We start from the raw sequence: 56,929 nt of genomic DNA, 5'->3' as shown, positions 1-56,929 counted from the left end.
GCGACGCCGCCGGCGAAGACCGCAAGGTGCTCGAAGAGATGGTCGCCGCCGGCAAGCTGGGACGGAAGTCCGGTGAGGGCTTCTATCGCTGGAAGGACGGCAAACCCGAGCGCGACAAGGAGGCCCACAAGGGCCATGATCTCGAGCAGCTGGCCGAGCAGCTGATGCAACCCTATTTCGATGAGTGCCTGGCCTGTCTCGAAGACCAGGTGGTCGAAGATGCTGACCTGCTCGATGCCGGCATGATCTTCGGCACCGGTTTCGCGCCCTTCCGGGGTGGGCCGATGCATTACCTCGAATCCCGCAAGGCCGACAAGGAGGCACCCTGATGGCAGACCAGACCCTGCGACGCATCGCCATTGTCGGCGGCAGCCGCATCCCGTTCTGTCGCTCCGGTTCACTCTACGCTGACCAGACCAATCTGGACATGCTCACCGCCGCTTTCAGCGGCGTGGTCGATCGCTACAACCTGGCCGGCAAGAAGCTCGACCAGGTCATTGCCGGGGCAGTGACCACGCATTCCAAAGACTGGAACCTGGCTCGCGAGGCCGTTCTTTCGACCGAGCTTTCGCCGCTGACACCGGCAGTGACCATGCAGCAGGCCTGCGGCACCAGCCTGGAGGCCGCTCTGCTGGCCGGCAGCCAGATTGCCTCGGGCGAAATCGAATGCGCGCTCGTGGGCGGCACCGATACGACATCGGACGTGCCCATCGTTTTCAAGCGCCGTTTCGCCCAGCGCCTGATGCAGCTCAACAAGGCCCGAACCCTGGGCCAGCGGCTCAAGGCCTTCAAGGGCTTTCGTTTTTCCGAGCTGGCGCCGCAGCCGCCGCGCAACTCCGAGCCGCGCACCGGCCTGTCCATGGGGCAGCATTGCGAGCGCATGGCCCGCGAGTGGAACATTACCCGCAAAGAGCAGGACGAGCTGGCGCTTGAGTCTCACCAGAAGGCCGCCGAAGCCTGGGACTCCGGGTTCTTCGACGAGCTGGTGCGCCCGCACAACGGCGTGCTGCGCGACAATATCGTGCGCCCCGACTCGTCAATGGCCAAGCTCTCGAGCCTCAAGCCCGCCTTCGATCGCTCCAGAAGCGGCACCTTGACGGCCGGCAACTCCACCAGCCTGTCCGACGGCGCCGCCGCCGTGCTGCTGGCCTCGGAAGAATGGGTGCGCGAACACGACCTGCCGGTACTCGCCTGGCTGACGCACTCACGCACGGCCGCGGTCGATTACGTCGACGGCGATGAAGGCCTGCTGATGGCGCCGACGGTCGCCGTGGCCGAGATGCTCGAGCGCGCTGAACTGAAGCTGCAGGACTTCGACTTCTACGAAATTCACGAGGCCTTCGCCGCGCAGGTGCTGTGCACGCTCAAGGCCTGGGAGAGCCAGTCCTACTGCAGCCAGCGCCTGGGTCTGGACGCCGCCCTCGGTGCCATCGACCGCAGCCGCATGAACGTCCACGGCGGGTCGGTGGCCATCGGTCATCCCTTTGCCGCAACCGGCGCGCGGATTGTCGCCACTCTTGCACACGTGCTTGAAAAAGCCGGCTCGGGCCGCGGACTGATTTCCATCTGCACGGCCGGAGGTATGGGCGTGGCGGCCATCCTCGAGCGCGACAACAACGGCTCGGGCAACGCTCCGTCCACGAAAAAGACCGCCCCTGCAAGCGCAGCTGCCAAAAAGAAGTCCAGCGGCAAGAAGGCCGGAAAGAAAGCCAGCAAGAAAAAGAAGAAGACGAGCAAGAAGAAAACGACCGCCAGAAGCGAGACAGCTCCGGAGGCGTCCGCACCGCAGAGCGGGACGGAACAAAGCTGAACGCGCGTTCTCACCCGCTCGTCTTCGGCCTGGCGATGCAGGGCGTACTGCTCGTCCTCGCCGTCGCGCTGGGCTTGGTCTTCGGACAGCATCACTGGCAGAATCTGTACTGGTCAGGCGAGGCGCTGCTCATTGCCGTGGCAGCCACCCTGCCGCTGGCCGCCAGCCTGCTGTGGCTGCCGCTCGAACGCTGGCGCTGGGCCCGGGAGCTGACGGCGCAGGTCAAGCACTTTCTGACGCTTCTGTTTCGCCACGCTCGCCCGGGCGCAGTGTTACTGGTGTCGCTTCTGGCCGGCTTCGGCGAGGAAATGCTGTTTCGGGGTGTCGCCCAGGCCGGCCTGGGCGAGCTGCTGACGCCAGGGATCGGCCTGGTTGCCGGCGCGGTGCTTTTCGGTGCTGCACATGCAGTCTCGCGGGCCTATTTCATCATCGCCAGCCTGATGGGGCTCTATCTGGGCGCGCTGTATCTGTGGACCGGCAACCTGCTGGTGCCGATCATCGTACACGCTCTCTACGACTGGGTTGCCATTCACTTCTATCTGCGTTCTGCGGCAACGGGCTGAAGGCGCTAACATGGCCTTCGTGAGCCACTGACCAGAGATCCCCATGGAGCGAATCGGACGTTACAAGATCGAGCGTGAGCTGGGGCGCGGCTCGATGTCGATCGTCTACGAGGCCTTCGACCCGCATATCAACCGGCACCTTGCAGTCAAGGTGCTGCGCGAACGCTACGCCCGCGATCTCAAGAGTCGGCAGCGCTTTCTGCGCGAGGCACGCTCGGCCGGCGGTCTCAGCCACGCCAACATCGTCACGGTATTCGATGTCGGCCAGCACGAGGGCCTGCCCTTTCTGGTCATGGAGCGGCTCAAGGGCCAGAGTCTCGAAGGATATCTGGCCACCGGCGGCCGCCTGAGCATCCGTGAAATCCTCGCAATCGGCATCCAGCTTGCCGGGGCGCTGGATTATGCGCACGAATGCGGGGTCATTCACCGCGACGTCAAGCCGTCGAACATTTATTTCGATCCGGAGTCTGGCCTGGTCAAGCTGGTTGATTTCGGTATCGCGGCGATCAACGACCCATCCCGGGTTGCCGGCGACGAGCAGGCCGAAACCATTGCCGGCACGCCCAACTACATGTCGCCTGAACAAATCCAGGGTGGTGAACTGGACGGCCGCGCTGATCTGTACGCTCTGGGCGTGGTGCTTTACCGCCTGCTGGCCGACGCCGCGCCTTTTCAGGGCGATTCCATCGGCGTCCTGATTCACCAGATCGTCCACCGGCCGGCCGCGCGCTTGCAGCCAAGAGACGACAAGACGCCGGTCGATCTGATCGAGCTGGTTCACCGCCTGCTGGCCAAGAATCCCGAAGCCCGACCGGCCAGCGGCGCGCTGCTGCTTGAAGAGCTGCAGGAAATCCGCGCCGATCTCGACCGCGGTCTGCTGACGACCGTTCGCGGTCATCCCGGCCCCTGGCGCTGGCTGGCAGTACTTTCGCTGGCGCTGGTGCTTGTCCTGGGCGGCGGACTGGTGTGGGTCTATCACAGTCAGAGCCGAGCCATGACCGAGTCCACCTACGGCTATGGCGACGCGCTGGCCGGCGTCATCGCCCAGGAAACGGCCGAAGCCTTGCTGCTCGACGACACCACCGCGCTGTCCAATCTGGTGTCGGACTTTTCGGTCAACCCCCGCATCACCTACTTGCATATCAGCGATCGTGAGGGGCGCGTGCAGGCCAGCACCGATCCATTCCTTCAAGGCGAGCCGCGACCGCAGCCGGGGCGGGCAACGATCGAGCGTGAGCAGGGCGCCGTCCGGCTGCTCAATCGCCAGGATGGCAACCTCGAGTTCCAGACGCCGATCCGCTTCGAGGCCAAGCGTATCGGCGAGGTTCAACTGGGTATCGACGGCCACCAGCTCGAGTCTGCTGCACAGACCACGCTGCTGATGCTGGCGCTGGTGTTTGCGGTGACCATTCTGGTCGTCGGCGGCGGGTTCAGCCTGCTTGTCCGCCGCCAGCAGCGCGCCGTACAGCGGATCAACCGCGGGCTGCAGCGCGTTGCTCGCGGCCAGTACGATACCCGCCTCGATGCCGGGCGAGAGGATGTTTTCAGGCCGCTCATCCAGTGTTTCAACAACATGGCCAACCGCCTCGAAGAGCGCTATGGCCACCTCCGGCACAAGCCGGCAGAGCGAGCGCTGCCCACGGCGAGTGAAGACCTGGACCCCGATCTTGAAGAAACCATTGAAATGGAGTCGACGCCGGAAGACGACAACGTCCTGCCGCTGCCCAAACGCAGGCAGTAGCAGCTGGGTCAGCGATCGATGGCCGCCCTGCCCTCAGCCCGGCGCGCCGAGCACTTCTTCGGTTTCCAGGGCTTTCAGCTTCTGCTGCGCACGCCGGGCGCGGTCGAGATAGCGCAACGCCGGCTCGAAATCCGGTCTGATGTCAACCACCCGCTCCCAAAGTGAAACCGCGCTGTCGACTTGCTGATCACGCCAGGCAGACAGCGCCAGATCATGATAGTACTCGCTGAGTTCGACTTCGAGCCGGCGCAGCGACTGTTTGTGTCGCCGACGCAAATCATCCGTTTCGGCACGCGCTTGCAGCAGCGCCTTCACTGCCGCGTCCTGGTCATTGTCGGCCAGCGCCTGTGCCGCCTCGTCCAGCAGCAAACGGGCCGCCACATGCCGGCGCCAGCGCGCGAACTCGCCGGATTCCGCACGCGCCCCGATCCAGGGTGCGGCGTCGTCGAGCACCCGGACTGCCGCATCGGGAGCATCGCGGCGGCAGGCCTGCTCAGCCAGGATGATCGCAACGTCGGCAAGCGCCTGGCGGCCGGCAGGGTCCAATTGGCCGGAACGTGCCCGGCTGAGCAAGAGCGCGTGAGCCTGCCGATGCCGGTCGCTGTTGATCAAGCGTTTCACCGTGGCATCCGGCGCTGTTTTTTCCGGCGCGGATGATGCCACTGCAGCGGCCGCGACCGCCGGTTTTGCGGTGGTTTCTGACGCCTCATCCTCGTCATCAGCCTCGCGGCGTGGCACCAGAATTCGCTGCCCTGGCCGCACCAGGCGCGGTACGGTGATGTCATTGAGGCGCGCCAGCGAGTAAAACAACAGCTCATTGCCCAGTCGGCGCCCGGCGATGGCCGAAAGGCTGTCGTTGGGCTGCACTTCGACAAGCTCGAAAGAAGAGCCCAGGATTTCTTCCGGCGGCTGGTCGATCTGCGCGAGCACCAGCCGGGCGGCGGCGTTATCCGGGTCGACCTCCAGAAAGCGCTGCAGCTGACGCCGGGCGCGCTTTTCCCTGCCCTCCTGCAGGAAGGCCAGAGCGGCATCCAGCGACCCGCCCACCGGTTGTCCGGCGCGCTCCCACTGTTCAAGCACCGATGCCCGGGGCGGCTCGCCAGGCTGGCGGCGCTCGATGGGCAGCAGCTGACAACCAGCCAGCAGCAGACACAGTCCAAGCACGGACAGGACCGGCAATGCATGAATGCGCGCGCCAGAACGCGCGCGGTTCCGGATTGGCTCAGGCGAACAGCACATCACTCAAGTGTACCCCGCGTGCGGCGCGGGCAGCGGGTTGTGCTCGCCCCGTCAGCTGCTGGTCGCCACCAGCCAAGCCAGCCACAGCAGCAGGACCACCAGTGTGATGGGCCACTGCGTTATCTCGGGTTCCGCCTTGACAGCGGCTTCGGGAGCCCCCTGCGGCCGGCTTTTTTGTCCGCCGACCAGGCCGCGCCCCAGCTGCAGCGCGAGCACGCACAGAATCCCCAGCCCGCCCGGGTCGATCCGGCTCGCGCCGCCGGCTGCCAGCAGGATGACAACCGGCGCCAGCAAGGCCATGCCGGTGAGCACATCCACGAGCGTGCCCACCAGCGCCAGCAGCGACACGACAAGCGCCAGAAACACCAGGCCCTGAAGGGTCGAACCCGGGCCGTCAAGGCCGTGCTGAGTCATTCCGGCCACGTCGAGCGCGCTCCAAGCTGCCACCGACAGTCCCAGCAGCAGGCACAGCGCGGCCGTTCTGACCGTGGCATCGCCGATCTGCCTTGTCAGCTCCCGGAGCGTCAGCTTGCCTTGCAGCAGCCCGCGGGTAAACAGCAGCCAGGCAACCGCCACCACCGCCGCATCCAACAGCGATAGCCAGCCCGAACAGAACCCGGCCACCACGATTGGCAACAGCGGCCATTCCGGAAGCCATTCACGCCAAACTCGCCTCACTCGGTGGCCGGACAGGGGCAATCCGAGCGGCCGGCGGCCAATGGCGACCAGCCCGGCACTGAGCAGCGTGAAAAGCCCCAGGGCAACGAGCGCCTGAAGATACAGGTCAGTCAGTTCGAGCCGGAATCGCGGTACCAGCTGGCCGGCAGCGAGCGCATAGATCACCAGCCCCAGAGCGGGCGCGATCAGACCCACAGGCGTGGCGTCGAGCTCGACCGCCTCGCTGTCAACCGACGACGACGCAGCGCTTGACCCGGCGCCGTCGCGACGGTGGACGATCAGCGCGCCGGCAAAAATGAAAAGCGGCAGCGCGGCCAGTTCCGGCAGCGCAACGACGCGGGTAAAATCCACGCCGAGCAGCAGTGGATCGACCCCGGCCCGCCAATAGCCGAGCAGCGCCGCAGCCGCCAGTACAGCAAAAATGGGCAGGCCCAGCACGACAAGAAGTCCGATCAAAAGCGGCATCGAGGACTCAGCTGCGCGCGGCAACGGCCCGCACCAGAAAGCGCAGGCCCATGACCACGAACCCTACGGGCACGATTGCGAGCACCAACCAGGCGGGCAGGCCGGGAAAGCTGCGACCAAGGAATTCGTACTCCAGGAAAACCATGCCCGTGGTGCTCGACGCCAGCGCCAGACAGATCACGGCCGTGAGAGCCAGTACCAACCGCCATGCCGCAGTCGCAGCGGTTGGCGGCAGCCAGCGCTCAAGCACCTGAATGCGTACATGAGCCGCGCGCCCGGTGGCCTGAATCGCCCCGATCATGACCAGCCAGAGCACGACGGCTGCGATCGACGAGCCGAGCCAGGGCGCAGCGGCGGTCTTGGGGAGCAGGCGCCATAGCAACTGAGTTGCCGCCAACACCATCAGCGTGGCAAACAGCAGCAAAAGCAGCGCGGTGACCAGCCGATCAAACCCCGAGCGCCGGCGGTCATGCGGGCGGCACACCTGCTCCGGCTGGCTCACGCGATCTGGCGAGACGCGCAGACGAACGGTCTTGCTGCGGCCACGGGCCAATCGAGCGACTGTCGACAAGCCCCGGACCACGATGCGTCAGTCATCAGGGCGCCAGTACGACCAGGCCGGCCGCCTCAACCGTGTTCTGCATGAGCGTGGCCACCGTCATCGGCCCTACCCCGCCGGGGACAGGCGTGATCCAGCTGGCTCGCTGCGAAGCCGCCTCGAAGTCCAGGTCGCCCTGAAGCTTGCCGTCGGGCCGGCGATTGATACCGATATCGATGACGATCGCACCGTCGGCAATCCACTCCGGCTTGACGATGCCGGGCTTGCCCACCGCCACGCACAATACCTCGCTGCGCCTGACAAGTGCTTCGAGGTTGCGGGTAAAACGGTGCGCCACCGTCACTGTCGCGCCGGCCAGAAGAAGCTCGAGCGCCAGCGGCCGACCGACGATGTTGGAAGCACCTACCACCAGCGCATTCATGCCCTTGGTATCAATTCCGTTGGCCGCGAGCAGCGTCATGACCCCGCGCGGCGTACAGGGACGCAGCCCCGGATCACGCAGCGCGAGCCGGCCCATGTTGACCGGGTGAAAACCGTCAACGTCCTTTTCCGGGGCAATACGGCGGGTGACTGCATGTTCATCGAGATGAGCGGGCAAAGGCAGTTGAACCAGGATCCCGTCCACGGACTCATCGCGATTGAGCGCATCGATCAAGGCCAGCAACTCGCCCCGCCCGACGCCGTGGGTCAGGCGATGATCCGTCGACACCATGCCGGCGCGCTTGCAGGCGCGGATCTTGTTATTGACATAGATCTCCGAGGCCGGGTCATCGCCAACCAGAATCACGGCCAGGCTGGGTCGGCGCCCGCCGCCTTCGACGTGATGCGAGATCGCATCGGCCACGTTGGCGATCAGGCGGTCGGCGACCACGCGACCATCGAGTGTGTGTGCAGAGGAATTCGTCATGCGCGATATTGTAAAGTAGGATGGGCGTGAAAACCGATAGTGAGCGACGGTCGCCGTGAATCTCTTCAACCATCATTTCGTGGATCTTTCAGGCGCACGGATCTATCTCGAGCGCTATCGCAACCAGCCTTTCTTGATCGTCAACATTGCCACCGAAGCTCGGTTTACGCCGCAAATCAAGGGCCTGCAGCAGCTGCATACGCAGTTCAGGCGCCACGGGCTGATGGTGGTTGCGGTTCCCTGCAACGACTTTGGGGAAGAGCCGCGGGAAGAAGCCGAGATCGACCACTTTCTGCGCGAAAACTATCCGGCGACTTTCATCGTGACCCGGCGCTATGCTACCCGCGGGCCGGAGGCCCATCCGCTGTTCCGGGAGCTGCTCCAGGAGCACGGCAGTTCAATTCTGCCGCGCGGCAGCTTCAGCAAGTATCTGTTCGACCGTCGCGGCGCGCTGGTCAAGCGTTTTCACGCCGAAACACTGCCCGATGATCCCGGCCTGACAAGGCATGTCAATCAGCAGCTGGGCGGGGTCTGAGGCGACCGCGGGCGGGTCTTCACAGCAGCCTCAGCGTTTGCCCTTCTTGCGGGAAAACTGCTTCAGCCGCCGGCGTTTTTCCTGCTGACGGGGCGTCAGCGGGTTGCGCCGCCCGGCGTAGGGGTTTTCCGATTCACGAAAGATCAGCTGCACCGGCATGCCGGTCAATTCGAATTGCTGGCGGAACAGATTGATCAGATAACGGCGGTATTGGTCCGGAATGCCGCGGGTTCGCGTGCCGTGAATGACGATGCGAGTCGGAAACTTGCCGCCACCATGCGCGTAGCGCAACTTCGGTACCTTGTTCCGTATTGCCGGTGGTGGGTGGGCGTTGACGGCGTCGCGCAGGACGCGCGTCAGCGCCGAGGTGGAGAACTCCTGCTCCCCGGCGTCATGGACATGCTCTATGGCGTCGGTCAATTCGCCCAGACCGCTGCCGTGCAGAGCGGAAATCGTGACCGTCGGCGCAAAGCGGGCAAAACCCAGGCGCTCGGCCACCTCCACCAGCACCGCGCGCCTGCGGTCGCCATCGATTGCATCCCATTTGTTGAGTGCCACAATCAGGCCGCGGCCGGCGTCGATGACGTGGCCCGCCAGGCGGGCATCCTGGTCGGTAATGCCTTCGACCGCGTCGCAGACCAGGCAAACGATACGCGCCTGATCGACCGACTGCAGGGCCTTGATGGTGCTGAAGCGCTCAACGCCTTCATGCTGGCCGCGGCGACGGCGTATGCCGGCAGTATCGATCAGGTGATAGCGCACCCCGTCACGCTCGACCGTGGCGTGGACCGGATCCCGGGTGGTGCCGGCAATCGGCGTGGTCAAGGCGCGTTCCTGCCCGAGCAGCCGATTGAGCAGGGTCGATTTTCCGGCGTTGGGGCGTCCGATCAAAGCCAGCCGGAGGCCATCATCATCGGGCAGGCCCGGGTCGACGGCCGGCGGTAATTTCTCCGTTAGCGCGCGCGCCAGACTTTCCAGCCCGCGCCGATGGCTGGCGGCAATCGGGCAGATTTCACCCAGCCCCAGCTCAGCCGCTTCAGCCAACGCCATGTCAGCATCCAGACCGTCCGTCTTGTTGACGGCATGCACCACTGGTTTGCCGCGCTGGCGCAGATCGCCGGCAATCTCGTGCTCCACCGGCAGGATGCCGGCGCGCGCATCGGTCAGCATGATGACCAGGTCGGCTTCGTCGATGGCCGTGCGAGTCTGCGCCTGAGCACCGGCTTCGATCTCGTCTTCAGCCTCGTCAAGACCGCCTGTATCGATCAGGATGATCGGGCGCTCGTCCAGTCTGGCCTGCCCATAGATACGATCGCGGGTGACGCCGGGCGTGTCGGCAACCAGCGCGTCCCGAGTACGCGTGAGCGCGTTGAAAAGCGTGGACTTGCCCACGTTCGGGCGCCCGATTATGGCCACCACCGGCAGCAAAGACACTTGCTTCAGGCTCCCGGATCACACACTAGCGACCGACCCGCCAGGCACTCAGCTTGCCGTCTTCATCAAACAGGAACAGCCGGTTGCCCTTGACCAGCGGGGCGGATGCGAAGGCCTTCTTGCCGGCCCTGATCCGCGCCACGATCTGGCCACTGTCGGCATCGAAAAAGTGCACATGTCCTTCAAGGTCTCCGACCGTGACCAGCCCGGAGAGAAAAACGGGACGCGTCAGCTCGCGCCGCAGAAGCTGTTCGTCATGCCACAACGTAGCGCCGTTGCGTCGATCGATGAGCCAGAGGTGGTCCTTGCGATCGGTCACCGCAAGCTGAGTGCGGCGCAGGCTCAGGCCACTGGCCGAGGAAACATCCTTGACCCAGAGCGTGCGCCCGGACTCAAGCGCCAGCCCGGCCAGACGACCGTGATAGGTCACGACATAAAGCTCGGTACCGACGACGATCATCGGCCCGTCGATGTCGGCCAGACGATCAAGCTCGGTGCGGCCCTCCGGCGAGCTCACGCGCTGCTCCCAGAGAACCGAGCCATCGGAGACGCGCAAGGCCGCAACCAGCCCGTCATCGAAGCCGATGAACACCTGCCCTGCCCGCGCAAAAGGGTCGCTGTTGCCACGCAGGCTCAGCAAGGGCACGCTGCGATCGTAGATCCACAGGCGAGCGCCATCGCTACGATCCAGGCCGAATACGCGGCCGTCGATTGCGCGTGCGACGACAATGCCGTCATGCAGCACCGGCAAAGCGAGAATCTCCGAGGAAAGCTGCTTGCGCCAGCGAATCTGCCCGGATTCGCGATCGATGACAATGAGTTCACCATCGAAAGTGCCGACCATGATGAGATCATCGGCCAGCGCCGGGCCCGCCGAGATCGGCAGGCCAAGGTCTATCTCGCGCTCGATTCGACCGGTTTCCAGGTCAACCGCCGTGATCTTGCCGCGGTAGTCCGCCACCCAGATGCGCTCATCCTCGATGACCGGCCGAATCCGGGGCTTGCTACGGTTGATTCCCTTGCCGGTGTTCACCGACCAGAGGCGTTCAACCGGTACCGTTTGTTCGATAGCGGTCAGTTCTGCGGGCTCGAGGTCATCTTTGCTGCTGAACCAGCCGCCAATGGTCTGGCAGCCAGCAAGCAGCAGTACAGCAAAGATCAGTACCGGTAGGCGCCCCTGCCGGGTCACGAAGCATCTCCACCACGGGTCGCAGCGTCAAGCTTGATCTGCAGCAGATTGGCGCTCATGCCATCGGCAGTGCGCCGGGCGACAGCGTCCTCCCACGCTGCCCGGGCTTCATCGACCATGCCGCGTTCGAACAGTAAATCGCCACGGGTTTCAGCCCAGGCTGCGGCAAAACCGTCCGGCGCCTCGCCGTCGATCAGCGCCAGGGCATCCTCATATTCTCCCTGCGCCTCGAGCACGCGGGCCAGCCGCAGGCGAGCAACGGGCCACAGCGACTTCAGTCGCCGGTTGTCGAGAACGCTCTGATAAAGCTCGGCTGCCGCGCCCAGGCGCCCGTTATCGACCCGAGCAGCGGCCAGGTACAGGCTGGTCAGGCCCGCATAGGCGGTGTTGCCGGCCACGTCCTGCATGGCCTTGAACTCCGACTCCGCCTTGTCGAGCTCGTCATTCTCGATCTGCTGGCGAACCACCTGGTAGTACTCCGAACCCAGCACCTGCTGCTCGGCGCGGTGATCCTGCCAGTAACGAAATCCGAAAATACCGCCAAAGGCGAGAACCAGGCCAACCACAATCGCCGGGCTGTTTTCCTTGATCCAGCGGCGAACGCGCTCGCCCTGCTCGTGCTCGTCATAAAGCTCTACGGCCATGTCGATCAGTTCCTTGCGATAGGCATTGAAAGAAAATCAGTCGCCTATGATAAATCAGTCCTGCCGCTCGGCGGCAAGCAAAGAATTCAGGCGATTACCCAGCTCATCCAGCGCGATGAGCTCCTGCCCGGACTCGCCGCGCAGGTCCTTGATGGACGCCTTGCCTTCAGCAAATTCGTCTTCGCCGAGGATGACGCACCAGCGGGCCCCGCTGCGGTCAGCCCGCTTGAACTGCGAGCGCATGCTGCCCCCGGACAACGCGGCGGCAACACCGCGCCCCGGCAGCTGATCGCGGATCTCCTCGGCGACCACCAGCATGTCGGCCGCAGAGACCATGCTGACCACAAACACGTCGGCGCGCTGATCTCGGGTCACGCCCGCGGCCGTGAGCATCGCCAGCAGCCGTTCGACCCCCAAGGCAAACCCGATACCCGGGGTATCGCGCCCTCCCTGCATGGCTACCAGGTCGTTGTAGCGCCCGCCGGCACACACCGTGCCCTGGGCGCCCAGCTCATCGGTCATCCACTCGAACACGGTACGGCAATAATAGTCCAGCCCGCGCACCAGGCCGGTGTTGATGCGGTAGTTGATGCCCAGGTGATCGAGCAGCTCGCAGACCTGGCGAAAGTGCGAGCGCGCCTCGTCTCCCAGCGCATCGGTCAGCTTCGGTGCCTCCGCCATGATGGCCTGCGTCTGCTCATCCTTGCTGTCGAAAATCCGCAGCGGATTGCTGTCCAGCCGTCGCTGGCTGTCCTTGTCCAGGCGCTCGCGGAACGGCTCGAGGTAGTCGATCAGTTTCTGACGGTAGCGCTTGCGATCTTCGCGGTCTCCGAGCGTGTTGATTTCAAGCCGGATTCGATCCGACAGCCCGAGCTCGCGCCACAGACGCTCGCCCAGAGCGATGACTTCAACGTCGGCCGCCGGCTGCTCCAGGCCGAACATCTCGGCGCCGAACTGGTGGAATTGCCTTTGCCGTCCCTTTTGCGGCCGCTCGTGGCGGAACATCGGCCCTTGATACCAGACCTTGCGCCCGGGCGTTTGCAACAAACCATGCTGAATCGCAGAGCGAACCACGCCAGCGGTGCCCTCCGGCCGCAGGCTGAGCAGTTCGCCATTGCGGTCTTCGAAGGCGTACATCTCCTTTTCAACCACGTCCGTGGACTGGCCAATGGCACGAGTGAACACCTCCGCCTTTTCCAGAATGGGCAGGCGAATCTCGTGATAATCATAAGCAGCAAATGCCCGTGCCAGACGCTGTTCGAGCCAGCGCCACAGCGGCGTGTGCTCTGGCAGAACATCGTGCATGCCGCGAATCGACTGAATGTTGTTCATCGCTTGAATTCCATCAAAAACGGCAAGCCCGCCGGCGGCGGGCTTGGTGTCATGGCGATACGCCCTGAGCTGGCAACAGCGCCAGCCTTGCTGGTTTCGTGCTTTCTGCAGCGTTACGGTTGCTGCGGCTCCACGCTGCCGTCGGCGGCAATCGCGATATCGGCCACATCACCGCTCTCGTGCCCCTCCCAGGTCACTTTTTCACCGTCAATTCGCAAATCGACCGCACTCGAGCGCCCCAGCAACAGCCGAAAAGGCGCCTGCGCTTGGTAACTGCGGGTCTGGCCGCTACGCAACAGGTCATATTCCAGACGTTCGCCCTCGGCATCGTGAATCTCGATCCAGCTGTCGTCGAGCAGCTCAAGGTGCAAAGATGTCAGTCCGTCAGCCACCTCATCAGCTGTCGGCGCAGACATCTGCTGGTCTGGCGTGAGATCTGTCGGAAGAACCGGCCCTTCGATGGTTTCGCTGACCGGCCGAATGGTCTTGAGTGGAATCGCGGAAGCCGACACGTGCCCTGCAGAAGCTGCCGGCCGGCGCCGGTCAGCCTGCTTTCCTGATTCTTCCCCGTGATCAGCAGCGGCCCTTTGGTCGTGTCCGGATGGAGTGTCGGAACGGACCGCGACTGAATTCGGGCCAACGCCCGGGTCGCGCTCGAGAATACGCATGCCGCCGGCAATGAAAAAGTAAACCAGGGGTGGAATAATGGCAACGGTAACAATGGCATACGTGGCAATCTTCAAGTATCGCTCAAATTGCCACTCGCGCTGTGGCGCGACCGGGAAAGCGGCCTTGAGCTCCGGCGGTGAGTCCTCGCCCGCGTCGACCAGGAGCACCTCCGGGTCCAGATCAAGGGCCTGGGCGTAATTGCGGATATAGCCGCGGCGATAGATACTGGACAACTGCTCGATCTGACCGGTTTCGATGTCGTTGACCACGATGCCGGGCAGGCGCAGCCGGCGGGCCATATCCTTCTGGCTTAACGACAGCGCCTGACGCTGTTTGCGCAGCCTGGCACCGATATCCGCATAGCGCTGCCGTCTGTCGGCAGGCTTTTGCTCCCTGTCTTCGTTCGCGCTGGTGTTTTCAGTCATCTTGGCTGGTCTGCTGTCTTATATTTCGCGCCTCGGCCGAATCGGGGAAGCGTTCCTCCAGGCGCTCGAAGTAGCGGCTCGCCTCCCGCCCGTTGCCGAGGCGTTGTTCGATTCGATGCCCCAGCGCGAGCGTTCCGGCATCGGCATCGGATACCGACTCCAGGCGCTGAAGAAAGGCGCGCGCCCGAAAAGCATCGCCCTGCTGCAAGAACAGCTGGGCCAGATGGTACAGCGCATCCGGGTACTCGGCGCTGACCTCCAGGGCCTGCCGCAGCTGCTCCTCGGCAAAGTCCAGGCGCCCGTTTCTGCGAGCGCAGGCGCCTGAATTGGTGTACGCCACTTCGCGAGTCTCGTAAAAGGGATCATTGATGGCGCGCTGAAAAAACTCGTCGGCCTGGTTGTACTCGCCCTGCCGGCACAAGAAGGTGGCGTAGCTGTTGAGGGTCGCGCCGTCTTCAGGCGCCAGCCGGGCCGCTTCACGATAGTAGCGACGAGCTCTGGAGTCGCGCCCCAGGCGCTCCTGAATCATTCCCAGCGTCGCATAGGCAGGCACATGGGCCGGGTCGAGCTCAACGGCGCGTTCGAGCTTCTCCATGGCCAGCTGCAGATCACCGCGCTGAAAGTAGCCGATCCCGAGACGCGTGTTGACGTCCGCAGCCCGCACCGGGCTGACTCGATCCATGCCGGCCCGCCCGGATGTTCCGGGCCGTGGTTGCGAGCTGGCGCAGCCGACCGCCAGCAGCAGAAGAGTCACAATGGCCACAAACAGGCGCGCGCGACTCATACGGCCATTACCTGACTGGCCAGCTGCTGCTGAACGATCTGGCGACGCTGGCTGGGGCTGAGCAACTTGCCCACCAGCTGTCCGCAGGCAGCATCGATGTCCTCACCACGGGTCTTGCGCACGGTAGTGATCAGGCCGGCGGCACGAGTGATCTTCTGGAACTCGTAGATGGCTTCATCCGAGGAGCACTCGAACGGCGTGCCGGGAAACGGATTGAAGGGGATCAGATTGATTTTTGCCGGCAGCACACTGAGCAGACGCACCACGGCGCGGGCGTGCTCCGGCTGGTCATTGACGCCGTCAATCATGGTGTATTCGAACGTCACCGAACGCCGCGGGCGCGCCTTGACAAAGCGCTTGCAGGCCGCGATCAGCTCTTCAACCGGATACTTGCGATTGAGCGGCACCAGCCGAGTGCGCAGATCATTGTCGGCCGCATGAAGCGAGACCGCCAGGGCAAACTCATCGCCTTCGGCCAGGCCGTCGATGCCGGGAATGACGCCGGCAGTGGAGATGGTCACTCGACGCGAGGCCAGGCCATAGGCCAGATCATCGCGCAACAGGGAAAGCGTGGGACGAACCGCGTTGAGATTGAGCATGGGTTCTCCCATGCCCATGAACACCACATTGGTTACGTGCCGCTCCCCGCCGTGAATCTCGCGCAAGCGTTGTGCAGCGAGCCAGACCTGCCCGATGATCTCCGCCGCATCAAGATTGCGGTTGAACCCCTGGGTAGCCGTGGAACAGAAGGTGCAGTTGAGCATGCACCCCACCTGCGAAGAAATGCACAGGGTGCCGCGGCTGGTCTCGGGGATGTAAACCGCCTCGACAGCATTGCCGCCGGCAATCGACATCAGCCATTTGATCGTGCCGTCCGCCGAGCGCTGCTCCCGCATCACCCTGGGCGGGGCCACTCCCGCACGGGCTTTCAGGCGTTCGCGCAACGCCTTGGACAGATCAGTCATCTGCTCGAAATCACTCACACCACGCTGATGGATCCACTGCAATATCTGGCGCGCGCGGAAGGGTTTTTCGCCGAGGTCGACGAAAAACCGCTCAAGCCCTCCGCGGTCGAGACCGAGGAGATTGGTGATTTCTTCAGGCCCTGCGGGCATTTGTGTGCTTTCGCTGGTAATTAGCGCGAGTATATCTCATCAGCGCCAAAAAAGAAGGCAATTTCCTCTCTGGCGGTTTCTTCGGCGTCTGAACCATGCACTGCATTGGCGTCGATGCTGTTGGCAAAGTCGGCTCGAATGGTGCCGGGAGCAGCCTGGCTCGGGTCGGTCGCGCCCATGATCTCGCGGTTGCGCGCAATGGCGTCTTCGCCCTCAAGCACCTGAACCATGACCGGACCGGAAATCATGAATTCCACCAGATCCTTGAAAAACGGCCGCTCGCGATGGACGGCATAAAAGCCCTCGGCCTCTTCACGGGAGAGATGCTTCATTCGGGCAGCGGCAATTTTCAGGCCGGCCCGCTCGAAACGGCTGTAGATTTCACCGATCACGTTCTTGGCTACGGCATCGGGTTTGATGATGGACAGTGTGCGCTCCATGCGTGCTCCTGCAGTCTGTCGTAGGTGCTTGACTGGCTCCCCGGACAGGGCGAACCAGCGCGATGACTTGCCAGCCAGTACACCCTTGGCCGGGCAAACGCTTGATTGTATACCCAGACAGGCAGAAATTCACCCGCACAGACGCGCCTGCGCGACCGCAAGCCAAAAGGGGCTTGACTACAGCGCCGAGGATGCGCACAATACACGGCTTCACAATTCCCCGGTAGCTCAGCTGGTTAGAGCGGGTGACTGTTAATCACTAGGTCGTTGGTTCGAATCCGACCCGGGGAGCCAGATCAATCAAGGGGCTGCGACGCTGTCGCAGCCCCTTTTTTTCTGCCTGGCCAATGGTGCTGGATCCGGAGCAATTACCCGACAATCTCCGGCAGCCTTCGCCGATCGCGCGCGAGGGGCGCATTCAGAGGCTGTTCTGGCGTCCCAGCTGGCGATATTGCCTGGGCGTCATTCCCGTGACCTGTCGAAACTGTCGCGACAGCGCGCTCTGGTCGGAAAACCCGAGCTCTGCGGCAATATCAGCAAGCGGCATGTCGTTGTCAGACAATAGTCGCGTTGCCCGATCAATGCGCGCCTTGATGATGTACTGCCCGGCTGTCAGGTGAAAGATCTTTTTCATGCGGCGGTTCAACTGCGGCACCGACAAGCCAGCCGCCGTAGCCATCGACTCCACCGTCAGTGGTCTGGGCGGCGTTTCCTGCAAACCGTCAACAACACGGGCCAGGCGCGAATCGACCAGCGCTGCAGATGTCGCCTCGGCCAGATCCTTGGATAGACAGGCAAGACCGATGATGTCTCCAGCGGCATCAAATAACGGCTCTTTTGTTGTCAAGCACCAGCCGGCACCTCCACCCCGATAAATCGTGAGATCAAGGTTGTCGGTAATGGGTTCTCCATTGTTGAACAGCTGCTGGTCTTGCTCATGGTAGCGTCTGGCCATGGGTTCCGGAAACAGATCAAAAACGGTCTTGCCCACCACCTCGAGCGGCTGACTCAGCCCGAATCGCCGAATCCCCTCCTCGGCCATGTGCATATAGCGGCCGCGACTATCCTTGATTGAAAAGACCATGTCGGGCATCCGATCAAATAGAGCGCGAACGAATGCATGCCCAGTAACCCGACCGATGAATCGGTCTTTTGTCATGGCTGGTGAATCGAATATCAATGTCACTTGGTCAGTACTCGGTGTGCTGCAGATCGATAACAGACTGGTTTGTGCAAATTGATACGTCAAGTCGGAATTATCTTTCAAGATTCTCAACATACTCCACCGTTAAATTATCAATGCAGCTTCATCAGCGCTTTCTTGCAGCGCTGAGTGAATGATGATTTTTATCCAGGGAGAACTCATGTTGACCAGCGTCATGACCCGGCGGGCCTTTTCTGGCTTGCTGATTACCACAGCTCTGTTACTTCTGGCGGCATCGTCCGGCATGGCCAGCGATGGCCGCGTGATAATGGCCAGTAACCAGGGTCCGAAGCCTGCCAGCGACCCATCTGCGCGCCCGCCTGTAATGCACGTGCAGCCGCATGCAAGCAACCAATCTCCGTTGCCGCCCCTTCCGTCGACCCGTGAGCATCTGCGACTGGACTATGATCGTCCGTCGCCGGCACGGCCAGCGCAAGTACTCGCCGGCTGTGGCGTGGGCAATTTCACCGGCCTTGATGGTTCAGCCCTTGTCAGCGCCGTAAAGGCCGCATCAGCAGGGTGCATCAACTCGCTGTTCAGCGTCGATGGCGCAACAGGCGCAGGCATTTTTTCCCAGTCCCAGATGATCAGCATCGCCAATGCCATGGCGGTCGACGCGGCAAGCTATCCGGGCAATAACAGCAGTGGCATGCTGCAGCTGGTTCTCTATCTGCGCGCGGGATACTACGTGCAATTTTACAACAGCGGCCAGATCGGAAGCTATGGACCGGCGCTGGATGCAGCCATTGATCAGGCACTCAACGCGTTCAAGAACAACAGCCACTTCACGGACGTCAATGATGCTCACGGCGAAATCCTGTCCGAAGTGATCACCCTGATCGACAGTGCTGAGCGAAACGCCACTCAGATCGACACCATAAGCGGAGTCCTCGATCGCTATGGCCCTTCCCACCACGGGCTCTGGTACATGGAGGCCGCGGTCAACAACGTCTTTACCGTACTGTTTCGCGGGCAGCAGCTGGCCGATTTTCGCACGGCCGTGCAGCAGCAAGGCAATACTGGAATTCTGGACACCCTGGTTGATTTCATCAACAACAACAAGAGCGCGGACCTGGGCAGTGATCGTGAGTACATGCTGCAGAACGCCGCCGGAGAGCTGGCCCGCTTTCTGATCAAGGGTGCCTGGGGCTATCCGGAACCATTCCACAACCAGGTTCACCCCAAGGTCAAGTCCGTTCTGGATCAGTTCAGCATGACCGGCCCCGGAACCGGCGTTTATGTGCGCATGGCCGGCATCATCGACTATGAAGATAGCGAGCACTGCGCATATTTTGCCTTGTGTACCTTTGCAGAGGATCTGGAGGACTTCATTCTGCCCGAACAACATGCCCGAGACTGCAGCCCTACACTGCGCGTACGCAGCCAGGCATTGACCCCCGGTCAGCTCGATGAGGTTTGCGCTGAAGTCAGTGCTGAAGAGGTCTTTTTTCACGAACGTCTGCAGACCAACCATGTGCCGGTGGACGATGACTACAACGAAACGCTGGAGATGATCATCTTTCACTCCAGTAGCGACTATGAAACCTACTCCGGCACCTTGTTCGGAAACGATACCAACAATGGTGGCATGTACCTGGAGGGTGACCCTTCCGACCCAAATAACCAGGCTCGCTTCATCGCTTATGAGGCGGAGTGGATGCGACCCGAGTTCCATGTGTGGAACCTCACCCATGAATACATCCACTATCTGGACGGCCGCTTCAACTGGTGGGGCATGTTTTCTGACTATCCGATGAGTTCCCCGGCATCGGCCATCTGGTTCATCGAGGGATTTGCCGAGTACATGTCATGGAGCTTCCGCCAGGTAACCAACGTCGGTGCCGTCAACTCAGCATCCAATCCTGATAAGTTCACGCTCGGACAGATTTTCGACAACGACTACAACAGCAGCCAGGAGCGCATCTATCAATGGGGTTACTTGGCCACTCGTTTCATGTTCGAGCGGCACGAAGCGGAACTGGATGCCATGTTGACAATCACCCGGGCCGGCAATTACCACCCGGGATATCGTAATTGGCTAGACCCTGTCCGCAACATCTACAACAACGAATTCCGCGAGTGGCTGATCTGCTTTCACAGCGGCAACGGTGACACCTCGGCCTGCGGCGGACCGCCAGTGGACCCGCCGCCGAGCGGTGGCGACAGCATCTTTGCTGATCGCTTTGATACCTCCGGCAATGATGATGACGATGGCGGCAGCGAACCACCGCCTGAACCCGGGGTGGGTGAATGCACGCTCGAAGATGAGCGCGAGTTGGAAAACGGCTGCAAGCGCGGCGGGCTTTCCGCCAGCACGGTACAGGAAGATGTCTGGCTCTATATTTACGTACCTGAAGGCACCGGTACGCTGCGTCTGGAAATGAGCGGCGGTGAAGGCGACGCCGACCTGTATCAGAAACATGGTGGCTGGCCAGGAACGTCAGATTACGACAACGCCGGCACCGCCCCCGGCAACGATGAAACGCTCATCGTCTCCAACCCGGGCACTGGCTGGCACTATCTGCTTCTGAAAGCCAAATCTGACTCTTTTGACGGTGTCCAGGTAGCGGCCTTCTTCGATTGATGTGGTTATGGCATCCCTCAAAACCCGCCGGGATGACAGCGCGCCGCGCTGTCATCCCGGTTTCCGCCAGAGCCCAGTGCGGCAGGGCCCGCGGCTAATCCGGCCACTCGATCCGAGTGCCGTCAGGACCCGATGTGGCCACTTCCAGATGGCCAGACTCGATGAGCTCCGGCAATACGCGCGTCAACCGCTTGGGCAGACTGCGGGGTGGCGGCAACTCGGCCCAGCGCACGCCCACCCAGGCATCCCGCCAGGTGCGCTTGGCGGCGTACAGGCACTGATCCGCCACGTTGATCACCTCCTCCCAGTGCACGTGGCCGGGGCGCGCCGGAAATATCGGGTATTGAGCGTAGCCGAGCGAGCAAGTCAGGCGGACAGTGAGATCCCTGCCCAGGTCAAACTCATACTCGGCCATGGATCTGCGCAGTCGCTCGGCCAGGCGGGGAGCAAAGCAGGCATCGGTAAAGCGCGCCATGATCAAGAACTCCTCTCCACCCCAGCGCACGGCCGTATCCGACTCCCGAATACTCTGGTTGAGAATATCGCGAACCTGTTCGAGCACCCGATCGCCAGCTGAATGCCCATATTGATCGTTGATCTGTTTGAAGTGATCAATATCGAGCATGAGAAACAGCAGATCGACATTCTCGCCCAGCTGCTCACCGGGCGCGGCATTCTGGTCGCGATAGTAACGATCAACCAGAGCAACATCAGCCGGCGCCTGCTCTACCAGATAGCGGCGGTTACGCAGCCCCGTCAACGGATCGGTCAGGCTCTGCTCAGCCAATGCCTCATTGGCCTTCGACAGTTCTCGAGTGCGCTCGAGAACGCGTTGCTCCAGCGTGTTCTTGGCCTCTCGCAAAGACGTCAATGCGCGCTTGCGCTCCAGGCTGCTGGCCAGCTGGTTGGATACAAAACGCAGCAGGTCAAGATCCCCTTCCTGGTAGAGGCGATCTTCGCGGTAGCTTTGCACCGCCAGCAAACCAAGGGTCTTGCCCTCACACTGCAGCGGCACGCCCATCCATGCACAAGGCAGTGCCCCCTGGCCCTGGGGATTGACCTTGCCTGCCTCGATCAGCGCCAGCGTGTCTTTTTGCATCAGCAGGACGCCGCCATCCTGCTTGAGGGCGTATTCGGTCAAGCCGCCGCTGAGGCGGCGCTTTTCTTGCGGCTGCATGAACTCGTCAGCATAGTAGCCGAACTCCAGAGCCTGATTCTGATCGACCAGCAGCGCGATGAAGAAATTCTCGGCATAGATCAGCTGCCCCACTTCACGATGAACCAGCTGGAAAAAATCTTTTTCCCGGCCCGCCTCACTGGCCTGCTCGGCAATATGGAACAGCGCCCTTTGCAGGCGCTCACCACGACGTCGCTGAGCGACTTCCACCTGCAGGGATCGATTGGCTTCGGCGAGCTCCCGCGTTCGGGCCACAACCGCCTCTTCCAGGTCCTTGTGGGCCTGACGACGCTGCAGCATGGTCAGAATATGGCTGGCCACGAAGCTCAGAAGGTGCTGCTCTTCCTGGCTGTAACGGTTTTCCTGGTTGTAGCTTTGCAGAACCAGCATGCCCCGAACCTGATTGCCGTCGAGCATGGGCACTCCCAGCCAGTCATTGGTGGTAGCGCCCAGAAACTTGAGCGGCCCGGGTATCATCTTCTCGATGTCACTGATTGATCCACGCAACGCCTTGCCCAGGCGGATCACGTACCAGGTCAGGCTGTGCTTGATATCTTCAAGCGGAATGTTGGCCGACAGATCGGGAGGCTGGGTGGCCACGTCGACAAAATAGCGGAAGCGAACCGTATCCTGGTCGGCATTGTAGAGAAAAATATAAAAATTCTCGGCATACATCAGCTCGGCAATGATCTGATGCAGCCGCTGCAGGATATCGTCGGTGTCCAGGTTTGCGCCGGCCAGATCGGAAATCTGGAACAGGGCTTTCTGTATGCGTTCGGCCTTTTTCAGCTCTTCGATGGTCTGCTGGAGCCGGTTGTCGGCGGATGCCTGATGCTGCGACATGAGGCGGACCTGTGTCCTTGCGGAGTCATGACCAACCACAAAGCGTAGCAGCATTGCTGCCACTTATGCGCGACTGTCCCTGCTGCCGAGCCAAAACCTAGGGTTCGAACAGGCCGTGGATGAACCATCCTCTCGGTGACTGGTGTTCATGAAAGACCCAGACGCGGCGGCCATGACGGTCGCGGGCGATGAAATAATCACGCTGACAGCGCGCACCGTCCCACCAGCCGACCTCGATGCGCTCGGGCCCTTCCTCCAGCCGCAAATTTTCGCGCCGACAGGGCTTTGGCACGGGCAGCAGCCAGGTCGGGCGCGGGCGCGTATCCTCGCATTGCGTCGCCGTTCCCGGCTCGACCCAGCGCCAGGCCTTTTCGGGGCGATGATCGGGCCGCGGCGCCAGGCCGGACAAACCGTCGTCACCCAGCCGCGCCCTGAGCCGGTCCAGCAGCGCCGGCCAGGCGTCGTCGCGATTGTCATGACGATTGTTGTAGCCATCATGACCGCCCCACAGATCTGCCTGGGGCGGGCAATATTCATCGGTGCTCTCAGCGCTCAGCTCCACGGCTTCCACGGCCGCCGGCAGCTCGAGATTCTCGAGCTTGAGCGCAAGCAGCTCCAACAGCCTGTCGACATCCACGCCCGGGCGCGACAGTCCGACTCTCAGCGGAATGCTGCCGCCGCCGTTCTCGCGATGCAGCGAGATATGCAGGCGCACAAGCGCCTGATCGCGAACGTCAAGCCAGTGCGCCATGCGCTCGAGCGCGCGGCGGAAGACGAACAACAGGGCCGAGCTGTCGCTGCTGGCCGCCGGCAGTTCCAGACGCAGCCGGAATGTCTGCGGCGGCTGCCAGGCGGCCAGCGCGGTGGGCTGGCGCCCTTCCAGACAGAGCAGGTGTCGGCCGAGCGCCGGACCAAAACGCCGCGCCCGCTCGGGCGCCGGCAGGCGCAGAAGCTCGGCCACCGATTTTAGCCCACAGCCGGCCAGCGCCCGTGCCTGTTTGTCGTCGGCGGCCAGCGCGGTCAGCGAAAGCCCGTGCAGTTTCTCGCGCATGTTGTTGATGCCGGCGGCATGCAGGCCGTGGCGGGCAAACAGGCAGGCCGTGGCCGCAACCGGCGCCGAGCCGAGCTGCACCTCAAGCCCGCGGCGCTCGAGGTCTGTCCGCAAGGCCTCGACCAGCGGCCGCAGCCCGCGGTACAGGCGCCGGCTGCCGGCAATCTCGAGCAGCACGCTGTCGGGCGGCACTTGCACGACGTGGCTGCTGTGCTGCCAGGCGGTCAGCGCCAGCTGCTCGAGCAGGGAGGTTTCAGCCCGTAAATCGCGCGGGCGGCTGTGCAGGGCTGGCGCCACGGCCAGAGCTGTGGCCAGGGGCTGGCCCGCGCAGACCCCGGCCCGGCGGGCGGCCGCGCTGGCCTGCACGATGACGTGGCGGCCGCGATGATGGCGGTGCACGGCATGCAGCGGCGGCACCTGTCGATCGCACTGCCAGGCCGCCATCAGCGGCAGCTGCGGGCAGTACAGCCCGAGCCACAGCTCGCTGCGCCTGGCGCTATCTCGACCGGGCATGACGACGATAGCTCGCCAGGTCGACGGGAGACCCGGCTTTCGGATCCAGACGCTTCGACTCGACCAGCCCGGCCGGGCTGCGCAGAACCTCGATTTCAGGCCCGGGCGCAAGCCCCAGACGCAGGGTCGACACGGAAGGCGGCGGCGTCTGGTCGGGGCGATAGATCACGAAAGCCGGCCCCGGGCCATCTCCGGCGGCCAGCTGCAGGCGGCGCACGGCTTTTTCTCCGACGCGGCCGCTCGGAGGCCACACCGCAACGCTGCCGCACAGCCCGCTTTTCAGGCACTGCTCGGCCGCCCACAGCGCCTCGTCGACCGCGCGCACCACGATCAGATGTTCGAGCACCACCCCGGCCCCGGCAAGCGCCTGCGGCCCCGGCACCAGGGTCGGCCCGGCCAGCACCACCGGCTGCCCCTGCTGTGTGCAGCGCGCGAAAAACGGCAGCAGCAGGCCGAGCTCGCCGCACCCGGGCAAGCGCGGCTGCAGCTCGGTCAGGCGGCCCAGCGGCCAGCCGCCGCCGGGCAGGCCGCGGTCGAGCCAGCCCAGGCCGGTGGCGGCCACCGGCAGGGATTGGCGCCCGCGCCCGCGCCCGCGCCACAGATCGGAACGGCGGTTGAGCAGTTGTTCAATGCGCGCTTTGGCCGACATTGCGGACTCCGGATGGATGAATCAGAATACTGTATAAGTTTACAGTTTCTCAAAGTCCGCGAATCGACGGATTTTCCGGAGCCCGTTTTGACCACTCCAGCCGCATCAGCGCCCGAATACGCCGAACTCCACGCCCTGAGCGCCTTCAGCTTCCGGCGCTCGGCCGCGCGGCCGGAGGCACTGGTCGAGCGCGCCGCCGAGTGCGGCTACTCGGCGCTGGCGATCACCGACGAGTGCTCCATGGCCGGCGTGGTGCGCGCCCACGAGGCCGCCCGCGAACACGGCCTGCGGCTGATCACCGGCAGTGAATTCCGCCTCGAAGACGACAGCCGCCTGGTGCTGCTCGCCCCGTCCCGGGCTGCCTACGGCCAGATCTGCCGTCTGATCACCTCTGCCCGCCGGCGCGCCGGCAAGGGCGCATACCGGCTCGAGCCCGAAGACCTGGAAGCCGGGCTCGACGGCGTGCTGGCCATCTGGAAAGCGCGCCGACGATCAGGCGCGCATCAGAACCATGCCCCAGCACAACCAGCAAATGATATTCATGCCGCCCGGCTCAAGGCACGTTTCGGCAACCGGCTCTGGCTGGGCGCCACCCGCCTGCTGGCCCCCGGCGAACACGCCTGGTTCGACCAGCTCGACGCGCTGGGCCGGCGCCACGGCATCCCCCGACTGGCCTGCGGTGACGTGCGCCTGACCGTCCGCGACGACAAGCCCCTGCTCGACGTGTTCACCGCGCTGGAGCTGGGGCGCCCCGTCGCCGACTGCGGCCTGGCGCTGGCCGCCAGCGGCGAGCGGCACCTGCGCCCGCGCGACGTGCTGGCAAAGCTCTACCCGGCCGAGTGGCTGGCCGAAACCGGGCGGGTGGCCGCGCGCTGTCGCTTCTCGCTCGATGAGCTCGACTACCGTTATCCGCGCGAGCTGGCGCCCGAACCCGGAAGCCCCATCCAGCACCTGCGCCGGCTCACCCTGGCCGGCGCGCGCAAGCGCTACGGTGATGTGGTTCCCGAAAGAGTCCAGGCCCTGCTCGCGCGCGAGCTGGCCCTGATCGAAGACATGGGTGTGGAAGCCTTCTTCCTGACCGTGCACGACCTGGTCGAATTCGCCCGCGGCCGCGGTATTCTCTGCCAGGGCCGCGGCTCGGCGGCCAACTCGGCGGTGTGCTATTGCTTGGGAATTACCGAGGTCGACCCGTCGGAGCAGCAGCTGCTGTTCGAGCGTTTTTTATCGAAAGAGCGCAACGAGCCGCCCGATATCGATGTCGACTTCGAGCACGAGCGCCGCGAAGAGGTCCTGCAGTACGTCTACGAGAAATACGGCCGCGAGCGCGCCGCCCTGGCCGCTACCGTGATCTGCTACCGGCCGCGCAGCGCCATGCAGGACGTCGGCCGCGCGCTGGGCCTGGAGCCAGAGCGCGTCAACCGCCTGACCGCCTCGCTGGCCTGGTGGGACAGGCCTGAAATCTGGCCCGAGCGCCTGCGCGCGTGCGGGCTCGACCCCGACGCGGCACTGACGAAGCATTTCCTGGAACTGAGCACTCGCCTGATCGGCTTTCCGCGCCACCTGTCGCAGCACGTCGGCGGCATGGTCATCTCCGATCGGCCCCTGCACGAGCTGGTGCCGGTGGAAAACGCTGCCATGGAAGATCGCACCATCATCCAGTGGGACAAGGACGATCTGGAAACCCTGGGCCTGCTCAAGGTCGACTGCCTGGCGCTGGGGATGCTGACGGTGATACGGAAAGCGATGGATCTGGTCAATCGCTCCGAAACCTGGAACCACGGAAGCAAGCACCAAATCTCAAATACCGAATCGCAAATAAACTCGAATGCTCAAAACGAAACCCGCGTAGGTCGGCGTTACATCGCCGACGGACAACCTGAATGCAAGCACCAAATCACAAATATCAAATCACAAATAAACTCGAATGATCAAAACAAGGAGACAAACAACCAGGCAGCAAGGAAACCAGCCAACCAGCCAACAAAAGAAAGAGCCGACAAACCGGCCAGATGGCATAAGCAATGTGCCATTCTTGAACATGCATCGCCATGCGTGAACAGACCCGAAACCTCGTCCGTCGCGGATGTAGCCACGACCTGCGCGAGCCACACTCCGGCCCCGGGCAGCCCCCGCGAGCTGACGCTCGCCACCATTCCGCGCGAAGACGCTGCCACCTACGAAATGCTCTGCCGCGGCGATGCGGTGGGGGTATTCCAGGTCGAGTCGCGTGCGCAGATGGCGATGCTGCCCCGGCTCAAGCCGCGCTGCTTTTACGATCTGGTCATCGAAGTGGCGATCGTGCGGCCCGGCCCGATCCAGGGCGACATGGTTCATCCCTACCTCGAGCGGCGCCGCAATCCCGCTGCAGTGAGCTATCCAAGCCCGGAGCTCAAGCGCGTGCTCGAGCGCACCCTGGGCGTGCCCATCTTCCAGGAGCAGGTCATGCAGATCGCCATGGTCGCCGCCGGCTTCAGCGCCGGTGAGGCCGATCAGCTCAGGCGAGCGATGGCGGCCTGGCGGCGGCGCGGCGGCCTGGAGCCGTTTCGCGAACGGCTCATGACGGGCATGCGCGAACGCGGCTACTCCATCGACTTCGCCGAGCGCATCTACAAACAGATCTGCGGCTTCGGCGAGTACGGTTTTCCTGAATCACACGCGGCCAGCTTCGCCCTGCTGACCTACATCTCATCCTGGCTGAAGTGCCATCATCCGGCCGCCTTCGCCTGCGCGCTGCTCAACAGCCAACCGATGGGCTTCTACGCCCCTGCCCAGATCATCAACGACGCCAAGCGCCATGGCGTGCGGGTTCTGCCGGTGGATGTGCGCTACAGCGGATGGCATTCAGACCTTGCCAATGGCCGCGCAGGTCGGCGTTACATCGCCGACGGACAAGCTGAAAGCAAGCACCAAATATCAAATACCCAATCGCAAACAAATTCGGATGATCGAAACAAAAAAGAAAACAACCGGAAAACAAGCCAACCAGTAAACCCGCCAACCAGCCAACCTGCGATCCGCCTTGGTCTGCGCATGATCAAGGGCCTGCGCGAAGACGTCGTCGGGCGGATCGTTGATGCGCGCTCGCAACAGCCGTTTGGCGACATCGACGACCTGGCCGAGCGTGCCGGGCTCGATCAAAATGCTTTGCGGAAACTGGCCGACGCCGGCGCGCTCAAGGGCTTGACCGGACATCGTCATCGGGCGCGCTGGGCCGCGCTCGGCGCGCAGCGCCAGGGCGATCTGCTGGCCGGCGCCGAGATCCGCGAGCAGCCGGTACGGCTGTCCGTGCCGAAAGCCCGCGAAGAGCTGATCGACGACTACGCCAGCCTGGGCCTGAGCCTGGAGCATCATCCGATAAAACTGCTGCGGCACCGGCTGGGCCGACGGGTGCTGCACGCAAGCGCCCTGCCCCGCCACGGCGACGGTCGCCGCATTGCCGCCGCCGGCGTGGTCACGCACCGTCAGCGCCCGGGCACGGCCTCGGGCGTGGTCTTTCTGTCGCTGGAAGACGAGACCGGCATCGTCAACGTGGTGGTGTGGCCGAAACTGCTCGAGCGCTACCGCCGCGAAGTGCTCGGCGGGCGCATCCTGCGCGTATACGGCCGGCTTCAGAGCGCCGAAGGCGTGTGCCACCTGGTGGCCGAGCGCATCGACAGCCTTGATGCATGGCTGGCCGAACTCGACAGCCGCTCACGGGATTTTTGTTGATGAGCCATCGGGGAGCAGTGAGCGCCGAAAATACGCGTAGCGCGCCGTGGAGGTTTTGACATGTCGTCCGTCGGCGATGTAACGCCGACCTACGCAGGCTTTGTTTGGTGCTTGAAATTTGGAGTTTCATGCCCTCCGCCAGGGGCGCTCCCCCCCGGCGGAGGCACCGAAACCACAATGCAAGCCCGCTCAGGTAATAATGGTCACCGGGCTCCTGGCGTGGCGGCTGACCTTGTCGCTGACGCTGCCGAGCACCAGGCTTTTCATGCGCGACAGGCCGCGGCGGCCCATGATGACCATCACACCGGGGTCGTCTTCGGTATAGCGCACAACTTCCTCGGCCGGATCGCCAATGGAGGTTTCTTCCTCAAGCTCCTTTGGAGCTGCATCTCCAAGCGCTTCCCGCGTGCTGTCGAAAGCACGCTGAGCCGCGGCCTGGGCGGCCCGGTCGATATCGTTGCGCGACATGCCGGCCATGCCGATGACCTCCACCGAAGCGGCCGGAAAAACGTAGAACAGACGCATCGGCACCTGCAGCGCCGATGCCATGCTGGCGGCGAATTTCACGGCGCGATTGGCGTTCTCGGAGCCGTCGACCGGCACCAGGATTTCCTTGACGGGGTGACTCATTTCTTTCCTCCTGAATCGATGATCATTGATTGTCCTCTATTTCAATTGTGAACGACAGGATGCCGGCACGACTTGACTAGAAGCAAATCCAGAGCTGGCTCAGCGCTCATGTTCGGCCAGCAATCGCTCCAGCGCCCCTTCATCCAGTACTTCAATGCCGAGCTTTTCGGCCCGGTCGAGCTTCGAGCCGGGGCTGTCGCCGGCGATAACGGCCGTCGTGTTTTTTGAAACGCTGCCGGTCACCCGCGCGCCAAGCGCTTCCAGACGCTTTTTTGCCTGTGATCGGGTCAGGCCCGAAAGTGAACCCGTCAGAACATATGTGCATTCCGCCAGCGGCAGCGTGTCTGCGTCAATCGCTGGCTCTTCCGGTTCATAGCTGACGCCGGCCTCGAGCAGTTCCTCGATGACTTCACGGTTGTGCGCTTCATCGAAGAATGCGTGCACGTGACGGGCTACGACGGGGCCGACATCGCGCACGGCCTCGAGATCCGCCACTCCGGCTGCCGCCAGCTTGTCGAGGCTGCCGAAATGCCGCGCCAGCGCCTGCGCGGTCACCGCGCCAACCTCGCGAATGCCGAGCGCAAACAAAAGCCGCCCCAGGGTCACCTGCTTGCTGCTCTCCAGCGCCTGGAGCAGATTATCGGCCGATTTCTCGCCCATGCGCTCCAGGCCCGCCAGGGTTTCTCGGTCCAGGCGGTAGAGGTCGGCCGGACTGTGCACCAGGTTGCGCTCGACCAGCTGCGCAATCACCTTCTCGCCCAGGCCATCAATATCCATAGCCGTTCTGCTGGCAAAGTGCTCGAGCGCGCGTTTGCGCTGGGCCGGACAGACCAGGCCGCCGGTGCAACGCGTCACGGCTTCGCCTTCGACCTGCTCGACGGCCGAATCACATTCCGGACAGCGCTCGGGCATCTGCCATTGTTCGGGTTCACCCTCGCGCCGCTCGGGAATCGAACGCACGATTTCGGGAATCACGTCGCCGGCCCGGCGCACCACCACCCAATCGTCCGGGCGCACGTCCTTGCGGCGGACCTCATCGAGGTTGTGCAGCGTGGCGTTGGTGACCGTCACCCCGCCGACGAACACCGGCTCGAGCCGGGCCACGGGTGTGAGCGCACCAGTGCGGCCGACCTGTACCTCGATACTCACGAGCCGGGTGGTTTCTTCCTGTGCGGGAAACTTGTGCGCTATCGCCCAGCGCGGAGCGCGCGAGACAAAGCCGAGCTCCCGCTGCTGATCGAAATCATCCACCTTGTAGACCACGCCGTCGATATCGTAATCGAGCGCATCACGACGCTTGCCGATCTGTCGATAGTAGTCGAGCAGGCCCTCGAGCCCCTGCGCGGTCCGCGCCTCGGGGCTGACCGGCAGGCCCATTTCACGCAGGCGGGCCAGAGTTTCGGAGTGGCACTCCGGAAAACCGTCCGTGGTGGCCGCCTGGTAACAGAAAAAATGCAGCGGCCGACGCGCAGTAACCTCCGAATCGAGCTGACGCAGGCTGCCCGAAGCCGCGTTGCGCGGGTTGACGAAGGTTTTCTCGCCGCTATCGGCCAGGCCCTCGTTGAGCTCGGAAAATCCCGAACGGGTCATGAAGATCTCGCCGCGCACTTCCAGATTATCGGGAATATTGTCGCCGCGCAGCTTCAGGGGCACGGCGCGAATCGTGCGCACGTTGGCGGTCACATTCTCGCCGCTGCGGCCATCACCCCGAGTGGCTGCCAGGCTCAGGCGACCACGCTCGTAGCGCAGCGCAATGGCCACGCCGTCGAGCTTGGGCTCGACGCTGTAGGCCACTTGTTCGATATCGAGCTGCTCGCGCACCCGCCGGTCGAATTCGGCCACCTCCTCTTCGCTGAAGGCGTTGCCCAGCGAGAGCATCGGAATACGGTGTTCGACCGTCTCGAACCCCGCGGCCGGCTCGGCGCCGACACGCCGGGTGGGCGAGTCTTCGGTGATCAGCTCCGGGTGCTCGGACTCGAGCTCCTGCAGCTCGCGCAGCAAGCGATCGTACTCGGCATCGGAAACGACGGGATCGTCGAGCACGTAGTAGCGATAATTGTGCTCACGCAACTGCTCGCGCAGGGACGCGATGTGCTCTGCGACCGTACCGGCATGCCGTTTTGTCATGTGCGGCGCCCTACTGTGGCTTGATGGTGCCCGACTGGCGGTCGTACTCGCGCATCTCTTCGCGAATCTGGGCGATTCGCTGGCGTGTGAGCAGGCACTTGCTGTCATCGAGCACGTCGGCTCCGAGCAGCTTGCTGATGCGCTCGGCGGTGGCCAGCATGGCGTCCCAGGCATCGAGCGCGCTGACCGGCGCCGGCAGCGTCAGGAAAAGCGTCACGCCCGGCGTATCGAAGACATTCCACTGCGAGGCATCGAAATGGCCCGGGGGCGTCAGGTTGGCCATCGAAAAGACCGGCTTGGTGGCGCCTTCATGACGGCGGTGAAAGATGTTCATCTCGCCGAAGTTCAGGCCGGCCTTGATGGCGGCATCCAGCAATTCCGAACCACTGATGCGCTGCTCGCCGTGCCTGCAGATATACAGATAAACGATCTTGTCGGGCGTCTCGCGCGGTTTCGCTTCTTCGTCGGCGGCCGTTTGGTCGATGCGGCTGCCAAGCCCGGGTTCGCGGGTGCTTTCAGGCGGCACACTCTTCTTTATGCGGGTCTGACTGCTGTCGCCATGACGATGGTCATGACGGTCGTCGCGACCATCGCCACGACCATCGCCAAGACCATCGTCGGCCGCGGGTGACCCACTATCCGCGCCAGGCCGGTTGTCCGCTTCGCCGCCGAGAGTCGGCTCGCGCCGCATGCCGCGCCAGCGGGCATGATTGCGCCTCGACTCGCCTTCCGGCTTGTGCAGCAACACAATCACGGCCAGCACGACCAGACCGATCAGAATCAGGATCAGGCGGAGATTATCCACGTTTGTTCGACCTTAGCCCGTTGCGATGCAAAGAGTGTAACCGAAGCCGTCCATCTGCCCTGCCCTGTTCAAGCCTGGGCCAACGCCACGGCCCGGTCGAGATCCACCGAAACCAGTCGCGATACACCGGGCTCGCGCATGGTCACGCCCAGCATCTGATGGGCGACCTCCATGGTGACCTTGTTGTGGGTTACCACAAGGAACTGCACCTGTTCGGACATCTCGCGCACCATTTCGGAAAAACGTCCCACGTTGGCATCATCGAGCGGCGCGTCGACCTCGTCGAGCAGACAGAACGGCGCCGGATTGAGATTGAAGATCGAAAACACCAGCGCTACCGCCGTCAGCGCCTTCTCGCCGCCTGAGAGCATGTGAATGCGCGCAATGCGCTTGCCCGGCGGCCGCGCCAGAATGGCCACCCCGGCCGACAACCAGTCATCGCCGACCATTTCCAGATGCCCGTGCCCGCCGCCGAACAGGCGCGGGAACAGTGCTTCCATATTCTGGTTGACCTGCTCGAAAGTCTCGCGGAAACGCGTGCGCGTATCGCGGTCGATGCGATTGATCGCCTTTTCGAGCGTCTCCAGGGCCTCGATCAGGTCCTGGTGCTGACGGTCAAGATACTCCTTGCGCTCCGATTCGGCTTCGTACTCGTCGATGGCAGCCAGGTTGACCGGCTCGAGACGACGAATTCGGTGCTCCAGGCTTTCGAGCTCGTTCTGGTATTTCTCGGCTTCGGCGCCGCCAGGCAGCTCGCCGAGCAGCTGCTCCAGGTCGGCATCGAGTTCAGCGATGCGTCCGGCGAGCTGTTCCGCCTTGAGCTGGGTTTCCTTCAGCGCCAGCTGCCCGCTGGACTGATCAGAACGAATGCGCTCGACCTCGCCGGCAGCCTTTTGCCGGATCTCGTCCTGCTCGCGCCACTTCGCCTCCAGCGACTCCAGCGCCACCCGGGCCTCACGCAGACGCTCATCGATCTGCAGGCGTTGATCGAGCAGCTCGTCACGCTTTTTCTGCTGAGCGGCCACCGGCTCATCACCCTGGGCCAGCGCTTCGCTCAACTCCAGATAGCGTGACTGCAGCTGGCCGACCTGATTGTCCATGCGCTCGATCGACTGGCGCAGTGATTCCAGACCAGCGCGGCTGGATTCGGCCTTGATCGACAATGCCTCGCGCTTGCTGCGCGCATCGTTGAGACGCTGCCTGGCCTGCTGGCGGGCGGTGTCGAGCTCGCGCCGCTCGCGCTGCAGCGGCTCGCGCGCGGCTTCCGATGCCTGCATGCGCTTGAGTGCCGCTTCCATCTCGCCGCGCGCCTTGGCCACTGCCGCGCCGTCTTCAGTCTGTCTGGCCTTGAGCCTTTCGACTTCTGCCACCGCCTCGCGACGCTGACGCTCCAGATTTTCACGGCGGGATTCGAGGCTGCTGAGCTGCCCCTGCAGCCGCGCATGCTCGCGCTGCGCCGCTTCAAGGCCAGCGTTTTCCTGCGCCATCGCGGTTTCCAGCTGCTGGCGCTCTTCGCGGGTTCTGGCCAGCTGCGTCTCGATGTTTTCGATTCGATCGGAATCGGTCTCGATCCGTTCGCTCAGTTCGCGGATCTCCTGTTCGCGCTGCAAAAGACCCGATTCATCGGCGGCCCTGGCCGGCTGCCGCAGCCAGCCCGGACCCAACCAGATCCCCTCGGGCGTGATCACCGAGTGATGCTCATCGAGCGTATTCAGCCGCTCCCGCGCAGCGGCCAGATCCGGCGCGCAGTAAACTCGCGACAGCACGGCAGCGAGCGCACCGGCGCCGTCGACCTTGTCCGCCAGCGTGCCGGGCACAGGCGCGGTTTGCCTTTCGTCGGCCAGCCGCAGCCCGGCCGTTGGCAGGTCCTCGCCGAGTTGTCGGGTGACATCGTCGACCCGAACCGCCTGCAGCCAGTCTTCCAGCACCGCCTCGACGGCGGGGCTCCATTCGCGATCGGAAACCGCAAGCTGACGCAGAACGCGCGCTTCGCCATCCAGGCCACGTGCGTCGAGCCAGCGTTCGATCTCGTCGCCGTCATCATCGCCGCGGTTGAGCAGGCGCAAGGACTCGATGCGCGTCTGGCGCTCATGGCGCTGGGCGCGGGCGGCTTCCAGATCGTTGCGGAGCGTTTCGATTTTCTGGCGCAGCTCATTCAGCCGGCCGCGCTTGCCCTCCAGCTTTTTGCGCATCTCGGCCAGGTGCGACTCGCCGTCGCCAATCTGCTCCGACAGCGCCTCCTTTTCCGCTGACAGACGCTCCAGTGCCGCGTCGCCGCTTTGCTCGTCCAGCGCCTTGAGTCGCTCAGCGGCACGGTTCATGCGGTCATCGAGATGATCGATGCGCTGACGCAGCAGCTCCGCCTCGCTCGCGGCGCTGCCGGCACCTTCCTGATGGGCCTGCCAGCGCTGCTGCCATTCTTCCATTGCCGGGTCGATGCGCTCGACCTCGAGCTGAGCGGCGCTCTCTTCCTCGCGCGCGGTCTCCAGCTCCGGATTGAGGCGCGCCAGCAGTTCGGAGGTTTCCTTGACCTGTGCCTTGTCGAGCACGAGATGTTGTTTGAGCTCGTTGAGCTGGGATTCGGTTTCGCTGTACTCGGCCTGCTGGCGCTTGCGGATCTCGCGCTGGTGTTCGATGGCCTGCTCGATGCGGGCAATCTCGCCGCCGACCTCGTAGAGATCGCCCTGAACCCCGGCCACCGCTTCGCGCGCCTTGTGCTGGTCCTGTCGCAGGGTTTCCAGCTCCTTTTCAGCCGTGCGCTGCGTCGACAGGGTCGATTGCAGCCGGTTTTCCACTTCGCGCAGCGCCTTTTCCTCGCTTTCCGAGCGCGCGCTGAGCTCGCGCCAGCGCAGCGCCATCAGCCGTGCCTCGTCGTCGCGATAGCGCGCCTTGAGCTTTTTGTAGCGCTCGGCGGCGTTGGCCTGGCGCTTGAGCTTGTCGAGGTGCTTGCTGACCTCATCACGCAAGTCACTCAAACGATCGAGGTTTTCGCGCGTATGCCGAATGCGGTTCTCCGTTTCGCGGCGGCGTTCCTTGTAGCGGGAGATGCCGGCGGCCTCTTCGAGAAAGGCGCGCAGCTCTTCCGGACGCGCCTCGACGATCTGCGAGATCATCCCCTGCTCGATGATGGCGTAGCTGCGCGGCCCCAGGCCGGTACCGAGGAACAGGTTGGTGATGTCTTTCTTGCGGCACTTGGTGCCGTTGAGCCAGTAGCTGGACTGGCCGTCACGCGTGACCTGGCGCTTGACCGAGATTTCACTGTAGTCGGCGTATTCTCCGCCGGCGCGGCCATCGCTGTTGTCAAAAATCAGCTCGACCGTGGCAGTGGCCACCGGCTTGCGCGCGCTCGAGCCCGAAAAGATCACGTCGCTCATGGATTCGCCGCGCAGCTGACGCGCCGAGGCCTCGCCCATCACCCAGCGCACCGCGTCGATGATATTGGATTTGCCGCAACCGTTCGGTCCGACAATCCCCATCAGGTTGGAGGGAAACGTGATTGTGGTCGGCTCCACAAAAGACTTGAAGCCGGACAGTTTCATTGCGGTCAGTCGCATCGAGGAAGAGTGTTTTTAGTCAGTTGTTGTAATGTACGCGCTCGTGGCGCCAGAAGGCTGGCCAAAACGGCCGTCAAACCGGGCGGAAATCCAGAATGCACTCCCCGGCCCGCCGGCGGCGCAAGGATCCACCGACTGCGTCCGCACGCCCGAGACCCTAGTGTACCCCGGGAAAGGCCAGCCGGATTGTCAGGCTCGAAGCGCGCTCGGGAAGCCATGCTGTGCGCTCAATCCGGCCCCTTGTCATCGGCGGCTTCGAGCGGCAGCATCGGCTCGACTTCGGCCTGGTCGTGGATCGATTGGATCAACGCCTGACGCCGTTGCTGCAGCAGTGATCGGGCAATGCCCTCGCGCACCTGCTCGAACGCCGGCACCTCCAGATCACGCCGGCCTTTCACCCGCACCAGAAACCAGCCCTGGCTGTCCTTGAGCGGCTTGGCAACCACCTGATTGGCGCCTGTTTCAGCAAGCTGGGCGGCAAAATCCTCCGGCACCTGGCTTTGATCGATCCAGCCGGGCCGCTCCACCCGGCGTCCGGACGCTTCAGCCTCGCTCTTGAGCGCCGCATAATCAATATCGCCGCTTTCGATCCGCTCGATGGCCTGCAACGCCCGGGCCTGATCCGCGTAAGCGATGACTTCGACATCGTACTGCCGGTCGCCGGAGCGCTTCAGCTGCGCCTCGTAGGCCGCGCGCAGCTGCTCCTCATCCAGCGGTTCAGCGCGCTGGGCCTGATTGACATAGTGGCGAAACAGGGTCTGGCTCTCGGCCAGCCGCAGCTCCGCCTGTACTTCGGGGCTGTCGGCCAGACCCTCGCTGCGCGCGACATTGGCCACCGCCTGTACGCGAATCAGCTCGTCAAGCAGCTCGCGCATGCGTTCGTGTTCGCCGTCTTCGACGCCACGCGCCTCCATCGCTCGTTCGAGCATGTCCAGGGTCACGGGGCGACCGTCGACCTCGACCAGCACGACCTGATTGTCATCGACAGGCTCTGACTTTCCCTGCTGTTGCTCGCAGCCAGAAATCAGAAAAATCAATATAAAAATCAGTAGACTATGTCTCATTTTTAGACAGCGCTTCAATGTTGAGTGCGTGGATGTCGGTGGTCATGAGGTCACCGACGGCGGCATAGACGCGGCGGTGCCGCGCCAGGCGCGGCAGCCCCGCAAACACATCGCTGACCACGCGCACGCGAAAATGACCGCGACCGTCGCGGGCGCCGGGATGGCCGATGTGCAGATGCGACTCGTCGACGATATCGAGCTCATCGGGGGCCAGCCCGGCCTCGAGGCGCTCGCGAATCATGGCAACCCGGTCGGTCATGGCGCCACCTGCTTGAACGGATGAACCTCTGTCCCTTCCCAGGCTCCGCAGCTCAGGTAGGGATCTGAGTCGGCCCAGCCCTTCGCCGCGTCCAGGCTGTCGAACTCGGCAACGATCAGCGAACCGGCAAAGCCTGCCGGCCCCGGATCTTCAGCGTCGATTTTCGGCAGCGGCCCGGCCAGCACCAGCCGCCCTTCGTCCTGCAGCGCGTTGATTCGAGCCAGGTGCGCCGAGCGCGCCGCGCCGCGCCGCGACAGACTGTCGTCGGCATCGCGGCCCACAATCATGTAAAGCATTCAGGTCTCCTTTCAAACTGCAGACGGGCATTGTATCGGCCCACACCGGTTTTCGGCAGCCGCCTTGCATCACCCGCCGGGCGGCTCCCGACCACCCGGCGGGCACATAAACCGCTACACTTGCATCCCATGAATGCCACCCCGGACACCCGCGCCCGTCAGGAGGAGATGCCCTTTGCCATCGTGCAGGGCTCGCCGCTTTTGAGGCTGCCGGACGATCTCTACATTCCGCCCGATGCGCTCGAAGTGTTCCTGGAAGCCTTCGAGGGCCCGCTCGACCTGCTGCTGTACCTGATCCGCCGCCAGAACCTCGACATTCTCGATATCCCGATTGCCGAGGTCACTCGCCAGTACACCGGTTACATCGAGATGATGACCGAGATGCGCCTGGAACTGGCCGCTGAATATCTGGTGATGGCTGCCATCCTGGCCGAAATTAAATCGCGCATGCTGCTGCCGCGCCCCCAGGCCGAAGAGGATGAAGAAGAGGATCCGCGCGCCGAGCTGATTCGTCGCCTGCAGGAGTATGAACGCTTCAAGCAGGCCGCCGAGGATCTCGAAGAGCTGCCCCGACTGGAACGCGACGTGGCCGTGGCGGGCGCCGAAGTCGAGGATCAGGGCAAGGTCAAGCTGCCGCCGGAAGTGGACCTGCGCGAGGTGCTGCTGGCGCTCAAGGACGTCATGGCGCGCGCCGAGATGTTTGCCCACCATCAGATACAGGCCGAGCCGCTTTCCGTGCGCGAGCGCATGTCGCGCATCATCGATCTGGTCGCCGACAACCAATACGTTGAATTCGACCGCTGCTTCGATCTCGAAGAGGGGCGCATGGGCGCCGTGGTGACCTTTCTGGCCCTGCTGGAGCTGCTGCGCGAACACCTCATCGACCTGGTCCAGCAGAAGCTGTTCGACCCCATTTATCTGCGCGCACCATCCCGAACCCGGGCCTGAATCCGCAAGAGAACGCCGATGGATATCGACTACCTCAAACGCATCGTCGAAGGCGCCCTGCTGGCCGCCGGCAACCCGCTGAGTCTCAATCAGCTCAACAGCCTGTTTCCCGATGAAGAACAGCCCGGTCACGGCCCGCTGCGCGAAGCGCTGGCAGCGCTGGACGCCGACCTGGAGGGGCGCGCGGTCGAACTCAAGGAAGTCGGCAGCGGCTACCGCCTGCAGATTCGTACGCAACTGATGCCGATCATCTCGCAGCTGTGGGCCGAAAAGCCGCCGCGCTACTCGCGCGCTCTGCTCGAAACCCTGGCAATCATTGCCTACCGGCAGCCGATCACACGCGGCGAGATCGAGCAGATTCGCGGCGTGTCGGTCAGTTCGAACATTCTGCGTACACTGCAGGAGCGCGACTGGATTCGCGTGATCGGACACCGCGACGTGCCCGGCAGACCGGAGCTGATCGGCACCACCAGAGCCTTTCTGGACTATTTCAACCTCAAATCACTCGACGAGTTGCCAACACTCGCCGAAATCAAGGACATTGATAACCTCGAGCCCGAACTGGCGCTTGAAAGTCCGGAATCCGGGCCCGAGGAATTCAAGGCAGAGAATCAACGCCATGAGCAAAGCGAAAAGCGACAAACCGAAAAAGACGCGGCTGAAGAAGAGCAAATCGAAGCCGGGGAAGAAAGCGCCCCGCCGCAAGCAGGCGACGACGCAGCATCGATCCCGGACGACGTCAGAGACGACGTCGGGTCAGCGCAGGAAAGCCAAGACCGGCAGCAGACGCCGGCCAAAGAAGACCCACAAGTCGGACAAGGCGACAGCCACCCCGACCCAGACAGCTGATACGGCAGGCAGCGAACGGCTGCAGAAGATTCTCGCGCGCGTCGGACTGGGTTCGCGACGCCAGCTCGAGGCGCGTATCGAAGCCGGCGAAATCCAGGTCGACGGTCGCGTTGCCACGCTCGGAGAGACGGTCGGGGATGGCAATGTGATCGAGCTGGACGGCAAGCGCTGGCGCGTGAGCACCCGCCCGACCGAGCATCGCACCCTGATCTATCACAAGCCTGAAGGCCAGCTGACCACGCGCAGCGACCCGCAGGGCCGACGCACTGTCTTCGACCACCTGCCAAAACTCCGACAGGGACGCTGGATTGCCGTGGGCCGGCTCGATATCAATACCGCCGGCCTGCTGATCCTGACCACCGACGGCGAGCTCGCCAACCGCATGATGCACCCGGCCGGCCAGGTTGACCGCGAGTACCTGTGCCGCATTCGCGGAACCGTCGATGAAGAGCAGCTTCGCAAGCTGCGCGATGGCGTGACCCTTGACGACGGCCCGGCGCGCTTTACCGACATCGTGCCCGGCGAGATCACCGGCAGCCACAGCTGGTATACCGTTGCGCTGATGGAGGGCCGCAATCGCGAGGTGCGGCGCCTCTGGGAAGCGGTGGGCGCGCAGGTTGCGCGCCTCAAGCGCGTCCGCTTCGGTCCAGTTTTTCTGCCGGCGCGCGTCAAAAGCGGTCGCTATGAAGAACTTTCTTCCGGCGACCACCGCATTCTGCGTGAAGACGTCGGCCTGTCTTCGAAAGCCACCGAAATGACCGCCGAGCCCTTGCCGTGAATCACTGCTTGGTCACCGGCATCAGCGTCAGCTCGACGCGCCGGTTGGCCTGACGACCGCTCTCGGTATCGTTGCCGGCAATGGGGTAATCGGGGCCGTAACCGTAGGTGGCCAGGCGAACCGGCCGGATATTCCGGGCAATCATGTAGTCGCCAACGGCCTCTGCCCGACGCTGCGACAGCCCCATGTTGTAGCTGCGTGAACCGGTCGAATCGGTATGACCGTCGATGACCAGCACCGTGCGATCGTACTCTTCCAGCACCAGGGCAACCGAGTTGAGCACCTGGTAGAACTCCGAGCGCAAGGCGGCACTGTCAAAGTCAAACGTGACATTGCCGGGCATGTTGAGAATGATTTCGTCGCCGCGACGAGTCACGCTGACCCCGCTGCCGCGAAGCTGGCGGCGCAGTTCGGCCTCCTGGCGGTCCATGTAGCTGCCGATGGCCACGCCGCTGAGTGCGCCGACACCGGCGCCGATGGCGGCGCGCTGGAGCCGGTCACCGCCGCTGATGGCACCAAGAACGGCGCCCACCCCGGCACCAATGGCCGCCCCCTGAGTTCCGCGGGTGGCTCGCTCCTCACCGCTCCAGGGATCAGTCGTCGTGGCGCATCCGGCAACAAGAACGACAGCGGCCACGGCCAGAGCCAGGACGGATCGACGCATCGGAATCATGAATATTCTCCTCGGGTTTTTATGGATTTCAGGACTCGTGTCAACTTTCTAACGCATTCGCTTCAACGGCTGCTGAACAGTCAGTCATCTTCAAGCCAGCGGTAGAGGGTGCGGCGACCGACGCCCAACAGGGCAGCAGCGCGCCGCTTGTTGCCCGCCACACGCTCGAGCACATGGCGCACATAGCGGCGTCGCAGCGCTTCCATGGTGGGCAGCATCTGTTCCTGTGCAAGCAGCGTCTGCACGATATCACCCTGCTCTGTCTCGGCTGCACCCGCGCTGCGGCGTACGCGCTCGGGCAAGTGCTCAGGTCCGATCTCGCGGCCCTCGCAGAAGGTGACCGCGCGCTCCATGGCATTGCTCAGCTCGCGCACGTTGCCCGGCCAGGGGTAGTCACGAATGCACATCAGCGCCTCGTTGTCGATCGAGCGTGCCGGGCGCTCGCGCGCTGCGGCAAAGCGACCCACGAACTGCATGGCCAGCATCTCCAGGTCCTCGCCCCGGTCACGCAGCGGGGGAACCTCCAGCTCGAAGGCCTCGAGGCGATAGTAGAGATCCTCTCGAAACTCGCCGCTGCGCACCAGCTCGTGCAGATCCTGATTGGTGGCCGCCACCAGGCGCACATCAACCTGATGTTCGCGCTCGGCGCCCACCGGCCGCACCCGCCCGTCCTGCAGCGCGCGCAACATCTTGGCCTGCATCGACAGCGGCATCTCTCCGATTTCATCAAGAAACAGCGTGCCGCCATTGGCCTCCCGGAACAGACCGCTACGGGCGCGGTCAGCGCCGGAGAAGGCGCCCTCGGCGTGGCCGAAAAACTCCGACTCCATCAGCTCGGACGGAATGCCGGCGCAGTTGACCGCCAGAAAAGGCTTCTCGGCACGCGCGCTCTCGGCATGGATGGCACGGGCAACGAGATCCTTGCCGGTGCCCGACGGCCCGCTGACCAGAACCGGCCCGTCGGCTCGGGCAACCTGGCGCAGACGGTCAAACAGCACGCGCATCACGCGACTGGAGCCGAGCATGCCGTGAAAGGATGGTGTGTCGAGCAGGTCGCGAAAGCGCTGCACCTGTTCATGCAAGCGGCGATTGTCGATCAGTCGGCGCACGCTGAGCGTGAAATGATCCATGTCCAGCGGCTTGGTCAGAAAGTTTTCGGCACCGGCCTGCAGGGCCGCAACCGCTCGTTCGACCGTTCCGTAGGCGCTGATCATGAGTACGGCCGGCGGCGCGTGCCGACGGCGGAGTTTCTCGATCAGGGCCAGGCCATCCATGCCCGGCAGCTGCAGATCACTGACGACCAGATCCGGCTCGAACTCGCCGATGATCTCCAGCGCGTGCTCGGCGCTCGGCTGAGCATCGACGATGCAACCTTCGGCCTCGAGCTCTTCGACCAGAAGCTCGGTCAGCGTGCGGTCGTCTTCGACCACCAGAATACGCGCATTGTCACTCATGTCTGCCTCGCGGGAAGAATCAGCACCATGCGGCTGCCGCCCAGGGCGTCGCTTTCGCCAACGTCGATGCTGGCTCCATGCTCTTCAACCACGCCGAGCACGATTGCCAGCCCCAGGCCAGTGCCGCCCCGCCCCTGTCTGGCGGTCTGGAACGGCTCGAAAATTCGCTCCCGCTGGGCCGGCGGAACGCCGGGTCCATCATCTTCGATGGTGACCATGACGCGCTCGTCACCGTCGGCTTCCAGCCGCACCCGAACACGGGTGGCGGCCGCCTGCACGGCGTTGCGCACCAGGTTGAGGAGCGCATGTTCCAGCCTTGCGGCCCAGCCTTCGACCGTCACTCCGGCCGACTCGATCCGGTCTTCGAGCAGAATCCTGCGGCTCTCGCATTCCGGGCGGATACCGCCGAGCACGCGCTGCAGCAGTCGATACAGATCAACGCGTTCGGGCTCAGTGCGATCGCTGCGGGCAAATTCCATCAGCTGGGTAATCAACTCACGCGTGCGCGCTACCTGGCGACGCATCCGCTCCAGACGCCGACGCGCGTCACCGGAAAGCCCTTCCTCGCGCTGCAGGCGGCGGGTATCGCCGTCGATAACGGTCAGCGGCGACCCCAGCTCGTGCGCCACGCCGGAAGAAAACTGCCCCAGCCGGGCGAGGTTCTTCTGGGCCAGCATGCGCCGCTCCATGCGCCGACTCTGGCGACGTTGCTCGGCCAGCTGTGCGGCGAGACGGTCCAGCCCGTCGAGCATGCGATTGAAAGCGGCAGCCACGCGCGAAAGCTCAGTCGGGCCGTCCACGCTTGCGCGATGCCGGCGATCGCCCGACTCCACCCGGGCCATGGAATCGACCAGTCTTTCAACGTGCCGCCCGACCGCGAGCCGATAGCCGACCACGGCGATGACCAGCATCAGGCTCAACACACCCGCCCAGGCCAGCCAGATCTGATTGCGGATTCGCTCCAGGCGGCGCGTGATCTCGCTTTCCAGACGCACCACCTGCAGCAGGCCGTCGATTCTTCCCGTGCGCCCGGTCAGCGGCACGAAATAGGAATAAACGTCTTCGCCTCCCAGCTGCGCATACCGCCCCATTTCCTCGCCAATCTGAACAAGCTCGACGGCTTCGATCTGTTCCCGCGGGCCGGGCCGGGCTTCACCGGCGACCGCAATCCGGCGCCCGCCGGCGTCGTAGACATAAGCGCCATAAACGCGCCCGATCTCGAAGACGGCATCCAGAGTCTGCTCGATACTTTCCAGCTCGCCCTGGCGCAGCGCTCGCTCCACCGGTACGCGCATGGCCCGGGCGACCAGCTCGATCTCTTTCTCCAGCCGGCTTTCCATGGCGTTCTCTACCGACTCATAAGTCAGCCATACCACCAGAATGCTCAGCACCGCCAGCGGCACGATGACCAGCAGCAGCAGCTGCAAACGCAGGCTCCGGAATGGCTTCAATATGGACACATGCGCCATTATGACACATCAAACTGGCGCGCGCACAACCCGCCTGAACTGCAAGTCATTGATTTCATTGGCCCACATATTTGGCACGGCACATGCACATACGGTATTGCCAACACAAACATTGTCATATTCTAAGGAGTGAAATCATGAACATCGGCAATACCATCAAACTGTTCGTCGCCGCGCTCGCGCTGACGTTTGGCGTCACCACCATGGCCCAGCAGCAGCAAAGCCCGCCCGCCCAGCAACAGCAGCAGATCGATGTCAGCGATCAGGAGCTGGAGCAGTTTGCCGAGGCGCAATCAGAGATTGCCGGCATCCAGCAGGACTTCTCCTCGCGCCTGCAGGAAGTCGAGGATCCCGAGAAGGCGCGTGAGCTGCAGCGTCAGGCCAACGAGGAAATGACCAGCGCGGTCGAAGACGTCGGACTGGACGTCGAGTCCTTCAACCAGATCGCGATGGCCATTCAGAATTCGCCGGAGCTGCAGCAGAAGCTGACCGAAATGATCCAGCGCTGAGGCGCGCTGCGAATACGGCCCTGAAAAGGCCTGAACTGCGAAAGCCGGGGCGGTTACCGTCCCGGCTTTTTCAATCAGCCTGATCCGCGGAAAACGCGAGAGCAGCAGCGACACAAGCGCTGAAACCAGCCGGTTGCATGGCCTCGGTCAACCGCCGGTTGTCACCGCGTTCTACGCTCAATGGCGGTAAACAGGGCGACCCCGGCGGCCACGGAGACGTTCAGACTCTCCACCACTCCCGGCATGGGAATCTCGACCAGTTCGTCACAGTGCTCGCGCGTGAGCCGGCGCAGGCCGCTTTCCTCACCGCCGAGCACCAGCGCCAGAGCCGAATCAAGGCGGGCGGTGTACAGGCTCTGCCCCGTGTCGGCGGCCAGGCCGACACGCCAGACTCCATGATCGGCCAGCAGGCGCAAACTGCGCGCCAGGTTGGTCACGATGACCAGCTCGACGCGCTCGGCCGCGCCGGCTGCCGCACGGCGCGCCGCCGGCGTCAGCCCAACGGCGCGGTTGCGCGGAATGATGACCGCCGCGGCACCGGCCGCCGCGGCCGTACGCAGGCAGGCCCCCAGATTGCCTGCATCCTGCACGCCGTCGAGCACCAGAAACAGCGTCCGCTCATCCACTCCTTCAAGCAGCTCCTGCAGGCGCTGGTCGTCGCCGGGCTGACGCGCCTGGAACTCCGCGATCACTCCCTGGTGGCGAACCTTGCCGGCCATGCGATCGAGCGCGCGCTCATCGCTGTGCTCGACCGCCACACCAAATGCCTGAAGCGTTGCTTCCAGCTGTTCCAGCCGTTGCCCGCCGGGCTTGATCCAGGCGCGAACGATGCGCTCGGGTGCGTGCTCTGCAAGCCCCTCGACCGCATTGATACCCATGGCCAGCTCACGCTTCATGTCCGTTTCCCGTCACTCGTCTTGTTCGAGCAGACGAAAATCGATCTTGCGCTCTTCAAGGCTCACGGCGGTAACCTCCACGCGCACGCGATCTGCCAGGCGATAGCGCACGCCGCGCCGCTTGCCGACCAGGCTGGAGCTGACCGGATCGAAATTGTAGTAGTCGTTGGCCAGCGCGGTCACGTGGACCAGGCCGCTGACCGCCATGCCGTCGATTTCGACAAACAGTCCGAAACTGGTCACACCGGTGACGATACCGTCGAATGTCTCGCCGACGTGGCGCTGCATGAACTGACACTTGAGCCGTTCCTCGACATCACGCGATGCCTCCTCGGCGCGGCGCTCCAGCCACGAGCAGTGTCGCCCCAGCTCTTCCATGCGCCCGCCATCATAGTGAAAGTCACCGCCGGTGCTGCGGCACAGGTGCTTGATGGCGCGGTGCAGCAGCAGGTCCGGATAGCGCCGGATGGGGGCGGTGAAATGCGCGTAGCTGTCCAGAGCCAGCCCGAAATGGCCCTTGTTTTCGGGCTGATAGACAGCCAGGCTCAGGCTTCTGAGCAGCTGGGCATTGATCAGCGGCGCATCGGGCCGGTCGGCCGCCTGACGCTGAATGGCCGCAAACTGCTGCGGGTCGGGCTGTTCCGACCAGCGCACCTGAAAACCGGACACCCGCAGAAACTCCTCGAGCGATTCGAGCTTCTCCGACGGCGGCGGTTCGTGCACCCGATAAAGCAGGGGCAGCCTGCTCTTGCCGACGAATTTGGCCGCCTCGACGTTGGCGGCGATCATGAACTCCTCGATCAGCCGGTGCGCATCGTGACGCTGTTGCAGCCGGATGTTGGCCACCCTTCCCTCGGTATCGAACTCGAAAAAGGCCTGCTGCGAGTCGAAGTCGAGCGCGCCGCGGCGCTGGCGGCGGCGAAAAAGCAGGCGGTAGACGTCGTAGAGCGCATCAAGGGTGTCGTGGACATGGTCAAAACGCTCGATCAGGCCCGGATCGCCGGCTTCCTTGATTCGCCGCACCTGATCGTAGGTCAGCCGCGCCCGTGAGCGCATGACCGCTTCGTGAAAGCGGCTCGAGGTGACCTTGCCTTTGGCATCGATGCGCATTTCGCAGACCAGACAGAGCCGATCGACATCGGGGTTGAGCGAACACAGGCCGTTGGAAAGCGCTTCGGGCAGCATCGGAATGACGCGGTCGGGAAAGTACACCGAAGTGCCGCGAGCACCAGCCTCGTCGTCCAGGGAGCCGCCGGGCTGCACATACTCAGCGACGTCGGAGATGGCCACCAGCAGGCGGAAACCCTCACCGCGGCGCTCGGCGAAGATGGCATCGTCAAGGTCGCGGGCATCGGCGCCGTCGATGGTCAGCAGCGGCAGTTCGCGCAGGTCGAGACGCCCGGAAATCGACTCCGGGTCGACGTCTTCGCCAAACGCCGCCGCTTCGGCCAGCGTTTCCTCGGCAAAGCCCAGCGGCAGCTGATAGCTGTGGATGGCAATGTCGGTGGCAATCCCGGGCTCGTCGGCGTGGCCGAGCACGGCGATGATCTCGCCCACGGCGCCGCGCGTCTTCGTTGGCGGCTTGTCGATGCGCACTACCACCACCTGCCCCGGGCTTGCCTTGCCCACCCGCTCGGCGGGCACCAGAATGTCCTGGGTCAGGCGCGGATCGTCGGGCACGACCACGGCCACGCCGGATTCGATCAGGAGCCGGCCGGCCACCTGGGTGTGGGCGCGTTCGAGCACGCGGGTGACCGCGCCTTCCTTGCGGCCGCGGCGATCAACACCGACGACCGCAGCCATGACCCGGTCGCCGTTGAACACCTGGCGCATCTCCTTGGGCGCCAGGTAAAGATCATCGCCGCCGGCATCGGGAACGACGAAGCCGAAACCGTCGGGATGGGCGCTGATGCGCCCGGGAATCATGTCCACCTGCGACGGCAGGCCGTAGGCGGCTCGACGATTCTTGAACAGCGCACCGGATGCAACCATCTCCATCAGCACCGGTCTGAGCAGTTCGTCGGACTGCGGCTTGTCAAGCCCGAACTGGTGTGACAGCTGACGGCGGGTGACCGGTCGCCCGGCCTGTTCGAGCGCGTCACGGATGCGCTCACGCGAAATTTGCGAAGATTGGGAATTCATGGCGCATCATTGTACCTGCCCGCCGGCCTGCCCAATACATTTGACCCAAACCCCGGAGGCGGCATAATTGACCGCTGCGTCCGTTCGAGCGACTTCATGCATACAAGGCACCAGACCAGCAACCCGACATCCGGCACACGCAGCTTGAGCCTGCCCTCGCGGGCGCTGAGCGCCGCGGCGCTGCTGCTGCTGGCCGGCTGCGCGACCATGACAAGCGAACAGGCTGCGATGCAGAGCGAGCCCGACCGGCAGCGCCACCCGGTCGACCTGCCGGATCCCTTTGCCGTGGTCGAGGAAGCCACCCGGCATCTGGGCAAGGCGCCGGAGCGCCATCCCGATGACAGCCGCCCGCCGCATCTGTGGGCGCGCGTGGTCGAGCGTTTTGATTTTTCCGAATGCCCGGCTGACAGCCGCGCCCAGCAGTGGGCCCGGTGGTACGGCGAACGCGACGACTACATGCAGCGCGTGCTTGACCGGGCCCGACCCTGGCTCTACGACATCGCCGGCGAACTCGAACGCCGCCAGCTGCCCGGCGAGCTGGCCCTGCTGCCAATCGTCGAGTCGGCTTACGATCCCTTTGCCTACTCGCACGGCCGGGCGGCGGGCACCTGGCAATTCGTCAGCGCGACCGCGCGCGAACGCGGCATCGAAATCAACGACTTCTACGACGGCCGGCGCGATGTCTGGGCCGCAACACGTGCGGCGCTGGACTACCTGGAATACCTGAACAACAAGTTCGGCGACTGGAACCTGGCCCTGGCGGCCTACAACGGCGGTCAGGGCCGGGTGCAGCGCGCCATTGCCCGCAACCGCCGGGCTGGCCGCGCGACCGACTGGCACGCGCTTCCGCTGCCTCGGGAGACGCTGGGCTACGTCCCCAAGCTCAACGGCCTGGGCTGCCTGTTTGCCGACCCGGCACGCTATGGCTTCGAGCTGCCGGTGTGGGATAACCGGCCGCAGATCGCGCGCGTCGAGCTCGATGGCCCGGTGGATATCGTCGCCCTGTCGGCGGCTGCCGATATCGACATCGCCGAGCTGGTCGCCATCAATCCCGGGCTTAACGGCCACCTGACACCACCCGGCGGACCACACCACCTGATGGTGCCGGCCACAAGCGCCGACCGGGTTCGCGACCTGCTCGGCGAATTGAATGCCGAAGACATGATCGTGTGGCGTGAAGTCCGGGTGCGTCGGGGTGACACGCTCTCGCACCTGGCCCGCCGGCACAACACGACGGTGCGCGCGCTGCGCGAGGCCAATCACCTCCAGAGCGATTTCCTCAAAGTCGGCCAGAAACTGCGTCTGGCCGACAACGGCCGCACACCCGCCAACTCAGCCCATGCCGAGCGCTACGCGCAGCTGGAACGCCTGCAGCAGCGGCTGCTGCCGACCAAGCGCTTTCAGCACCAGGTCCGACCCGGCGAAAGCCTGTGGATCATTGCCCAGCGCTACGGCGTCACCGTCGACGAGCTGCAGCGCTGGAACGGGCTCAGCGGCAGGAGTCTGATTCGTCCCGGCGACCGCATTCTGGTCAACATGAGCCAGCCCGGTACTGCACAGACGCGCGAATACACGGTTCGGCGAGGCGACTCGCTGTGGACCATAGCCCGGCGCCATGACGTATCGGTTCGCGAGCTGATGCGCTGGAACGGACTCAACGAAGGCGCCATACTGCGCCCCGGACAGACGCTGACCATCCGTGGAGGCGGCAATGCATAATCTCTCGGCCCTCGTCTTTTTCGTCGCGGTGCTGTCCGTCTCGACTGCCGGAACGGCCGGCGATGAGGCGGTCAGTTTCACCGGTGAAATCGTCCAGGGAGGGCTGGTGATCGGTCAGGCTCCGGCGGGCAGCTCGGCCAGCGTGAACGGCGAGCCCGTCATGACCAGCAGAGAGGGTCGGTTCCTGCTGGCCTTCGAGCGCGAGCAGACCGATCCGACAGCGGTCGAAGTCACGCTGCCTGACGGCAGGCGCCTGAGCCAGGAGCTGAGCCCCGAGCCCCGCGAGTTCGATATCCAGCGCATCGATGGCCTGCCGCAGGAGCAGGTCACGCCGCCTGAAGCGGTGCTGAGCCGCATCCGCGACGACGCTCGCCTTGCCCGTCAGGCACGCGAACGCCGCGATCAGCGCAGCGATTGGGCTGACGGCTTCGACTGGCCCCTGACCGGCCCGATTACCGGCGTTTACGGCAGCCAGCGCATTCTCAATGGCCAGCCGCGCAATCCCCACTGGGGCATCGACATTGCTGCGCCCACCGGAACGCCGGTTCATGCCCCCGCGCCGGGGGTCGTGACCCTGGCGCATCCGGACATGTACTTCTCCGGCGCCACCCTGTTCATCGACCACGGCCACGGGCTGGTTTCGGCCTTTCTCCACCTCAGCGTGCTGCATTCCGAGGTTGGCGACGTTGTCGAACGCGGGCAGGTCATCGCCGAAGTCGGCGCGACCGGGCGCGCCACCGGCCCCCATCTGGACTGGCGAATGAACCTCGGTGACATTCGTATCGACCCCGCCCTGCTGCTCGACTGGAGCGAGAATCCGGATGCCGAAGCGCCCTGAAACCCGGCGTCAACACGCGTGCCGGCGCTGGCTGGCGCTCGCTGTCCTCTCCCTGGCGCTCGGTGGCTGCGTCACGACGGCGCCCCGCCCGAAGGCTGACGATGAGACCGCGGCCCGCTCTCCAGCAATCGAATACATCAGGAGCAGCCTGCCCGGCCACTGGGTCAGTGTCGCCCAAGAGGGCCTCCCCACCCGCTCGCTGATGATCGAGCCCAGAGCTTCTTCAGACGGCGATCAGCTGACCCTGGCGCTGCATCAGCGCAGCCGTGACGGCAGCCATTCACGACGCTATCGGCTGGAATTGAGACCCGCCGCGATGGACCACCGGCTCGAAGGGCGATTCACCCTGCTGGATGCCGGTGCGGCCGAGCGTCGCAGCTGCTCCATGCAGTTTCATCTGACCCGGCGCGCCCTGGTCGGCAGAACCGATCCGTCAGACTGCCGCTTCGGTGACGGCGAGAACACCGTCGGCCTGCTCAAGGAAATCGCCTTTGATGGCCACAGCCTGGACATTGCCGATCGCATCATTGATCCGGCCAGCGGAGACGCGCAGGGTGAAGATCGGATTGTCCGCTTTTTGCCGCAGCGGCAGTTCAGCGGCTGGCTGGGCGTGCGCGAAGGCGATCAGTGGCGGGTGGCGCGGGACTTCAGTGTCCAGACCGGAGCAACCGCCGAGCCTGTGGATGCCGCCAGCATGTCGCTGGGCGTGGTCCTTGAGCTGGCCTACCACCGCCTGACGCAGCCCGAGGAAGCCCTGCTGATGCGCCTGACCGTGAGCGACGGCGAAACCGGAGAAGTGCTCGCCGAGAGCTGGGCCGATCCGGGCTCGGCTCGGCTGGGCCTTGCCCTGCCCGAGCTGCAGGCCGGGCTGGTGGCCGAGCGCCCCTGACTATTATTCGCTGCGCCAGCCCGACGGCTGGCCATCAATGGGCTTGTAGCCGCCGTCAAGACCCTTGGTGGTGATCGCCACCGCGTTATGCGGGTGCAGGCTCTCGAAATGACGACAGCGCGCCCAGAAGTCGGTGACCCGATCCTGTGTCTCCAGCGCGGTCTGCACGCGCCGGGCCGCATCCTCACAGAACATGAGGTTCTGACCGTTGAGCAGCGCGAATGCCTGCTCGTCCTCGCGCTTGACGGCAGCCTGCACCGGTGTCTTGAGCGCATCTTCCACTGCGTCGATCATCTCCACGAAGGGAAACGCCTCGAAGCTGGGCGCCAGCTGCAAACGGATATCGGCCGCGCTGCGCTGGCTGTGCGGGGTGGCGACAATGCCCTTTTCGCTGCCGAGCCATTCCAGCACGGACTGTGCATCCACCGATTCGCGATCACCGAAGTCCTTGCGGAACTGATCCTGCACAAGCTGACGAGCCAGCGCCGCCGAGCAGGGACAGGTGCTTGAATAGGTCACCTGGAAGGCCATTTCCAGCGCGAACTCCTGCCCCTTGAGGTTGGCGATCAGGCTGATTGGATAACGTTTCCAGCCGCTGTTGTCGCTGACCAGCGACGGACGCCGCAGCATGTAGTCGAAATCAAGGCGCACCATGGCGCGCGAGCTGAGCTCTTCGTGGGAGGCAAGAAAGTCGCGCAACAGATGGCGCAGCAGAGCTGGCGTGACGGTGTGCTCCGCCAGCGCCTGATCCAGGTGCAGATACAGCCGCGACATGTGGATGCCACGCTTTTCCGCCTGCCCGAGATCCACAAAGGCACTGATCCGCGCCGTGGTCTGTACATGCCGACCGTCACTGGCATCGAGCAAAACCGGCATCTCGATGGTATTCATGCCCACCCAGTCGAGTGTTCCTCCGACCTGCGCCTGGGCATGGCTGGCAACGTCCGGCATATTTGCGAGTCTGGATTGATCTTTCATGAATTTCTCTGCTGCGTGCGTAGAAGGACTCCACTCATCAAGTGGGGGCGATGGTATTGCGAAGCAACATTGAACGCCATGGGTGATCAAGGGCCCGTGAAATCCGCCGCGCACCCAGCCGACCGCTGCGCCGTTGAACCGCTGGGCCATCCGATCTGACCCCGAGCGCCGCGCGCCCCGACGGTGACACAAAAAAAAGCCCGGACGCATGCCGGGCTTGCAAACACTTGATTTGATTGGTCGGAGCGGCGAGATTCGAACTCGCGACCCCCACAACCCCATTGTGGTGCGCTACCAGGCTGCGCCACGCTCCGACCGAAAGCTGCTTGGGGTTAAAGCGTCTATTTTACCTTCAATTGACCAGAAAATGCCACGGGTTTGCGGGCAAAAGGATGAACCTACCGAAGACACTGAATACACTGAGAAAAACGCGAATCATCCATCTGCAACCATCTCCCGTTGCAATTGCGTGCTCTCCCGGGCATTCCATGGCTTATTGGTTCTAGCGGCGCAGGACGTGAAGAATTTCCTCCAGTTCAACGCGCACCTGCCGCACCAGCTGCTGGCTGCGCAAGACGTCATTCTGCGCGGTGTCGCCTTCCAGCCGCTGACGCGCGCCCTGAATGGTGAAGCCCTGCTCGTGGAGCAGGCTGCGAATCTGACGCACCGTCAGCACATCGTGACGCTGATAATAGCGACGATTGCCGCGGCGCTTGACCGGCTTGAGCTGGGGAAACTCCTGCTCCCAGTAACGCAGCACATGGGGCTTGACCGCACACAGCTCGCTGACCTCGCCAATGGTGAAGTAGCGCTTCGCCGGTATCGGCGGCAGCTCCTGGTTACTCCGCGGATCCAGCATATGCCTCCACTCTTGCTCGCAGTTTCTGTCCGGGTTTGAACGTCACGACACGTCGCGCGGAAATCGGAATTTCCTCGCCGGTCTTCGGGTTGCGCCCCGGTCTCTGGCTCTTGTCGCGCAGCTGAAAGTTGCCAAAACCCGACAGCTTGACGTTATCGCCATCCTCGAGCGCCTGACGAATGGTCTCGAACCAGGCATCCACGAACTCCTTGGCTTCGCGCTTGTTGAGACCGACCTCGTCGAACAGCGCGGAAGCCAGATCAGCTTTGGTTAACGACATCCCCTTTTCAACCTCTCAATCTGGCACCGAAGCGACTCTCGAGATCGGCCAGCACTGTCTTGAGCAGGGCATCGACCTCGCCGTCCTTTAGAGTGCGCGAAACATCGCGCAAAATCAAGCCAATAGCCAGGCTTCTGAACCCGGATTCAATTCCTTTGCCGCGGTACTGATCGAACACGATGCAGTCTTCGAGCAGGCCACCGGCCGAGGCACGAATGCTCTCCAACAGGCTCGCGGCAGTAAACTCGTCGGCCACCACGATGGCGATATCACGCCGGACCGCGGGATAGCGGCCGCTGTCGCGATGTTCGGGCAGACGGCGCGGAGACACCCGCTCGCCGTCCAGCTCGGCCACGAAAACAGGCTGATCAAGTTCGAGGCGCTCGTTCAACCCCGGGTGCAGCTGACCAAGCCAGCCAACCTGATTGCCATCGATCAGCAAGGCTGCCGCCTGGCCCGGGTGCAGCCAAGGCAGCTCGATACGCTCGAAAGCCACCTTGCCGGCAATCGCATTGAACGCCAGCAGGTGTTCGATTTCCCCCTTGAGGTCGAAGAAGTCGACCGAGCGCGGTGCATCGCTGAAATGCTCCGGATGAACATTGCCGGTCAGCAACAACCCGAGGCGCCAGGTTTCTTGCAGATTCTCGCCGCCGGTCTGCCGGAAGCAGTGGCCGGTCTCGAACAGCCCAAAAGAGGCAATCTGCCGGCGCAGGTTACGGCCAGCGACCTTGATCAGGCCGGGCAGCAGGCTGGTGCGCAGCACCGCCATCTCGCGGCTGAGCGGATTGGCCAGCGGCTGTGCGCCCTCGCCCATGGACAGGGCATCGAGCTCATCCTGGCTGACAAAGCTCCAGGCGATCACTTCCTGCAGACCGCGCGCGGCCAGCTGCTCGCGCAGGCTGCGCTCGGTGGTACGCGTCTCCACGGGTGCCTTGACGATAATCTCGCCGCCCGGGTGCCGAATCGGCAAACGATCGTAACCATGGATGCGGGCGACTTCTTCGATCAGGTCAGCCTCGATCGCGATGTCACGCCGGGCGCTGGGCGCAACCACGCGGAAGACGCCATCGTCCTCCGAAACGCTCATGCCCAGACGCTCGAGAATGGCGCGCACCTCAGCGCCCGAAAGCTTGCTTTCGAGCAGCTGGTTGAGGCGGTTCAGGCGCAGCTCGACCGCCTCGGACACGGGCAGTTGATCATCACTGCGCGCCTCGACGATCGGGCCGGCGCGCCCGCCGGCAATCTCCAGGATCAACGCGGTCGCCCGCTCGGTCGCCAGGCGCTGCAGCTGCGGGTCAACGCCGCGCTCGAAACGATGAGCCGATTCGGTCGACACTCCCAGGCGACGGGCCCGGCCGCTGATCGTGGTCGGATTGAACCAGGCCGACTCAAGCAGGATATCGCGAGTGTCGTCACTCACTGCCGACTCGGCGCCGCCCATCACGCCGGCGATTGCCAGCGCTTGCTGATGGTCAGCGATCACCAGCATGTCCGCATCGAGGTCGACCTCCTGTCCGTCAAGCAGGGTGATCTTCTCGCCCCTGTCAGCGCGGCGCACGCGAATACCGTCGACGATACGGTCGAGATCGAAAGCGTGCATCGGCTGACCCAGCTCGAGAAGCACATAATTGGTCACGTCGATGATCGGGCCAAGGCTGCGGATGCCTGAGCGACGCAGGCGCTCGACCATCCACAGCGGCGTTGCCGCATTGACGTTCACGCCCTCGATGACCCGCCCCAGATAACGCGGGCAATCCTCGGGCGCCAGCAGCTCGATCTGCACACGGCGCTCGCTGGTGGCGGGCACCGGATCGATGTCGGCCATGCGCATCGGTGTTTCAGTGATGGCCGCCAACTCGCGCGCCAGGCCGCGCAGCGACAGGCAATCAGCACGGTTGGGCGTGAGGTCGATTTCCAGAATGTGGTCGTCGAGCTGCAGATACTCGGACAAGGCCCGGCCAACCGGCGCATCGGCGGGCAGCTCCATCAGGCCATCCGCTCCCTCACCCAGGCCCAGCTCCGGCTCGGAGCACAACATGCCTTCTGAACCGACACCGCGCAGTTTTGCCGGCTTGATCTTCAAACCGCCGGGGAGCTTCGTGCCGAGCGTGGCCAGCGGTGCCTTGAGGCCCTCGCGGGCGTTGGGCGCGCCACAGACAATGGTGCGTTCTTCACTGTCGCCGATGACGCGACACACGCGCAGACGGTCGGCGTCGGGATGCGCTTCGACCGCGATGATTTCAGCCACCACCACGCCGTCGAGCGGTGGAGCCACGGCCTCGATGGAATCGACTTCCAGCCCGGCGAGGGTGAAACGCTCGGCCAGTTCTTCGGCGCTCAGGCCCGAATCCACGCATTCAGCGAGCCAGCGATGACTGATCTTCATGCAGATCCCCTCATGGAATTTGCCCTAGCGAAACTGACGCAGGAAACGCAGGTCGTTGTCAAAAAACAGGCGCAGGTCGTCGACGCGATAACGCAGCATGGCGAAGCGCTCGACGCCCAGGCCGAAAGCGTAGCCGGTGAATTCCTCCGGATCGACGCCACAGTTGCTCAGAACATTGGGGTGCACCATGCCGCAGCCGAGCACTTCCAGCCAGTCGCCGGTGGTGCCGTCCGGATGGCGCCAGCGCACGTCGACCTCGGCCGAGGGTTCGGTAAAGGGGAAATAGGAGGGCCGCAGTCGCATCTCGAGCTCGTCTTCGAAGAACGCGTTGACGAAATCCGACAGCATCCCTTTCAGATCGGCGAAGGCCACGCCACGATCGACCAGCAGGCCTTCGACCTGATGAAACTGCGGCGTGTGCGTCTGATCCGAGTCGGAGCGAAACACCCGGCCCGGGGCGACAATGCGCACCGGTGCACCTCGCTCCTGCATCACGCGGATCTGCACCGGCGAGGTATGCGTGCGCAACAGGTGACCGTCCGGCAAGTAGAACGTGTCGTGCATCGCCCGCGCCGGATGATGAGGCGGAAAGTTCAGCGCCTCGAAATTGTAATGGTCGTTCTCGACCTCCGGCCCGGTTGCAACCTCGAAACCAAGCCGCTGAAAAATGTCGAGCAGACGATCGAGCGCACGATTGACCGGATGAACTCCGCCAGGATCAACCGCGCGTCCCGGCAGCGTGACGTCGATGGTTTCTTCGCTCAGGCGGGCTTCAAGGCGTTCACGGGCCAGCACATCGCCGCGTTCGGCAATGGCCTGTTCCAGCGTCTGCTTGCCACGATTGATCTGTTGTCCTGCCTCACGCCGCTGCTCAGGCGGCAGCTGGCCCAGCGTCTTGAGCTGTGCGGTGAGCGCCCCCTTCTTGCCGAGAAAGCGCACCCGGACATCGTCCAGGCTGCGCTCGCTCTCGGCGCTGGCGACCTGCTCGAGGGCGTCCTCGAGCAGGTTCTGCAATGCCGGCTTGCTCATGCTCAGCCCAGGCTGGACTGAGCTTTCTCGGCCAGCGTCTTGAATGCGGCCTTGTCATGCACGGCGAGGTCGGCCAGAACCTTGCGGTCGATGGCGATTTCAGCACGCTTGAGGCCGTTGATGAAACGGCTGTAGGACAGGCCATGCTGGCGCGCCGCAGCGTTGATGCGCTGAATCCACAGGCTGCGGAAATCGCGCTTGCGTTGACGCCGGTCACGGTAGCTGTACTGACCGGCCTTGATGACGGCCTGTTTGGCTACGCGGTAGGTTTTGCGACGCGCGCCGTAATAGCCCTTGGCCCGGCTGAGCACCTTGCGGTGGCGACGGCGGGCGATGACACCTCGTTTGACTCTTGCCATGATCGCTCTCCTTAAAGCTTGGGCAGCATTTGACGCACGGCTTTTTCATCCGCGCGATCGACCAGGGTGCTGGACCGCAGGCGCCGCTTGCGCTTGGGGTCCTTCTTGGTGAGGATATGGCTATGGAAGGCGCGTTTGCGCTTGATGCGCCCGCTACCCGTCGCCCGGAAGCGCTTGGCCGCGCCCCGATTGCTCTTCATCTTCGGCATTGTGCTATCTCCATTTGTTTTACCTTCGTGCAGCGGCGCCCGGGCCGTCCGGGCAACGCTTGTGCGAGCTGCATTCCGGCTAGTTGTAGGCGGCAGCCTTCGCTTGCCGCCGGTTTCAGCGTTCGCTTCTGGCAGACCTGCCCGGTCAGGTGTTCTTTCTTGGTGAAAGCACCATGACCATCTGCCGGCCTTCCATGCGCGGCCGCTGTTCCACGACCGTTTCTTCGATCATGTCCTGTTCGACCCGCTGGAGCAGGTCACGACCCAGATCCTGATGCGCCATTTCCCGACCACGGAAGCGCAGGGTAACCTTGACCTTGTCGCCTTCCTCGATGAACCGGCGCAGATTGCGCATCTTGACATTGTAGTCGTGATCATCGGTTCCCGGACGGAACTTCACTTCCTTGAGCTGAGTCTGCTTCTGTTTCTTGCGCGCCATCTGTGCCTTCTTGGACTGCTCGAAGCGGTACTTGCCCCAGTCCATGATGCGACAGACAGGCGGACTGGCCTGTGGCGCGATTTCAACAAGGTCCATGCCCTCCTCCTCGGCACGGACCAACGCATCCCTGACTCCCATCACCCCGATCTGTTCACCGTCAGAACCCACCACGCGGATTTCGCGCGCCGTGATGTCTTCGTTGCGTCGGGTCTTCTTATCTGTTGCGATGTGTG

The 56,929-nt window shown here is 63.8% G+C and carries 50 protein-coding genes, 2 tRNA genes and 3 pseudogenes (1 of these 55 only partly in view); 18 read left to right on the top strand and 37 right to left on the bottom strand.

Going from position 1 to position 56,929, the window contains the following annotated elements:
* The 4 genes in view from ACEWQ0_RS06695 to ACEWQ0_RS06680 are tightly spaced (at most 43 nt apart) and all read left to right on the top strand, a layout consistent with a single transcriptional unit that may run on beyond the window.
* Positions 1–329, top strand: partial view of a 3-hydroxyacyl-CoA dehydrogenase NAD-binding domain-containing protein gene (locus ACEWQ0_RS06695; RefSeq protein WP_476484891.1) — the end only. The gene continues 1,657 nt to the left of window position 1, outside the view; only the last 329 of its 1,986 coding nucleotides appear in the window; the start codon falls outside the window, past its left edge; it ends in the stop codon at positions 327–329.
* The gene (locus ACEWQ0_RS06690) at positions 329–1,810 is read left to right on the top strand and encodes an acetyl-CoA C-acetyltransferase (RefSeq protein ID WP_476483137.1); all 1,482 of its coding nucleotides are present in this window, start codon (positions 329–331) and stop codon (positions 1,808–1,810) included. The genes ACEWQ0_RS06695 and ACEWQ0_RS06690 overlap by 1 nt, the downstream gene beginning before the upstream one ends.
* A gap of 35 nt (positions 1,811–1,845) precedes the next feature.
* Positions 1,846–2,373 (top strand): lysostaphin resistance A-like protein, encoded by a 528-nt coding sequence (locus tag ACEWQ0_RS06685; protein ID WP_476483136.1) that lies wholly within the window; start codon positions 1,846–1,848, stop codon positions 2,371–2,373.
* A 43-nt stretch (positions 2,374–2,416) separates the two neighbouring features.
* Positions 2,417–4,114 carry a protein kinase domain-containing protein gene (locus ACEWQ0_RS06680; RefSeq protein WP_476484890.1) on the top strand — a complete coding sequence of 566 codons (1,698 nt, stop codon included), beginning with the start codon at positions 2,417–2,419 and terminating at the stop codon, positions 4,112–4,114.
* 33 nt (positions 4,115–4,147) lie between these two features.
* Here the strand turns inward: ACEWQ0_RS06680 and ACEWQ0_RS06675 are convergent, their stop codons facing one another.
* From ACEWQ0_RS06675 to folD, 4 genes are all read right to left on the bottom strand, one after another.
* The gene (locus ACEWQ0_RS06675; protein ID WP_476484889.1) at positions 4,148–5,293 is read right to left on the bottom strand and encodes a LysM peptidoglycan-binding domain-containing protein; all 1,146 of its coding nucleotides are present in this window, start codon (positions 5,291–5,293) and stop codon (positions 4,148–4,150) included.
* Positions 5,294–5,404: 111 nt separating this feature from the next.
* Positions 5,405–6,496: a TRAP transporter large permease subunit gene (locus tag ACEWQ0_RS06670; protein WP_476483133.1), complete on the bottom strand. Its 1,092-nt coding sequence runs from the start codon at positions 6,494–6,496 to the stop codon at positions 5,405–5,407.
* A gap of 7 nt (positions 6,497–6,503) precedes the next feature.
* On the bottom strand, positions 6,504–7,067 hold the full coding sequence (locus tag ACEWQ0_RS06665) for a TRAP transporter small permease (RefSeq protein WP_476484888.1): 564 nt from the start codon (positions 7,065–7,067) through the stop codon (positions 6,504–6,506).
* 25 nt (positions 7,068–7,092) lie between these two features.
* Positions 7,093–7,962, bottom strand: coding sequence for a bifunctional methylenetetrahydrofolate dehydrogenase/methenyltetrahydrofolate cyclohydrolase FolD (gene folD / locus ACEWQ0_RS06660; RefSeq protein ID WP_476483131.1), 870 nt, complete (start codon positions 7,960–7,962; stop codon positions 7,093–7,095).
* A gap of 55 nt (positions 7,963–8,017) precedes the next feature.
* Between folD and ACEWQ0_RS06655 the strand changes: the two genes are divergently transcribed.
* Positions 8,018–8,497, top strand: a complete 480-nt coding sequence (locus tag ACEWQ0_RS06655; RefSeq protein WP_476483130.1) for a glutathione peroxidase — start codon at positions 8,018–8,020, stop codon at positions 8,495–8,497.
* 30 nt (positions 8,498–8,527) lie between these two features.
* Here ACEWQ0_RS06655 and der read toward each other — a convergent pair whose 3' ends face one another.
* The 8 genes from der to ndk all read right to left on the bottom strand — a co-directional run bounded on the left by der (position 8,528) and on the right by ndk (position 16,529).
* Positions 8,528–9,931: a ribosome biogenesis GTPase Der gene (der, locus tag ACEWQ0_RS06650; RefSeq protein ID WP_476483129.1), complete on the bottom strand. Its 1,404-nt coding sequence runs from the start codon at positions 9,929–9,931 to the stop codon at positions 8,528–8,530.
* Positions 9,932–9,956: 25 nt separating this feature from the next.
* Positions 9,957–11,120: an outer membrane protein assembly factor BamB gene (bamB, locus tag ACEWQ0_RS06645; RefSeq protein ID WP_476484887.1), complete on the bottom strand. Its 1,164-nt coding sequence runs from the start codon at positions 11,118–11,120 to the stop codon at positions 9,957–9,959.
* Positions 11,117–11,764 (bottom strand): YfgM family protein, encoded by a 648-nt coding sequence (locus ACEWQ0_RS06640; protein WP_476483127.1) that lies wholly within the window; start codon positions 11,762–11,764, stop codon positions 11,117–11,119. Before ACEWQ0_RS06640 ends, bamB begins: the two co-directional genes overlap by 4 nt.
* A gap of 54 nt (positions 11,765–11,818) precedes the next feature.
* Positions 11,819–13,096 (bottom strand): histidine--tRNA ligase, encoded by a 1,278-nt coding sequence (hisS, locus tag ACEWQ0_RS06635; RefSeq protein ID WP_476483126.1) that lies wholly within the window; start codon positions 13,094–13,096, stop codon positions 11,819–11,821.
* Positions 13,097–13,209: 113 nt separating this feature from the next.
* Positions 13,210–14,190, bottom strand: coding sequence for a helix-turn-helix domain-containing protein (locus ACEWQ0_RS06630; RefSeq protein ID WP_476483125.1), 981 nt, complete (start codon positions 14,188–14,190; stop codon positions 13,210–13,212).
* Positions 14,183–14,974, bottom strand: a complete 792-nt coding sequence (gene pilW / locus ACEWQ0_RS06625) for a type IV pilus biogenesis/stability protein PilW (RefSeq protein WP_476483124.1) — start codon at positions 14,972–14,974, stop codon at positions 14,183–14,185. The genes ACEWQ0_RS06630 and pilW overlap by 8 nt, the downstream gene beginning before the upstream one ends.
* Positions 14,971–16,089 (bottom strand): dual-specificity RNA methyltransferase RlmN, encoded by a 1,119-nt coding sequence (gene rlmN / locus ACEWQ0_RS06620; protein WP_476483123.1) that lies wholly within the window; start codon positions 16,087–16,089, stop codon positions 14,971–14,973. The genes pilW and rlmN overlap by 4 nt, the downstream gene beginning before the upstream one ends.
* Positions 16,090–16,109: 20 nt before the next feature.
* The gene (ndk, locus tag ACEWQ0_RS06615; RefSeq protein ID WP_476483122.1) at positions 16,110–16,529 is read right to left on the bottom strand and encodes a nucleoside-diphosphate kinase; all 420 of its coding nucleotides are present in this window, start codon (positions 16,527–16,529) and stop codon (positions 16,110–16,112) included.
* 217 nt (positions 16,530–16,746) lie between these two features.
* Here ndk and ACEWQ0_RS06610 point away from each other — a divergent pair.
* Positions 16,747–16,823 (top strand) — tRNA-Asn (locus ACEWQ0_RS06610).
* A 124-nt stretch (positions 16,824–16,947) separates the two neighbouring features.
* On the opposite strand, the gene ACEWQ0_RS06605 is transcribed toward ACEWQ0_RS06610, so the two are convergent.
* A complete protein-coding gene (locus ACEWQ0_RS06605; protein ID WP_476484886.1) occupies positions 16,948–17,796 on the bottom strand; it encodes a helix-turn-helix domain-containing protein in 849 nt (282 codons plus the stop codon).
* A gap of 70 nt (positions 17,797–17,866) precedes the next feature.
* Between ACEWQ0_RS06605 and ACEWQ0_RS06600 the strand changes: the two genes are divergently transcribed.
* Positions 17,867–20,317 carry a M9 family metallopeptidase gene (locus ACEWQ0_RS06600; protein WP_476484885.1) on the top strand — a complete coding sequence of 817 codons (2,451 nt, stop codon included), beginning with the start codon at positions 17,867–17,869 and terminating at the stop codon, positions 20,315–20,317.
* 94 nt (positions 20,318–20,411) lie between these two features.
* On the opposite strand, the gene ACEWQ0_RS06595 is transcribed toward ACEWQ0_RS06600, so the two are convergent.
* The 3 genes from ACEWQ0_RS06595 to ACEWQ0_RS06585 form a co-directional block, all read right to left on the bottom strand.
* Positions 20,412–22,337: a sensor domain-containing diguanylate cyclase gene (locus ACEWQ0_RS06595; RefSeq protein WP_476484884.1), complete on the bottom strand. Its 1,926-nt coding sequence runs from the start codon at positions 22,335–22,337 to the stop codon at positions 20,412–20,414.
* Positions 22,338–22,434: 97 nt separating this feature from the next.
* Positions 22,435–23,901 (bottom strand): Y-family DNA polymerase, encoded by a 1,467-nt coding sequence (locus ACEWQ0_RS06590; protein ID WP_476483118.1) that lies wholly within the window; start codon positions 23,899–23,901, stop codon positions 22,435–22,437.
* Positions 23,885–24,550 carry a hypothetical protein gene (locus tag ACEWQ0_RS06585; RefSeq protein WP_476483117.1) on the bottom strand — a complete coding sequence of 222 codons (666 nt, stop codon included), beginning with the start codon at positions 24,548–24,550 and terminating at the stop codon, positions 23,885–23,887. The genes ACEWQ0_RS06590 and ACEWQ0_RS06585 overlap by 17 nt, the downstream gene beginning before the upstream one ends.
* Positions 24,551–24,562: 12 nt before the next feature.
* Between ACEWQ0_RS06585 and ACEWQ0_RS06580 the strand changes: the two are divergent.
* From ACEWQ0_RS06580 to ACEWQ0_RS06565, 4 genes and pseudogenes are all read left to right on the top strand, one after another.
* Positions 24,563–25,006, top strand: a pseudogene (locus ACEWQ0_RS06580) (PHP domain-containing protein); the annotation flags it as partial.
* 369 nt (positions 25,007–25,375) lie between these two features.
* Positions 25,376–26,311: pseudogene (dnaE2, locus tag ACEWQ0_RS06575) on the top strand (error-prone DNA polymerase); the annotation flags it as partial.
* 369 nt (positions 26,312–26,680) lie between these two features.
* Positions 26,681–27,880 (top strand): annotated as a pseudogene (locus tag ACEWQ0_RS06570) (helix-hairpin-helix domain-containing protein); the annotation flags it as partial.
* A 57-nt stretch (positions 27,881–27,937) separates the two neighbouring features.
* Positions 27,938–28,258: an OB-fold nucleic acid binding domain-containing protein gene (locus ACEWQ0_RS06565; protein ID WP_476484943.1), complete on the top strand. Its 321-nt coding sequence runs from the start codon at positions 27,938–27,940 to the stop codon at positions 28,256–28,258.
* A gap of 189 nt (positions 28,259–28,447) precedes the next feature.
* Here ACEWQ0_RS06565 and ACEWQ0_RS06560 read toward each other — a convergent pair whose 3' ends face one another.
* From ACEWQ0_RS06560 to ACEWQ0_RS06530, 7 genes are all read right to left on the bottom strand, one after another.
* Positions 28,448–28,888: a universal stress protein gene (locus tag ACEWQ0_RS06560; RefSeq protein ID WP_476483115.1), complete on the bottom strand. Its 441-nt coding sequence runs from the start codon at positions 28,886–28,888 to the stop codon at positions 28,448–28,450.
* Between the two features lie 99 nt (positions 28,889–28,987).
* Positions 28,988–31,015 (bottom strand): NAD-dependent DNA ligase LigA, encoded by a 2,028-nt coding sequence (gene ligA / locus ACEWQ0_RS06555; RefSeq protein WP_476484883.1) that lies wholly within the window; start codon positions 31,013–31,015, stop codon positions 28,988–28,990.
* A gap of 10 nt (positions 31,016–31,025) precedes the next feature.
* The gene (zipA, locus tag ACEWQ0_RS06550; protein ID WP_476484882.1) at positions 31,026–31,820 is read right to left on the bottom strand and encodes a cell division protein ZipA; all 795 of its coding nucleotides are present in this window, start codon (positions 31,818–31,820) and stop codon (positions 31,026–31,028) included.
* Between the two features lie 68 nt (positions 31,821–31,888).
* Positions 31,889–35,374, bottom strand: coding sequence for a chromosome segregation protein SMC (smc, locus tag ACEWQ0_RS06545; protein ID WP_476484881.1), 3,486 nt, complete (start codon positions 35,372–35,374; stop codon positions 31,889–31,891).
* 227 nt (positions 35,375–35,601) lie between these two features.
* Positions 35,602–36,411: a peptidylprolyl isomerase gene (locus ACEWQ0_RS06540; RefSeq protein ID WP_476484880.1), complete on the bottom strand. Its 810-nt coding sequence runs from the start codon at positions 36,409–36,411 to the stop codon at positions 35,602–35,604.
* A gap of 16 nt (positions 36,412–36,427) precedes the next feature.
* Positions 36,428–36,697 (bottom strand): BolA family protein, encoded by a 270-nt coding sequence (locus ACEWQ0_RS06535; RefSeq protein WP_476483110.1) that lies wholly within the window; start codon positions 36,695–36,697, stop codon positions 36,428–36,430.
* Complete coding sequence (locus ACEWQ0_RS06530) at positions 36,694–36,993, bottom strand: YciI family protein (RefSeq protein WP_476483109.1); 300 nt, start codon at positions 36,991–36,993, stop codon at positions 36,694–36,696. Before ACEWQ0_RS06530 ends, ACEWQ0_RS06535 begins: the two co-directional genes overlap by 4 nt.
* A 129-nt stretch (positions 36,994–37,122) precedes the next feature.
* Here ACEWQ0_RS06530 and ACEWQ0_RS06525 point away from each other — a divergent pair, with 129 nt between their 5' ends.
* Genes ACEWQ0_RS06525 through ACEWQ0_RS06515 form a run of 3 tightly spaced genes read left to right on the top strand, consistent with a single transcriptional unit; the run spans position 37,123 to position 39,568 of the window.
* Positions 37,123–37,941, top strand: a complete 819-nt coding sequence (locus tag ACEWQ0_RS06525; protein ID WP_476483108.1) for a segregation and condensation protein A — start codon at positions 37,123–37,125, stop codon at positions 37,939–37,941.
* An 18-nt stretch (positions 37,942–37,959) separates the two neighbouring features.
* Complete coding sequence (gene scpB / locus ACEWQ0_RS06520; RefSeq protein WP_476484879.1) at positions 37,960–38,790, top strand: SMC-Scp complex subunit ScpB; 831 nt, start codon at positions 37,960–37,962, stop codon at positions 38,788–38,790.
* A gap of 19 nt (positions 38,791–38,809) precedes the next feature.
* Positions 38,810–39,568 (top strand): pseudouridine synthase, encoded by a 759-nt coding sequence (locus ACEWQ0_RS06515; RefSeq protein WP_476483190.1) that lies wholly within the window; start codon positions 38,810–38,812, stop codon positions 39,566–39,568.
* Between the two features lies 1 nt (position 39,569).
* Here ACEWQ0_RS06515 and ACEWQ0_RS06510 read toward each other — a convergent pair whose 3' ends face one another.
* From ACEWQ0_RS06510 to ACEWQ0_RS06500, 3 genes are all read right to left on the bottom strand, one after another.
* Complete coding sequence (locus tag ACEWQ0_RS06510; RefSeq protein WP_476484942.1) at positions 39,570–40,232, bottom strand: YiaD family glycine zipper/OmpA-like lipoprotein; 663 nt, start codon at positions 40,230–40,232, stop codon at positions 39,570–39,572.
* 89 nt (positions 40,233–40,321) lie between these two features.
* Entirely contained in the window at positions 40,322–41,695 is a 1,374-nt protein-coding gene (locus ACEWQ0_RS06505; RefSeq protein ID WP_476484878.1) for a sigma-54-dependent transcriptional regulator, read from the bottom strand.
* Positions 41,692–43,122: an ATP-binding protein gene (locus ACEWQ0_RS06500; protein WP_476483105.1), complete on the bottom strand. Its 1,431-nt coding sequence runs from the start codon at positions 43,120–43,122 to the stop codon at positions 41,692–41,694. Before ACEWQ0_RS06500 ends, ACEWQ0_RS06505 begins: the two co-directional genes overlap by 4 nt.
* 179 nt (positions 43,123–43,301) lie before the next feature.
* Between ACEWQ0_RS06500 and ACEWQ0_RS06495 the strand changes: the two genes are divergently transcribed.
* Positions 43,302–43,673: a DUF4168 domain-containing protein gene (locus ACEWQ0_RS06495; protein ID WP_476483104.1), complete on the top strand. Its 372-nt coding sequence runs from the start codon at positions 43,302–43,304 to the stop codon at positions 43,671–43,673.
* Between the two features lie 161 nt (positions 43,674–43,834).
* Here the strand turns inward: ACEWQ0_RS06495 and rlmB are convergent, their stop codons facing one another.
* Together rlmB and rnr are read right to left on the bottom strand one after the other, a co-directional pair.
* Positions 43,835–44,569: a 23S rRNA (guanosine(2251)-2'-O)-methyltransferase RlmB gene (gene rlmB, locus ACEWQ0_RS06490; protein WP_476484877.1), complete on the bottom strand. Its 735-nt coding sequence runs from the start codon at positions 44,567–44,569 to the stop codon at positions 43,835–43,837.
* A gap of 12 nt (positions 44,570–44,581) precedes the next feature.
* The gene (rnr, locus tag ACEWQ0_RS06485) at positions 44,582–46,711 is read right to left on the bottom strand and encodes a ribonuclease R (RefSeq protein ID WP_476484876.1); all 2,130 of its coding nucleotides are present in this window, start codon (positions 46,709–46,711) and stop codon (positions 44,582–44,584) included.
* Positions 46,712–46,807: 96 nt separating this feature from the next.
* Between rnr and ACEWQ0_RS06480 the strand changes: the two genes are divergently transcribed.
* Genes ACEWQ0_RS06480 through ACEWQ0_RS06470 form a run of 3 tightly spaced genes read left to right on the top strand, consistent with a single transcriptional unit; the run spans position 46,808 to position 50,157 of the window.
* Positions 46,808–48,430, top strand: coding sequence for a lytic transglycosylase (locus ACEWQ0_RS06480; protein WP_476483101.1), 1,623 nt, complete (start codon positions 46,808–46,810; stop codon positions 48,428–48,430).
* Positions 48,423–49,268: a M23 family metallopeptidase gene (locus ACEWQ0_RS06475; protein ID WP_476484875.1), complete on the top strand. Its 846-nt coding sequence runs from the start codon at positions 48,423–48,425 to the stop codon at positions 49,266–49,268. Before ACEWQ0_RS06480 ends, ACEWQ0_RS06475 begins: the two co-directional genes overlap by 8 nt.
* Positions 49,252–50,157: a hypothetical protein gene (locus tag ACEWQ0_RS06470; protein WP_476483099.1), complete on the top strand. Its 906-nt coding sequence runs from the start codon at positions 49,252–49,254 to the stop codon at positions 50,155–50,157. The genes ACEWQ0_RS06475 and ACEWQ0_RS06470 overlap by 17 nt, the downstream gene beginning before the upstream one ends.
* Before the next feature lie 3 nt (positions 50,158–50,160).
* Here ACEWQ0_RS06470 and folE2 read toward each other — a convergent pair whose 3' ends face one another.
* The 9 genes from folE2 to infC all read right to left on the bottom strand — a co-directional run bounded on the left by folE2 (position 50,161) and on the right by infC (position 56,924).
* Positions 50,161–51,108 (bottom strand): GTP cyclohydrolase FolE2, encoded by a 948-nt coding sequence (folE2, locus tag ACEWQ0_RS06465; protein ID WP_476483188.1) that lies wholly within the window; start codon positions 51,106–51,108, stop codon positions 50,161–50,163.
* Between the two features lie 264 nt (positions 51,109–51,372).
* A tRNA-Pro gene (locus ACEWQ0_RS06460) sits at positions 51,373–51,449 on the bottom strand.
* A gap of 188 nt (positions 51,450–51,637) precedes the next feature.
* The gene (locus tag ACEWQ0_RS06455) at positions 51,638–51,994 is read right to left on the bottom strand and encodes a MerR family transcriptional regulator (RefSeq protein WP_476483098.1); all 357 of its coding nucleotides are present in this window, start codon (positions 51,992–51,994) and stop codon (positions 51,638–51,640) included.
* Entirely contained in the window at positions 51,975–52,274 is a 300-nt protein-coding gene (locus ACEWQ0_RS06450) for an integration host factor subunit alpha (protein ID WP_476483097.1), read from the bottom strand. The genes ACEWQ0_RS06455 and ACEWQ0_RS06450 overlap by 20 nt, the downstream gene beginning before the upstream one ends.
* A gap of 7 nt (positions 52,275–52,281) precedes the next feature.
* Positions 52,282–54,660 (bottom strand): phenylalanine--tRNA ligase subunit beta, encoded by a 2,379-nt coding sequence (pheT, locus tag ACEWQ0_RS06445; RefSeq protein ID WP_476483096.1) that lies wholly within the window; start codon positions 54,658–54,660, stop codon positions 52,282–52,284.
* A 24-nt stretch (positions 54,661–54,684) separates the two neighbouring features.
* A complete protein-coding gene (gene pheS, locus ACEWQ0_RS06440; protein ID WP_476483095.1) occupies positions 54,685–55,689 on the bottom strand; it encodes a phenylalanine--tRNA ligase subunit alpha in 1,005 nt (334 codons plus the stop codon).
* A gap of 2 nt (positions 55,690–55,691) precedes the next feature.
* The gene (gene rplT, locus ACEWQ0_RS06435; protein WP_476484874.1) at positions 55,692–56,048 is read right to left on the bottom strand and encodes a 50S ribosomal protein L20; all 357 of its coding nucleotides are present in this window, start codon (positions 56,046–56,048) and stop codon (positions 55,692–55,694) included.
* An 11-nt stretch (positions 56,049–56,059) separates the two neighbouring features.
* Positions 56,060–56,257 (bottom strand): 50S ribosomal protein L35, encoded by a 198-nt coding sequence (gene rpmI, locus ACEWQ0_RS06430; RefSeq protein ID WP_476483093.1) that lies wholly within the window; start codon positions 56,255–56,257, stop codon positions 56,060–56,062.
* 145 nt (positions 56,258–56,402) lie between these two features.
* A complete protein-coding gene (gene infC / locus ACEWQ0_RS06425; protein WP_476483187.1) occupies positions 56,403–56,924 on the bottom strand; it encodes a translation initiation factor IF-3 in 522 nt (173 codons plus the stop codon).
* Positions 56,925–56,929: the final 5 nt, after the last annotated feature.

The sequence above is a fragment of the Wenzhouxiangella sp. YN9 genome (genome assembly GCF_056324165.1).
This window is presented reverse-complemented; position numbering and strand designations above follow the sequence as displayed.

Coding starts and splice junctions, on each gene's coding strand:
- ACEWQ0_RS06690 (WP_476483137.1), top strand. CDS start 329: ATGGCAGACCAGACCCTGCGACGCATCGCCATTGTCGGCGGCAGCCGC.
- ACEWQ0_RS06685 (WP_476483136.1), top strand. CDS start 1,846: ATGCAGGGCGTACTGCTCGTCCTCGCCGTCGCGCTGGGCTTGGTCTTC.
- ACEWQ0_RS06680 (WP_476484890.1), top strand. CDS start 2,417: ATGGAGCGAATCGGACGTTACAAGATCGAGCGTGAGCTGGGGCGCGGC.
- ACEWQ0_RS06670 (WP_476483133.1), bottom strand. CDS start 6,496: ATGCCGCTTTTGATCGGACTTCTTGTCGTGCTGGGCCTGCCCATTTTT.
- folD (WP_476483131.1), bottom strand. CDS start 7,962: ATGACGAATTCCTCTGCACACACACTCGATGGTCGCGTGGTCGCCGAC.
- ACEWQ0_RS06640 (WP_476483127.1), bottom strand. CDS start 11,764: ATGGCCGTAGAGCTTTATGACGAGCACGAGCAGGGCGAGCGCGTTCGC.
- hisS (WP_476483126.1), bottom strand. CDS start 13,096: ATGAACAACATTCAGTCGATTCGCGGCATGCACGATGTTCTGCCAGAG.
- ACEWQ0_RS06630 (WP_476483125.1), bottom strand. CDS start 14,190: ATGACTGAAAACACCAGCGCGAACGAAGACAGGGAGCAAAAGCCTGCC.
- pilW (WP_476483124.1), bottom strand. CDS start 14,974: ATGAGTCGCGCGCGCCTGTTTGTGGCCATTGTGACTCTTCTGCTGCTG.
- rlmN (WP_476483123.1), bottom strand. CDS start 16,089: ATGCCCGCAGGGCCTGAAGAAATCACCAATCTCCTCGGTCTCGACCGC.
- ndk (WP_476483122.1), bottom strand. CDS start 16,529: ATGGAGCGCACACTGTCCATCATCAAACCCGATGCCGTAGCCAAGAAC.
- ACEWQ0_RS06600 (WP_476484885.1), top strand. CDS start 17,867: ATGATGATTTTTATCCAGGGAGAACTCATGTTGACCAGCGTCATGACC.
- ACEWQ0_RS06595 (WP_476484884.1), bottom strand. CDS start 22,337: ATGTCGCAGCATCAGGCATCCGCCGACAACCGGCTCCAGCAGACCATC.
- ACEWQ0_RS06590 (WP_476483118.1), bottom strand. CDS start 23,901: ATGCCCGGTCGAGATAGCGCCAGGCGCAGCGAGCTGTGGCTCGGGCTG.
- ACEWQ0_RS06585 (WP_476483117.1), bottom strand. CDS start 24,550: ATGTCGGCCAAAGCGCGCATTGAACAACTGCTCAACCGCCGTTCCGAT.
- ACEWQ0_RS06560 (WP_476483115.1), bottom strand. CDS start 28,888: ATGAGTCACCCCGTCAAGGAAATCCTGGTGCCGGTCGACGGCTCCGAG.
- ligA (WP_476484883.1), bottom strand. CDS start 31,015: ATGACAAAACGGCATGCCGGTACGGTCGCAGAGCACATCGCGTCCCTG.
- smc (WP_476484881.1), bottom strand. CDS start 35,374: ATGCGACTGACCGCAATGAAACTGTCCGGCTTCAAGTCTTTTGTGGAG.
- ACEWQ0_RS06535 (WP_476483110.1), bottom strand. CDS start 36,697: ATGACCGACCGGGTTGCCATGATTCGCGAGCGCCTCGAGGCCGGGCTG.
- ACEWQ0_RS06530 (WP_476483109.1), bottom strand. CDS start 36,993: ATGCTTTACATGATTGTGGGCCGCGATGCCGACGACAGTCTGTCGCGG.
- ACEWQ0_RS06525 (WP_476483108.1), top strand. CDS start 37,123: ATGAATGCCACCCCGGACACCCGCGCCCGTCAGGAGGAGATGCCCTTT.
- scpB (WP_476484879.1), top strand. CDS start 37,960: ATGGATATCGACTACCTCAAACGCATCGTCGAAGGCGCCCTGCTGGCC.
- ACEWQ0_RS06510 (WP_476484942.1), bottom strand. CDS start 40,232: ATGCGTCGATCCGTCCTGGCTCTGGCCGTGGCCGCTGTCGTTCTTGTT.
- ACEWQ0_RS06505 (WP_476484878.1), bottom strand. CDS start 41,695: ATGAGTGACAATGCGCGTATTCTGGTGGTCGAAGACGACCGCACGCTG.
- ACEWQ0_RS06495 (WP_476483104.1), top strand. CDS start 43,302: ATGAACATCGGCAATACCATCAAACTGTTCGTCGCCGCGCTCGCGCTG.
- rlmB (WP_476484877.1), bottom strand. CDS start 44,569: ATGAAGCGTGAGCTGGCCATGGGTATCAATGCGGTCGAGGGGCTTGCA.
- rnr (WP_476484876.1), bottom strand. CDS start 46,711: ATGAATTCCCAATCTTCGCAAATTTCGCGTGAGCGCATCCGTGACGCG.
- ACEWQ0_RS06480 (WP_476483101.1), top strand. CDS start 46,808: ATGCATACAAGGCACCAGACCAGCAACCCGACATCCGGCACACGCAGC.
- ACEWQ0_RS06475 (WP_476484875.1), top strand. CDS start 48,423: ATGCATAATCTCTCGGCCCTCGTCTTTTTCGTCGCGGTGCTGTCCGTC.
- ACEWQ0_RS06470 (WP_476483099.1), top strand. CDS start 49,252: ATGCCGAAGCGCCCTGAAACCCGGCGTCAACACGCGTGCCGGCGCTGG.
- folE2 (WP_476483188.1), bottom strand. CDS start 51,108: ATGCCGGACGTTGCCAGCCATGCCCAGGCGCAGGTCGGAGGAACACTC.
- ACEWQ0_RS06455 (WP_476483098.1), bottom strand. CDS start 51,994: ATGCTGGATCCGCGGAGTAACCAGGAGCTGCCGCCGATACCGGCGAAG.
- ACEWQ0_RS06450 (WP_476483097.1), bottom strand. CDS start 52,274: ATGTCGTTAACCAAAGCTGATCTGGCTTCCGCGCTGTTCGACGAGGTC.
- pheT (WP_476483096.1), bottom strand. CDS start 54,660: ATGAAGATCAGTCATCGCTGGCTCGCTGAATGCGTGGATTCGGGCCTG.
- pheS (WP_476483095.1), bottom strand. CDS start 55,689: ATGAGCAAGCCGGCATTGCAGAACCTGCTCGAGGACGCCCTCGAGCAG.
- rplT (WP_476484874.1), bottom strand. CDS start 56,048: ATGGCAAGAGTCAAACGAGGTGTCATCGCCCGCCGTCGCCACCGCAAG.
- rpmI (WP_476483093.1), bottom strand. CDS start 56,257: ATGCCGAAGATGAAGAGCAATCGGGGCGCGGCCAAGCGCTTCCGGGCG.